Genomic DNA, 56,273 nt, shown 5'->3' with positions numbered 1-56,273 from the left:
AACGTCACTTGGCCGCCGATGCGGGCGCCCTTCGGTTCCAGGCCCATCACGGTCAGCGCGGTGAGCGACTTGCCGCAGCCCGACTCGCCCACCAGGCCGAGGACTTCACCCGGCCGCACGTGGAAGCTGATGCCGTCGACGATGTCCACGCCGCCGTGCCGGGCGTCGAAGCCGATCGTGAGGCCGGAGACGGTCAGCACCGGAGTGCCCTCCGGCAGCGGGCGGGCGCGGGAGCGCAGCCGCTGGGCCGCCTCCGTCAGGCCCGGCAGCTCCAGAACCTTTCCGCTGCCCGGCTCGGGGGCTTCGAGGCGGTCCTCCTTGCGGGCCCCGCCCGGCACGTCGCGGGAGACGGGCGCCGCCCATGCGTCCGAGACGCCCTCGGAGAGGATGTTCAGGGACAGGACCGTGATCAGCATCAGCAGGCCGGGGAAGACCGTCGCCCACCAGCCGCCGAGCAGCACCATGTTCTTGCCGTCGGCGATGACGCTGCCCCAGGACGGGTCCGGGGGCCGCACGCCCGCGCCGATGAACGACAGCGAGGCCTCGAAGACGATGGCCTCGGCGACCTGCACCGTGCAGAACACCAGGATCGGCGCGGCACAGTTGATGGCCACGTGCCTGATGAGGATGTGCGGGGTGCGGGCGCCGACGATGCGTTCGGCGACGACGTAGTCCTCGCCGTACTGATCCATCACGTTCGCGCGCACGACCCGGGCGATCGGCGGTGTGAACAGGAACGCGATGGCGCAGATCAGGACGAGGATGCCGCCGCCGAAGACCGCCACGAGCACGGCGGCGAGCGCGATCCCCGGGAACGCCATGACGATGTCCAGGCCCCGCATCAGCGTCTCGTCGACCGCCTTGCGCGAGGTCGCCGCGATCGCCCCGAGCAGGGCGCCGACCAGCAGGGCGAGCAGCGTCGCCCCGAGCCCGATCGCCAGGGACCAGCGCGCCCCGTACATCAGCCGGCTGAGGATGTCCCTGCCGAGGCTGTCCTGGCCCATCCAGTGGTCCGCGGAGGGGTGTCCCGTGCCGTCGACCTGGGGCTGCTGGTCGAGCGGGTCGTGCGGGGCGAGCAGCGGCGCGAAGAGCGCCACGAGGACGACCACCCCGACCACGCCCACCGCGACGCGCGAGAGCAGGGGGAGGCGGCGCAGGGAGCGCAGCCGGATGCCGGGCCGCGAGAGCCGCTCGGTCAGAGCTGTGCGCGACGTGACCATCAGGCCCCCCTCAGACGCGGATTGACCAGCAGGTGGAGGATGTCGAGGACCAGGTTCACGATCACGAATCCGACGGCCGTCGTGATGACGACGCCCTGCACGACGGCCGGGTCGCCGTTCTTCACGGCGTCGATCATCAGCTTCCCCATGCCGGGCAGCGAGAAGATCGTCTCGATGACGACCGCTCCGCCGAGCAGATAGCCGACGCGCAGACCGAGCACGGTCAGCGGGTTGATGAGGGCGTTGCGCAGGACGTTCCGGCCGACCACCACGACCGGTGGCAGACCGCTGCCGATCGCCGTCCGCACGTAGTCCTTGTCGAGTTCCTCGACCACGGCCGTGCGGATGACGCGGGTGAGCCCGGCGGCCACCGGCAGGGAGAGCGCGAGCGCGGGGAGCGTCATCGTCTTCAGCCAGCCGGTGAGCGAGTCGCCGGGGTTGACGTAGCCGCCGGTCGGGAACCAGCCCGCCTCCACCGCGAAGTACTGGATCATGAGCAGCGCCAGCCAGAAGCCGGGCGCCGCCACCCCGGTCAGCGAGATGACGCGGATCAGCTGGTCGGGCAGCCGGTCGCGGTAGATCGCGGCGGTCACGCCGAGCAGCAGCGAGATCACCACGGCGATGCCCAGGCCCATGAAGGTCAGCTGCACGGTGAGCGGGAGCGCGGTGGTGACCTGCTCCACCACCGGTGAGCGGGTGAGCACGCTGATGCCCATGTCGCCCTGGAGGAGATCGCCGACGAACGCGACGTAGCGCACCGGCAGCGGATCGAGCAGGCCGTTCTCCTCGCGGAACTCGTGCAGTTGCTCCGGGGTCGGATTGGCGCCCTGGAAGAACGCCGACGCCGGGTCGATGTCCGAGAAGCGCATCACGAGGAAGACGAACAGGACGATGCCGAGCAGCAGCGGGACGAGCAGGAGGAGGCGGCGGGCCAGGATTCTGAGGACCGCGGTCACGTCGCCCACTTGGCCTGGAGGAGGTTGATGCCCGGGTAGGGCTGGGCCTTGATGCCGGTGAGCTTCTCCGGGTCCCAGGCGGTCATCAGCTCGTTGTGCACGACCGGGTAGATCACCGCCTGCTCGGCGACGGTGTCGATGTAGTCCTGGACCATGGTCTTCTTCTTGGCCGCGTCGGGCTCGCGCGTCGCCTGGTCCATGTCCTTGAAGAGCTTCTTGGCCACGGAGTTGTCCGCCCAGCGGGCATAGCCCATCCACAGGTTCTCGGGCCCGTAGTTGTAGTGCATGATCAGGTCGGGGTCGATGCCGAACTGGTTGGGGTTCGAGGCCGCCGCGACGATCTGGTAGTCCTTCTTCTGGTCCATCTTGGTGAAGACGGCCGTCGTCTCCTGCGGGTCGAGGGTCGTCTTGACGCCGATCGCGTCCCATGACGCCTTGATGGTCGGCAGACAGTCGACGATCCAACTGACGTTCACCGCCATGAGGTTGATCGACAGATCCTTGACCCCGGCCTCCTTCAGGAGCTTCTTCGCCTTCGCCGGGTCGTACGCGTAGACCGACTTCGCCGGGCGGTAGGCGGGGTTGGACTCGTTGAGGAACGAGGTCGACGCCTTGCCGTGCCCCTTGAGCGCGACCTGGATCATCTTCTCGGTGTCGATGGCGTAGTGCAGCGCCTGCCGCACGCGGACGTCGTCGAAGGGTTTGTGCGCGGTGTTGAACATCAGGAACAGGTTGTTCATCCCCGCCCCGCCCTCGACGGTCAGCCCGTCCTTCTTGAGCTGCTCGATGTTGGCGTAGGGGATGTTGTCGGAGATCTCCGCGTCCGCGCTGCCACCGGAGATCTTCGCGACGCGGGGTGCCGCGTCCACGATGGTCAGCCAGTTCATCTTCTTGAAGGCGGCCTTGCGCGGGCCGTTGTAGTCGCCGAACGCCTCGAAGGTGGTGTTGGACTTCGGGTGGTGCGACGCCTGCTTGTACGGGCCCGAGCCCACCGCCTTGCCCTTGGTCGCGTCGTCCCAGGCGCCCGGCTTGGAGAAGACGTGCTTCGGCATGATCTTGGCGAGGGAGAGCCGGGCCAGACCGTCCGGGAAGGGGAACTTCAGGGTGAGTTCGACGGAGGTCGCGTCGATCTTCTTGACGCCCTTCAGCCAGCTCTCGAAGAAGCCCTTGGCCAGCGTCTGCGTCTTCGGGTCCAGGATGCGGTCGAAGACGAACACCACGTCGTCGGCGGTCACGGGCTTCCCGTCGTGCCACTTGGCGCCGGGCCGCAGCGCGAACTTCCAGGTGGTCGCCTTGTGGTCGGAGGGGATCTGCGTGGCGAGCGCGGGGTACGGCTCGCGCGTGATGGGGTCGGTGTTGAGCAGGCCCTCGTAGATGTGTTCGTTGCCGGCCATCGCGAAGGCGGACGCGGTCTGTGTCGGGTCCCAACTGCCGTCGTTCCCATAGCCGATGACGGCGGTGAGGGTGGAGTCGCCGCCCGTGCCGCCACCCCCTCCCGCGTCATTCGTGGACTCGGGCCCCGACGAGCAGGCGGAGAGCGAGGTGGTGAGGGCGGCCGCCGCGCCCAGCGCACCGGTGTACTTGAGGAAGGACCGGCGGTCCGGTGCGGGTCCGGTGGAGGCGATGCTGGTCTTCTGGTCGCTCACTGTGTCTCCCTTGAGAGATCCCACGTCCTACGTCGTAGTGGCGTGGCGACCATAGGAGCGCCGCGATGGCCGGTCAAGAGATCGCGCACGGATCCGAATCGGGGCCGTCCCGAACGATGTCGGTCCGGAGGTGGGACGTGGGATGTCAACCGTGCCTACGATGTGCCGCATGCCTCAGGAGCCAGTCCGCGAACGGCGTGTGGGCAGCCAAGTCCAGCGCGCAGTCATGCAGTTGATCCTCGACAGAAAACTCCGGCCGGGCGCGCTGCTGCCCACCGAGGCCGAGCTGATGGAGGAACTGGGGGTCAGCAGGAACTCGGTGCGCGAGGCACTCAAGGCGCTCCAGGCCCTGGACATCGTGGAGATCAGACACGGCTACGGAACGTATGTCGGACAGGCGTCGCTGATGCCGCTGGCCGACGGCCTCACCTTCCGTACGCTGGTGCAGCTCGCGGACGACACCCACGCGCTCGCGGAGATCCTCCAGGTGCGCGAGGTCCTCGAAGAGGGCTTGGTGCGCCGGGTCGCGGTCCTTCTCAAAGACGACGAACTGTCCCAACTGGAGTCCCTGGTCCGGAAGATGGAGGAGTCGGCGGTCACGGGCGCCGCCTTCCCCGACCTCGACCGCGAGTTCCACGAGACGCTCTACCGCTCGCTGGGCAACGAACTGGTGCCGCAGCTGCTCGGCGCGTTCTGGAACGTCTTCCACCGGGTCGCGGGCGTGCGGGGGTGGGCCCGTGACCCCGCTCCGGAGGTGACGGTGCGCAGACACCGGGACATCGTGACGGCGCTGCGGGCGCGGGACGTCGAGCGGGCCCAGCGGGCGATGGCGGACCACTTCCGGGGGATCGAGGCACGCTCGGGGCAGGAGTCGCGGGGCGTGGGGTAGGGGGCGTGAGGTAGAGGGGCGGCGGAGTACGCCCCGCGGGTACGGCGCTATCGGTCGTGGCCCTGCGGGGTGGCGGCGAGGGCGTAGGCGACGCCGTCGGCCGCGCCCGCGTCCAGGCCTGTGCGGTATTCCTCCTCGTACGCCGTGTCGCCGATGGACTTCCTGCTCAGCAGCTCTGACTCGCGGCGGGCGGCGCGCAGTTCCGGCGAGCCCATCTGGGAGGGGCCGATGGCCTGCCACAGGTGCTGGCCGATGCCGAGCAGCCGTGCCGCGTGCCGGCCCCGGTCCGATGCGGCGGCGGTCGAGGCGAGCAGGTCGATCGCCATGACCGTGCCGAGGCTGTCGTGCAGGAGGGCCTTGCCCTCCAGCGCCCTGCGGGCATGGGCGGCGGCCTCGGAGGGGTGGCCGAGCGCGGCGGACGCCAGGGCCCGGGTGTATTCGGCCCAGGCGCGCATCCACCGTTCGCCGAGCTGCTCGCTGCGGGCGCACAGCTCGTCGGCCGTGTCGGCCGCCGCGGTGAAGTTCCCGCGATGGACGTGGACGAACGAGTGCGTCACCTTGAGCAGGAGCCAGGCCTCCCGGAAAGCGCCTCCGCTCTTCCCCGCGCCGACCTGGCCCGCCTCGCCCCCCTCGCCCGCCTCGCCCGGGGACTCCCGCACCGCGTCGAGCAGCGCGGCGGCCCGACGCTGGTCCCCGCGCAGGGTCAGGGCAGCACATTCGAGGTAGGAGGCGGTGTGCGCGTCCGGGGCCCCGGCGCCCCCGACGGACTCGCGGAGTGCGGACGCGAGCCGGAACACGGCATCGACGTCACCCTGGCCGAGCGCCGCGAGACCGCACGCCCACAGGGCCTTGGAGCGCTCCGGGCCCGGCTCGTGGCACAGGTCGAGCGCCTGCTCCAGATAGTGCCTGCCCTCGCGCGCGAACCCGCAGGCGAACCAGAAGAACCACAGCGCCCCGCCCATCTCCAGGGCAGCGACGCCCTCACCCCGCGTCAGGCAGAAGTCAAGGGCGGTACGGAGGTTGGCGTGGTCCGCCGCGAGCCGTGTGTACCAGGACACCTGGTGCGGCCCCATCCACTCGGCGTCGGCCCGCAGCATCAGCTCCCGGTAGAAGTCCCGGTGCCTGCGCCGTGCCGTCTCCGCCTCGCCGAGCTCGCTCAGCCAGTGCGCGCCGTACTCGCGCACGGTGTCGAGCATGCTGTAGCGCGGCGGCCCCAGAGGGTCCGTGTCCGCGCCCTCCTCCGTGCCGGGCTCCGCGTCGGTGCGGCGGCGTACGAGGGACTTGGCCGCCAGGCCGTCCAGGAGCCGCTCGACCTCCCCGGCGGAGATCGGGCCGCCCGCGCCCACGGCCCGCGCGCCGCTCAGGTCGAAACCGCCGATGAAGACCGAGAGCCGGGCCCACAGCAGCCGCTCCAGCGGTTCGCACAGCTCGTGGCTCCAGCCGATGGTGGTGCGCAGGGTCCGGTGGCGGGGCAGATCGGTGATCCGGGCCCCGTCCTGGACGCTCAGCGCCTCGAAGCGGTGCTGCAGCCGGTCGTTGAGCTGCTCGACGGAGAGTTCACCGAGCTGCGCCGCCGCGAGTTCGATGGCCAGCGGGATGCCGTCGAGGCGACGGCAGACGGCCGCCGCCGACGCCTGTCCCGCGGAGCCCGGTTCGTAGGCTGAGTCCGAGGCCGCGGCGGCGGTCGAGGTGGCGGCCCGGTCCGCGAAGAGCGCCAGCGCGTCGCTGTACTCCGGCGCGGCATTCCCCTCGGTGAGAGGTGGCGGAACAGGCAGCGGGCACACCTCCAGGCTCCGCTCGCCGGGCAGGCCCAGCGGCTGCCGGCTGGTGACCAGGACCCGCAGGCGCGGCGCGGCGTCCAGGAGGGTCCGCACCAGCCGGGCGCACGCCTCGACGAGGTGCTCGCACGAGTCGAGGACCAGGAGGAGCTGCTTGTCGGCGAGCCACTCGGCGACCACGTCCTCGGCGGGCCTGGTGCTCTGGTCGGCCAGGCACAGCTCTTCGAGGAGTACGGCCCCGAGCAGCGACGCCTCGCGCAGCGGTGCCAGCTGGATCAGCCGCGCCCCGTGGGCGAAGACCCGCTCGGCACGGCGGGCGGCCCGCAGCGCCAGGCGCGACTTGCCGACGCCGCCCACTCCGGTCAACGTCACGAGGCGTGACTCTCCCAACAGGACTTCGATGGCGCTCAGTTCCGCCGTGCGCCCGATGAAACTCGTCGTCTCCGAGGGGAGATGGCCCGAGGGGAGATGGGTGGGGAGGTTGGGGAGGTTCACGACCCGCAGTCTCCTCCGCGAGGGCCCGGCAGGGCCGTGGTTGCCGCAAGTTGCACCCCCTCACCGGCCGGACGTGCAAATACCCGCATGACGGAGTCAGTCCTGATCATCAAGGGCCCTGCTCCTGTCAACGGGCAGTGAATCCATGGCGCTTACGCCATAGTTGCCGTTCACCGGAGCGGGGTTACACAGAGTCAGGGGGCCTGCGCATGGCCATCCGTGAAGGATGGCGTGAGCGGTGGGGCGCGAGGGTGAGCCGTGTGCTGCCCCTGACCGTCTGCTCCGTTCTCGCCGCTCCGGGAATCTTCGCCGCGGGCTGGGAGCCCGCCGCCGCCATGCTGCTGATCGGCCCCATGGCGTCCTGCGTCCGGCACGGTGTCCGGCACACGGCCGCCACGGCAGGCTGGACGGTGCTCCTCGCCGTGACGGCGGGCGTGACGCGCAGCTTCCCCGCGGCCCCGGGCCCGCCCTTCCTGGTGGAGTTCCTGGTGCTGCTCGCGGGAGGCGCGCTGGCCGTCGTCGTCGCCGCCCGGCAGAGCGCGGGAGCGGTCGCGCTGGCCCGGGCCACGGAAGTGGCGCGGGCGGCGCAGGGCGCGATCCTGCGGCCGGTGTCCGAGCAGATCGGCGGCATCGACGTCTGCACCCGGCACCACTGCCCGGTCCAGGGGGCGACGGTGGCCGGGGACGTGTACGACATCGCGCACACGCCGTACGGGCTCCGGGTGTTCATGGGGGACGTACGCGGTCATGACCTGGAGGCGCTGCGGATCTCGGCCGGGGTCATCGGAGCCTTCCGCGACCTCGCCTACACCACCCCGCGCCTGCCCGACCTGGCGCGGGCGCTGGACGCGCGGATCACGCCGGAGCTGGGCCCGGAGGACTTCGTCACCGCGGTCTTCGCCGAGTTCGCCCCGGGTGAGGTGCGGCTCGTCAACTGCGGGCATCCCGCGCCACTGCGGGTCGGTCAGCGGGTCAAGCTGCTCGAACCCCCTTCGCCCGCCGTGCCGTTGGGGCTCGGCTCGAAGCCCGTGATGCACCGGGGCTGGCTGCAGCCCGGTGACCGGATGCTGTTCTACACGGACGGACTCAGCGAGGCGCGGGACGCGGACGGCGCCGACTTCCCGCTGAGCGAGGGTGCCGCCGACGCGCTGGCCGAACCGCTGGCGTCGGACGCGCTGGACGCGCTCTACGCGCGAGTGACCGAGCACACGGGGGCGCCCCTCGCCGACGACGTGGCACTGATGCTCTGCCAGCCCGCCGAGCCGACCGGGGGATGTGCAGTGCCGGACCCGGTCTGCCTGGCGCCGGCAAACACGTTCTCCTCGCCCTCCGGTTCCTCCGCTTCCTCCGCCTCTGGCGACCGGTGAGCCCACGTCCTACGTTGTCGGCCATGGATGAGACCGCGCGCCTGCGACACCTCTACGGGCGCCTCACGTCCCTCGGGTACGGCGGGGACTACAACCCCGAGCAGTGGGGGCCCGAAGTGCACGCCGAGGACGCCGAGTTGATGCGCGAGGCGGGCGTGAATCTCGTGACGCTCGGGATCTTCTCCTGGGCGAAGACGGAGCCCGCCCCGGGGACGTACGACTTCACCTGGCTCGACGGTCACATGGACCGCCTGGCGGAGGCGGGCGTCGCGGTCAGCCTGGCCACGATGACGGCGTCCCCGCCTCCCTGGCTGACGCGCCTGCACCCCTCCGTCCTCCCGGTCACGGAGGACGGGGTCCGGCTCCACCCCGGCTCCCGCCAGCACTGGTGCCCGTCGAGCCCGGTCCACCGCACACACGCCGTACGCCTCGCCGAGCGCCTGGCCACGCGCTACGGCACGCACCCCGCGCTGGCCCTCTGGCACATCGGCAACGAATACGGCTGCCACATCTCGCGCCACTGCCACTGCGAGGTGTCTACGGCGGCGTTCCGCGGTTGGCTGCGGGAGCGCTACGGCACGGTGGCGGAACTCAACGAGGCCTGGTCGACGGACTTCTGGTCGCAGCGCTACGGCACCTTCGAGGAGATCCACACCCCGCGCAAGGCCCCCTCGTTCCGCAACCCGGCCCAGCAGCTGGACTACTGGCGCTTCTCATCGGACGAGCTCCTCGCGTGCTACCTGGCGGAGAAGGAGGTCCTGACCCGCATCACACCGGACGTACCGGTCACGACGAACTTCGTCCCGCTGGCAAAAACCCTTGACCTGTTCGCATGGGCCCCCCACCTGGACGTGATCGCGTACGACTCCTACCCGGACCCGCACGACGAGTCCGCCCCGCACCGGACGGCCTTCTCGTACGACGTCATGCGCGGCCTGAAGGGCGGCCGGCCGTGGCTGCTCCTGGAACAGGCGCCGGGAGCGGTCAACTGGCGTGAGCGCAACGGCAGGAAGCCGCCGGGCCGGATGCGCCTGGACAGCTGGCAGGCGGTGGCGCACGGCGCGGACTCGGTGCTGTTCTTCCAGTGGCGACAGTCGCGCGGGGGTGCGGAGAAGTTCCACTCGGCGATGGTGCCGCACGGGGGCCGGGAGACGCGGATCTTCCGGGAGGTGCGGGAGCTGGGCGCGGAACTGGCCTCGTATCCCGAGCTGTTGGGGTCCCGACCCGAGCGGGCGGACGCGGCCCTGCTCCTGGACTGGCCCAGCTGGTGGGCCCTGGAACTGGACGCGCACCCCAGCACGGACGTACGGCTCCTGGACGCGGCCCTGGCCCACCACAAGCCGCTGTACGACGCGTCGGTGGCGTGCGACGTGGTGTCAGCGAACACGGACTTGGCGGACTTGACCCGGTATCGCTTGCTCCTGATCCCCAACCTTTACTCGGTAACGAACGAGACTGCGGAACGTATCTGCACGTATGTCAGAACCGGCGGCACGGTGGTCATGTCCTACTTCTCCGGAATCACCGACGAACACGACCGAGTCCACCTCGGCGGCTACCCGGCCCCCTTCCGCGCCCTGCTCGGCCTGCGCGTGGAGGAGTTCGACCCCCGCCCCGACGGCACCTGGACGGAGGAGATCCACCTGGAGGGAGCGGAGACGATCACCACCTTCCCCCACGGCACCCCAGCGGTGACCCGCCACACATACGGCAAGGGCGCGGCCTGGTACCTGGGCACCCGCCCCGCCCCCAAGGAAATGCGGGAACTCCTCGACCGGGTACGAACGGAACGCGGGGTACTCCCGACGTTGCCGGATCTCCCGGCGGGGGTGCAGGCACGGACGCGGGTCACCACTGACGGCTCCCGCATCCACATCATCCTGGACGAACGAAACCTGAGCGTGACGGTCCGCGTGACGCCGAAACGCGGCGTGCGTCGCTGACCGTGACCGGAGGGCTACGCGCCAAGGTTTTCGCGGAGGGCTTCGACCACGTACTCCGGGGAGAACTCCAGGAGCCAGTCCATGAAGCGCAGGCCGTACTCGTCGCGTGCGCGGTCGATGATGGGGTCGGCGGCCTCGGGCGCGGTGAGGCCGAACCTCTCCTTCAGCCAGTCGAGATACTCCCCGTGTCCCACGCTGTGCTCATCGTCGTCGTCCCACTCGTCCTCGGGCAGATAGCACTCGTCGTCGATCGCCAGCAGGCGGAACAGGTCCCGCAGGCCGGACGCCACGACATCGAGGTCGCCCTCGTCGCCGAAGAAGACGACGGGCAGCGTCGCCAGATCCGCGCGGTCGTCGCAGCGCCACAGCGCGTAGAACGAACCGGAGCCGGTGGCCTGGGCGAAGGGCACGAGCCGGTCGAGGCGGGCCCGCAGCTCCGGGGAGTCGGTCATGTCCAGCCACTGGACGAGGCCCGCGTCCCGCCACCCGTACTCGTACATCTCGAACCCGGCGGAGAATCCTGCCTGCCCCGGCCCGTCGTGGAACTCCTTCAGCAGATTCAACTCGGGTATGGGGGAGTAGGCGTTGCCCACGGCTTCTCCTCGATGTGGGGGGGGCGGTCCGGACGATGGACGCTACCGCCCGGCACTGACAGCGACGGCCACGGGGCGCGGGGGCACGGGGGCCTCCGGGGTGAAAAGCCGAGGCGTCGGCCCGCGACCCCCGGTTAAGTTGCCGCCATGCCCGAACTCCAGCGCCTGCGCCCCGACCACGCTCCCGCCCTGCTCGCCTTCGAGCGGGAGAACCGGGGGTATTTCGCCAAGTCCGTCCCTGATCGTGGCGACGCCTACTTCACCGGATTCTCCGCGCGGCACGCGGCCCTGCTCGCCGAACAGGCGGACGGCAGCTGTCACTTCCATGTGCTCGTGGACGAAGAGGGGGCGGTGCTCGGCCGCGTCAATCTTGTGGATGTGGAGGATGGCGGGGCCGAGCTCGGATACCGCATCGCCGAGCGGGCGACCGGGCGCGGTCTCGCCACCTCCGCCGTGCGGCAGGCGTGCGGGATCGCCGGTGCCGAGTACGGGCTGCGCGCGCTGCGGGCGGCGACGTACGCCGACAACGCCGGGTCGCGGGCAGTGCTCGTCCGTGCCGGGTTCGTGGCCGTGGGCGAGGTGGAGGTCGAGGGGCGGGCCGAGGTGCGCTATCGGCGTGAGACGGCCGCCCGAGGCCTGATCGGTCCCAGGTCAGAGGGCGCATGAGGGGGGCACGGGAGGGGCAGGGGGCGTACGTCATACGAAGATCAATTCGAGAGTGCGCCCCAGGGTGATGGGCCGTCGAAGGTGTCGATCACCCGGCTATTTTTGGCGCTCGTGAACAACTCCACTTCAGTGGCCGAACCGACGCGTGCTCACCACGGGGAATCGTTTCGCCCTGTCCTGTTCGATCTCTCCAGGCCATCGGAGCGCGAAGCTCTGCACGATCTCCGCGCGTCCGGCCGGGTGCGCGACGTCCACGACCAGATCGGCGCACAGCTCGAAGAGCTCGTCCGTTGTCTCTCGCCCGGCGCGGGGCTCGCGGGTGCGGAACTGGCGGCCGCCGTCTCCCGGGTGACCGATGGCGTCCCCGGCGACGCGTACGGGACCTGGGCCTGGTACCCGTGGTCGGGCCGTCTCGTGCACGTACTGCCCAGGGACGAGTACCGGCTCGTTCGTACCGACCGCAACCGCGGAAAGATCACCCGCTCCCAGCAGCGTGCCCTGCTCACCCGGAGAATCGGGGTGATCGGCCTCTCCGTGGGTGCCGCCGCCGCACTGGCGTGCGCGGCGGAAGGCGTCGGTGGAACCTTCCTCCTCGCCGACTTCGACCGCCTGAGCCTGTCGAACCTCAACCGGCTGCGGGCCGGCGTCCACGAACTGGGCGTCGAGAAGACGGTGCTGTGCGCACGGGTCATGGCCGAGCTGGACCCCTACCTCCACGTCGAGATCTACCGGGAAGGCCTCGACGAGGCCTCGCTGGCCGCGTTCGTGAAGGCCGGACCTGATCTGATGATCGAGGAATGCGACAGCCCGTGGGCCAAGGTCGCCGCCCGTGAACTGGCCCGCGAGCAAAGGGTTCCCGTCCTCATGGAGGCGAACGACCGCGGTCTGCTCGACATCGAGCGCTTCGACATGGAACCGGACCGCCCTCTCTTCCACGGCCGCATCGGAGAGACGACCGCCGCCGACGTACGACAGCTCGACCGCGCCGCGCTGACGGCCTTCATGATGCGGGCCGTGGGCGCCGAACGACTCAGCCCCGCGATGACCGCGGCGCTCCCGCAGGTCGGGCGCACCCTCTCCAGCTGGCCGCAACTCGCCAGCGGGGTCCTGCTCGGCGGGGCGTTGGTCACCGACAGCGCCCGCCGCATCCTGCTGGGCGAGCCCGTCCCCTCGGGCAGCTACAGCGTCGATCTCGACGCCCTGATCCCCGCCGCCGACGCCCCCGCCTCCCGTGTCTCGCCCACCGCCGAGGGCGCCCGGTGAGCGCGATGCCCGCACTGCACGGCACACACCTGCGGCTGCGAGAACTGTGTCTCGACGACCGGGAGACCTACGTACGGATCTTCACGCACCGGGGCCTGACCCGGTACCTCGGCACCGACCGCCTCGACAGACCGCAGGCCGAGAAGTCCTTCATCCACGCGCTGGCCCAACCGCTCACGGAATCCCGCCGCAAGTACACGCTCGCGGTCTGCCCGCCCTCTCCCGAGCCGGACACCATGATCGGCACCATCGGTCTCCTGCGCGAGGACTACGGCAGCAACGCGATGATCACCGGCCTCGTCGTACTGCCGGGCTCACCCGCCAGCGGCCACACCCACGAAGCGGGCCGTCTGCTGCTGGCCTACGCCTTCGGTCAGCTGGGCCTGCATCGCGTGTGGGCGGGCCACCGGAGCGACCACACCCACATGCAAGGCGTCATGCGGGCCGCCGGGTTCACCCCGGAGGCCAACCTGCGGCAGCTGTTCCACACCAGCGGCATCTGGCACGACGTCACGACGTACACCGCCCTCGCCCCGGAATGGAAGCGTCAGGCGACCGAGTCCGAGACGCGCATCCTGGACGGAGAGCCGCTCACCCGCGTGCGGTGAGGCCGTGCACCGGGCTCGGCACCCGGGTCCTTCAGATCATCGACATGGAACGAAAGGGCAACGCGACGCTCAGCGCGCGACGCCCACCACGAACGCGGCCCAGGCTTCGGCGCCGATGAGCAGGGCGGGGCCCTGCGGGGCCTTGCTGTCACGGACGGGGATGATGCCGGGGACGAAGTCGGACGCGATCTCGACGCAGCTGCCGCCCTCGCCATTGCTGTACGTGCTCTTGCGCCAGCGGGCGGCGCCTACGAAGTCGTACGCGACCTCTATGCATTCCTCTCCGCCGTCGCCGCCACTGTGGCTGCTCTTGCGCCAACGGGCGTTGCTCAGGTCGTACTCGCGCATCGTCTGAAAACCTCCGACGCCGAATCGATCAGATCCAGGGACGCCTCCGGCGACAAAGCGACGGCCCTGAGCTGATCGTAAGACGACCTGGTCCGCTTCACCACAGCCGGATCGTCCAGCAAGTTCCCCGAAAACACGGCCTCTGTATAGACAGTTGGCGGTGCGTCCTCGAACTCCATGAGCCGCATCATCTTGCCCATCGGCGAGTACGCCCCGGCCGCGAACGGGAGCACCTGGACCACCACCCTGCGCTCGCGTGCCATCGCCGCGATGTGATCGAGCTGCCGGGCCATCGCGGCGGGCCCGCCGACCGGTACACACAGGGCAGTCTCGTGCAGGATCGCCCAGTACACCGGCCGTGTCGCGTCCTTGAGGATCAGCGTGCGGTCCATACGAGCCCTGACGAGCTCCTCGACGTACTCGTCGGTGGCAAGAGGGTTGCTGCCCAGGAAGACGGCTCGTGCGTACTCAGAGGTCTGCAGAAGGCCCGGGACCACTGCCGGAGCGAAGTCGGAGATCTCCGTCGCCAGCCGCTCCAACTCCGCAGCATGCGCGAAGTACTCCGTATACGGCTGGTCCTTGATGAGCTTGCGGCACATTCGCTCGAAAATACCGTCAGTGTGCAGAACCTCGTCGAGTCGCTGCGCCACATCCAACTGGGGTTTCCGAATGGCCTGTTCGAATAGGCCGATGTATCCGCCGGATACGAATACCCGCTCACCCAGCCCCACCTGCGTGAGCCCCGCATCCTCACGGCGCCGCCTCAACTCCGCCCCGAAGAACTCCCAAGCCGCCTGCCGCGAACCATTGGCCATGGCCAACCACCTTTCACTGCACAGCAGTTGTGCGGCACAGACTCCTGTCGAGTGTAGGACGAGGCCGTCGCCATCGGCACGTGAAGCGTGAAATCCGATGGGAAAGGGGAGCCCCTTCATGGCTGATGGACAGACGCACTCGGCGCCGTGCGTCGAAGAAGCGGAGGGGACCGTGAAGGAATTGCGTGCCGCACTCGCGCGGGCCGGAATTATTCTTCCGTCATTGCGGATCGGCCCCACATCCTGGGCCCGCGAAGCCCCCTGCCCGCTCATTGAATTGGCGGGCGGTGAGCCGAAGTGAACCTGTATCTGCCGGTCGGCGTCTACGCCGTGGACACCCGCACCGGACAAGTGGGCCGCGTGATGGGCCACGAAGGGCCCTACGTCCAGCTCCGCCCCTTCGGCGGCGGACGGGAGTGGGACTGTTCGCCCGACGCGCTGCGGACCGCCACCACCTCGGAGCGGCTACGGGCCGCGACCGCCTATGCCAACGCCCGGAGCCGGGGTGAAGTGCCGTGACGTAAGGTGCGGGCGCATGGCCATATGGAAGTGGAGAAAGCCCAGGGTCGAGTCCAAGTACCCGACGCCGCTCACCATGCACCAGCTCTGGATGGTGTCGCTGAGCGCACCGGTCAGCCGGGACAAGGACGCCTCCCGGACCACCCTGTATCCGTTCACCCGCGTCGACGACGGCAAGGCCCAGACGTGGCTGGCCGAGCAGTGGGAGATCACCGCCCCCGAGCAGCTGCTCGGGCGCCTGAGCGGACTCGCCAGCACCGGCTACCGTGCCATGGCCCGGCGGCGCACCGGTGTGGCGCCCCTGGCCTGGGACATCGCGCTGTACGTGGACATCTCCCGGCGCGGCTACGCCTGCGGCATGCTGAGCGAGGCCGACACCTGGAACCGGCTCAAGAACGTCGTGCCGACGGTCGCGGGGACGTACGCCTCCTGGCAGGAGTACGCCGACCACTACCTCCTCGGCAGGCAGGTCTGGCGGGAGAGCCTCCACGGCACGCAGGACCAGGACTTCCCCGCGCCCCAGGCCGTCTCCGACGCCCACCTGAAGGCCCTCCTGGACCCGGCGAACCGGACCAGCCCCTGGAACCTCGCCCCCTGGGAAGCGATCAGCCACCCGGACCGGCCCCGCCCCACCCGTTAGGGCCTGAGCGGGACCCACCAGGACCTAGGGCCCTAGTGCTGCGACGGCTTCTGCTGGGTCAGCTCGCTCGGCCGCACGATGACGTACCCCTCGCCGCGCAGCAGCAGCTGCACCGCCTCGCCGGAACCACCCCTGATCATGGAGCCGATCGACTGCGAGCGGTGCAGCGACGTGTCCAGGTTCGCGGTCCAGCCGACCACCGCGTCCGTGTCGACGTACACCGGCTGCTGCGGCGACACCGGAATCACCAGCGGGTTGCCGTCACAGACCAGACCGAGCTGCCCGGAACCCGTGAAGACGCTGTTGAAGAGGCCGCCGCCCGTGACGCCCGCACCCTTCACCGTCTTTATCTCGTACGACAGCGTCGCGTCGAAGCACAGGACGTTGCGGCCGTTGACGGTGAGGACGTCGCCCGGCTCGATGTCGACGATGAAACAGTTCTGCGCCTCGTGCGCGAACCACGCCTCACCCTGGCCGCGCACCGCCATCAGCGGCAGACCCTCACCGGTCACCGCACGCTTGAGCATGCCGCCCACGCCCTGGCCCTTGCGCTCGAACTGCAGGTCGCCGCGGTAGGCGATCATCGCGCCCTGCCGCGCGTGCATCTCACCGTTGACCGCGTACTTGATGGACTTGGCGTTCTGCAGGGTCATCCCGGGGACGACGGACTGCTGCGCCATGTGCTCCGTGGAGAACAGCTCACTCTTCATGCGGGCATTTTGACAGCCGTGAGGGATATGGCCAGAGGTACGGACGGTCCGGAGCCCACCGGCCACGGCTGTCGGCCCCGTACGCGAGAATGGGGCCATGAGTCTGTTCCGTGATGACGGCGTCGTGCTGCGCACCCAGAAGCTGGGTGAGGCGGACCGCATCATCACGCTGCTCACCCGCAGCCACGGCCGGGTCCGAGCCGTCGCCCGCGGCGTGCGGCGCACGAAGTCCAAGTTCGGCGCGCGGCTCGAACCCTTCTCGCACGTCGACGTGCAGTTCTTCTCACGCGGCAGCGAACTCATCGGACGCGGCCTCCCGTTGTGCACACAGAGTGAGATCATCGCTCCGTACGGTGGCGGAATCGTCACGGACTACGCGCGCTACACCGCCGGCACGGCCATGCTGGAAACCGCCGAGCGCTTCACGGACCACGAGGGCGAGCCCGCCGTGCAGCAGTATCTGCTGCTCGTGGGCGGCCTGCGGACCCTCTCCAACGGTGAGCACGAGCCGCACCTCATCCTCGACGCGTTCCTGCTCCGCTCCCTCGCGGTGAACGGCTACGCACCCAGCTTCGACTCCTGCGCCAAGTGCGGAATGCCCGGTCCGAACCGGTTCTTCTCCGTGGCCGCGGGCGGCTCCGTCTGCGTCGACTGCCGGGTGCCCGGCAGCGTCGTACCCTCGTCGGAAGCCCTCGGCCTGCTCGGTGCGCTGCTCACCGGGGACTGGGAGACGGCGGACGCGTGCGAGGCACGGCATGTCAGGGAGGGCAGCGGGCTTGTTTCCGCCTATCTGCACTGGCACTTGGAGCGCGGGCTCCGCTCATTGCGGTACGTAGAGAAAACCACGTAAGCACGCAGGCACGTAAGCACGGCAGCACGCAGGCATGTCAGCACGTCACGTACAGAGAACAGCTAGGTAGGAGAGAGCCCCCCATGGCACGACGCGGAATCCTCGGACGGTCCCGCCGTGAGTACAAGGTCCCCGAGCCGCACCCCTCGGGCGCCACTCCGCCGAAGATCCCCGGCGAGCTGGTGCCGCAGCATGTGGCGTGCGTCATGGACGGCAACGGACGCTGGGCCAAGGAGCGGGGGCTGCCGCGCACCGAGGGGCACAAGGTCGGCGAGGGCGTCGTCCTCGACGTACTCAAGGGCTGCCTGGAGATGGGCGTCAAGAACCTCTCGCTGTACGCCTTCTCCACCGAGAACTGGAAGCGCTCGCCCGACGAGGTCCGCTTCCTGATGAACTTCAACCGCGACGTCATCCGGCGCCGCAGGGACGAGATGAACGAGCTGGGCATCCGCATCCGCTGGGTGGGCCGCATGCCCAAGATGTGGAAGTCGGTCGTCCAGGAGCTCCAGATCGCCCAGGAGCAGACCGTCGACAACGACGCGATGACCCTGTACTTCTGCGTCAACTACGGCGGGCGCGCCGAGATCGCGGACGCCGCGCAGGCCATCGCACGCGACGTCGCCGCGGGCAAGCTCGACCCGTCGAAGGTGAACGAGAAGACCTTCGCCAAGTACATGTACTACCCGGACATGCCCGACGTGGACCTGTTCCTGCGCCCCAGCGGCGAACAGCGCACCTCCAACTACCTGATCTGGCAGTCCAGTTACGCCGAGATGGTCTTCCAGGACGTGCTCTGGCCGGACTTCGACCGGCGCGACCTGTGGCGCGCCTGCCTCGAATACGCGGGGCGTGACCGCCGCTTCGGCGGGGCGATCCCGAACGAGGAAGAGATCGCCAACAGCTGACCCGTACGACCCACACGCACGTGGGGCCCGCACCGGCTTCGGTGCGGGCCCCACATGCGTGCGTTCAGGTCACTTCTTCGCGCACTCCGCGCAGGTGCCGAAGATCTCCACGGTGTGCGCCACGTCGACGTACCCGTGGTCGGAGGCGATCGCCTCGGCCCACTTCTCGACCGCCGGGCCTTCGACCTCGACCGCCTTGCCGCACACCCGGCAGACCAGGTGATGATGGTGGTCGCCGGTGGAGCAGCGGCGGTACACCGACTCGCCCTCGTCGGTGCGGAGCACGTCGACCTCGCCGGCGTCGGCGAGGGACTGGAGCGTCCGGTAGACCGTGGTCAGGCCCACCGAATCGCCCTTGTGCTTGAGCATGTCGTGCAGGTCCTGCGCACTGCGGAACTCGTCCACCTCGCCCAGGGCCGCCGCCACCGCGGCGCGCTGCCGGGTGGATCGGCCTCGTACCGGGGGTCCCGCAGCCGTTGTCACAGGTGCCTCCTCAACTGAAAACTCGCACGATCGCCCGCACATCTGTCATATCCCGTCGGGCCATTGTGCCAGCTCGATCTCAGACAGTGACCTCGTTGACCTCGTCCGCAGGGCGTCGCGCCTCGGGGACGTCGGCCGTGCAGGTCGCGTCGGCGGCGGCCACGGAACGGGCCCGGCGCCGGGCCAGCGGCGTCGCGAGCGCCGTCAGGACGACGAAGACACCGATCGCCATCAGAACGATCGTCGCTCCGGGCGGCACGTCCTGGTAGTACGACGTGACGGTGCCGGACAGCGTCACTGCGGTGCCGATGACCACCGACAGGATGAACGTCACCTTGAACGAGCGGGTGATCTGCTGGGCCGCGGCCACCGGCACCACCATCAGCGCGCTCACCAGGAGCAGCCCGACGACGCGCATCGCGACGGTGACCGTGACGGCGGCCGTGACCGCGATCAGCAGGTTCAGCGCCCGCACCGGAAGGCCTGTGACCCGTGCGAACTCCTCGTCCTGGCTCACCGCGAACAGCTGCTTGCGCAGACCGACCGTGACGAGCACCACAAAGGCCGCGAGCAGGCAGATCGCCGTGACGTCGGAGTCCGAGACCGTCGAGAGCGAGCCGAAGAGGTACGAGGAGAGGTTCGCGTTGGAGCCGGTGTCCGAGAGGTTGATCAGCAGGACACCGCCCGCCATGCCGCCGTAGAAGAGCATCGCGAGGGCGATGTCGCCGCGCGTCTTGCCGTACGCCCTGATCAGCTCCATCGTCACCGCGCCGACGACCGAGATCAGCGTGGCCATCCACACCGGGCTCGAATTGAGCAGGAAGCCGAGGCCGACGCCCGTCATGGCGATGTGGCCGATGCCGTCGCCCATCAGGGCCTGGCGGCGCTGGACGAGGTAGATGCCGATGGCGGGGGCCGTGATGCCGACGAGGACGGCGGCGATCAGCGCCCGCTGCATGAATTCGGTCTGGAAGATTTCCATCATCAGGTCAGCAGTCCCGTGCGGATCGGCTCGTGCTCGTCGGCCGAGTGCGGATGTACGTGGTCGTGGCCGGGCAGCGCGTGCTGGCCCGTGGCCTTGGGCGGCGGACCGTCGTGGGTCACGCAGCCGTCGCGCAGGACGATCGCGCGGTCGATCAGCGGCTCCAGGGCGCCGAGCTCGTGCAGGACGAGCAGGACCGTCGTACCGGCCGCGACCTGCTCACGCAGGGTCTGCGCGAGGATCTCCTGGCTGGCCAGGTCGACGCCCGCCATCGGCTCGTCCATGATCAGCAGCTCCGGCTCGGAGGCCAGCGCGCGGGCGATGAGCACGCGCTGGTGCTGGCCGCCGGAGAGGGCGCTCACGGAGTCCTTGGCGCGGTCGGCGAGGCCGACGAGCCCGATGGCCCGGTCGACCGCCGCGCGGTCCGCCTTGGTCGTCCAGCCCAGCTTCGTGAGCTTCGTGCGCGAGAGACGGCCCGACGAGACGACCTCGCGGATCGTCGCCGGGACGCCGCTCGCGGCCGTGGTGCGCTGCGGTACGTAGCCGATGCGGGCCCACTGCCTGAAGCGCTTCAGGGGAGTGCCGAAGAGGCTTATGTCGCCGCCGGTAAGGGGGACTTGGCCGATCACGGAGCGGACGGCGGTCGACTTGCCCGAGCCGTTCGCGCCGAGCAGGGCGACGACCTCGCCAGGCCTGACGGTGAGGTCGATACCGCGCAGCACCGGGCGCGCGCCGAGGGTGGCCGTGGCCGCCCGCACGGATATGACGGGCGGGGCGGGCTCAGTCGCTTCCATGGCATCCATGGCTTTCATGGCGGGCGCCTCCGATGCTGCTAGCGGTTCTTTCACTTCGCGCCGAGGGACTTCTGCAGCGCGGCGAGGTTGGACTCCATGACCCCGATGTAGTCATCGCCCTTGGACTTGTCCGTGATTCCCTCCAGGGGATCGAGGACGTCCGTCTTGAGGCCCGCGTCGTCCGCGAGGGTCTTCGCGGTCTTGTCGCTGGCGAGGGTCTCGAAGAACACCGTGGAGACCTTGTCCTTCTTGGCGATGTCCTGGAGCTCCTTGATGCGGGCGGGGCTCGGGTCCGACTCGGGGTCGACGCCGGAGATGCCCTCCTGGTCCAGGCCGTAGCGCTCGGCGAGGTAGCCGAAGGCGGAGTGCGTGGTGATGAAGGTCTTGGACTTGGTGTCCCTCAGGCCGTCCTCGAACTTCGTGTTCAGGGCGTCCAGCTTCTCGACCAGGGCCTTGGTGTTCTTCTTGTACGCCGCCGCGTGGTCGGGGTCGGCCTTCTCCATCGCCTTGCCGACGCCCTTGGCGACCTCGGCGTACTTCACCGGGTCGAGCCAGATGTGCGGGTCGGTACCGGCTTCGCCCTCGCCCTCGTGCTCGTGTGCGTCTTCCTCGGCGTGCGCTTCGCCCTCGTCGTGGCCGTGGTCGTGGCCGACGCCGGTGCCGTGCTTCTCCAGCGTGGTGAGCTTCGCGGCATCCACGGTGTTCTTTACGCCGGACTGGCCGATGGCGTCGTCGACGGCGGGCTGGATGCCCTTGAGGTAGAGGATGAAGTCCGATTCGCCCAGGAAGGCGGTCTGCTTCGGGCTGAGCTCCAGGTCGTGCGGCTCGACGCCCGGCTTGGTCAGGGTGTCCACGGAGACGTGGTCGCCGCCGATCTCCTGGGCCAGGTACTGCATGGGATAGAAGGACGCCGTCACGTTCAGCTTGCCGTCACCGTTCTTGTCCGCGGCGCTGGAGGACGAGCAGGCGGTCAGGGCCGTGAGGCCGAGAACCGTGGCGGAGGCGACGGCTGCGGTGGGTATGAGGCGACGTACGTTCATGACACTCATTTTCAACAAATCTGGAAACGATTGTCAACTAGCGGTCGCCGCGGACCCCGGCGAGAGGCCGCTCCGGGCTCCGATCAGAGGTCGCTCCGGGCTCTGATCCGGAACCGATTTGATTAGGGGGGTAAGGCCGCCGGTAACCTGAAGCATTCGCTTCGCCCACCGTCGTAATGAAGAGAGCACCGTGGCCGCCGACAAGATCGACAGCATCGTCAGCCTGAGCAAGCGCCGTGGCTTTGTTTACCCGTGCAGTGAGATCTACGGCGGCCAGCGTGCCGCCTGGGATTACGGGCCGCTCGGCGTCGAGCTCAAGGAGAACCTCAAGCGCCAGTGGTGGCGCTACATGGTCACTTCGCGTGAGGACGTCGTCGGCATCGACTCGTCGGTGATCCTGGCCACGGAGGTCTGGCAGGCCTCGGGTCACGTCGCCACGTTCTCGGACCCGTTGACCGAGTGCCTCTCCTGTCACAAGCGCCACCGCGCCGACCACCTGGAAGAGGCGTACGAGGCCAAGCACGGCCGCCCGCCCGAGTCGCTCGCCGACGTCAACTGCCCCAACTGCGGCACCAAGGGCCAGTTCACCGAGCCCAAGCAGTTCTCCGGCATGCTCTCCACGCACCTCGGCCCCACGCAGGACAGCGGCTCCGTCGCCTACCTGCGCCCCGAGACCGCGCAGGGCATCTTCACCAACTTCGGTCAGGTCCAGCAGACTTCGCGCAAGAAGCCGCCGTTCGGCATCGCGCAGATGGGCAAGTCCTTCCGCAACGAGATCACGCCCGGCAACTTCATCTTCCGGACCCGCGAGTTCGAGCAGATGGAGATGGAGTTCTTCGTCAAGCCGGGCGAGGACGAGAAGTGGCAGGAGTACTGGATGGAGCAGCGCTGGAACTGGTACACCGGCCTGGGCCTGCGCGAGGAGAACATGCGGTGGTTCGAGCACCCGAAGGAGAAGCTCTCCCACTACTCCAAGCGCACCGCTGACATCGAGTACCGCTTCCGCTTCGGCGGCAGCGAGTGGGGCGAGCTGGAAGGCGTCGCCAACCGCACGGACTACGACCTCTCCGCGCACTCCAAGGCGTCGGGCCAGGACCTGTCCTACTTCGACCAGGAAGCCGGCGAGCGCTGGACCCCGTACGTCATCGAGCCCGCGGCGGGCGTCGGCCGCACGATGCTGGCGTTCCTCCTCGACTCGTACATCGAGGACGAGGCCCCCAACGCCAAGGGCAAGCTGGAGAAGCGGACCGTCATGCGCTTCGACCACCGCATCGCGCCGGTGAAGGTCGCGGTCCTGCCGCTCTCCCGCAACCCGGAGCTTTCCCCGAAGGCCAAGGGCCTGGCGACGGCCCTGCGGCAGAACTGGAACATCGACTTCGACGACGCGGGCGCCATCGGCCGCCGCTACCGCCGCCAGGACGAGATCGGCACGCCGTACTGCGTGACGGTCGACTTCGACACCCTGGACGACAACGCGGTGACGGTGCGCGAGCGTGACTCGATGAAGCAGGAGCGGGTCTCCCTCGACCAGATCGAGGGCTACCTCGCCTCGCGCCTGGTGGGCTGCTGACGCGTGGCTTCCACTCGGCCGCCCGCTGAGTGAAGGTTGAAAGAAGCCCCCGGTTCCGTGCACGGAACCGGGGGCTTCTGCTGCACACTGTTCGCCATGCCTTCGATGACCACGAGCAAGGTCAGCAGATGGGACCAGCACGGGCGCGAGCATGTCGTGCACGTACAAAAGGCCGGTGTGCAGCGGCAGTTGAGCTGCGACACGTGCGGATGGGGGAAACGGGTCCAGTTCCTGCCGTGGCTGAAGGCCGAGGAACACCTCGCGGAGGAACATCAGGCGACGGTGGACCCGTCGGTGTCGTAGGACTCCTGGGGCGGCGGTCCCCAGCGAAGTCCTTCAGTGGCCCTCTACGGTTCGGTCGCCCTGAAGGCCGCGCAGTTTCCACAGTCCGTACAGGGCCAGCAGCGGTTTGGCGACCAGCCACTCACCGGGACGGTAGTCATCCGCGCACACGAGCCTCTCGGCAAGATCAGGACGCTGCCGCCGCAGGTACAAGCGGGCCTTGAGCGCGTGAGCGGGCTGGGAGACGATCTTGATGCGGTCGACGTCCTCCAGCAGGGGGATCACGTTCGTGATGTTCTCCCACGTCGTCGCGCTCTTGTCCTCGAGAAGCACCGCCCCGTCGAACGCGAGCACTCCCTGTGCGTAGTCAGCCATCAACCGGGCCTCCGCGGCACCACCGCTGGTCGCACCGCCACTGGTCGCACCGCCACTGAAGATCAGGCGAGTGTCACGCGCGGGGTCGGCGGCGATGGACCGAATCCCGGCACGGACCCGCCAGCGGTTGATGAAGTTCGCCGTCGCCTGCGGGTTCTGGAACCCCAGCACGACCACGGCTTCGGTCTCGGCTTCGGACTGGGCCTCGGTCTCGGCCTCGGCTTCGGCGTCGGCTTCGGAATCACCCCCACCGCTTCCCGTGAGAGCCCGGGACCAGCGCCAGTTCAACCACTCGCCCCAGGCCAGGGCCACACCCCCGGCGATCACCAGCCTCGTCCTCCGTCGCATGCGGCGACTCTAGGACATCTCGATACAACTGGCGGCATGGCACCAGCCAGGGACAACTTGTTCCCGGTTGGAACCGCCCTTCATCCGGTTCCCGGTTCGCGTCAAGATGGGCCTGTCGAACAGAGGGGGTCGGACGATGGACCGGGCGTTGCTGCGGCGGCGGAGTACGTGCTCGCACCGGCCGGCTTGCTGACGGCGGCGCCCGCGAGCATCCCGCTGGCCGACGCGGGCGGGCTGCCGCTGGTCGGGCTCACCGCCTGGCAGGCCCTCTTCGACCACGCCAAGCTGACCGCCGGCCAACGGGTGCTGATCAACGGTGCGGGCGGCGCGGTCGGCGGCTACGCCGTCCAGCTGGCCAAGCACGCCGGCGCACACGTGATCGCCACGGCCGGACCGCGCAGCAGCGAACACGTCACGAGGGCGGGTGCCGATGAGGTGTTCGGCCACGGGGTCCCCGAACTGTCCGCGCTGGTCGACGTCGTGCTCAACCTCGCGCCGGTCGAACCGATGCAACTGGCCGCACTGACCTCAGTGATCCGCGACGGCGGCATCGTGGTGAACACGACAGTGTGGATGCCAGCGCCCTCCGACGAGGAACGCGGCGTGCGCGGCGTCAACCTCTTCATCAACAGCGACGCCGCACAGCTGGCGAGGCTGGTGACGCTGGTCGACTCCGGAGCGCTGCACGTCGACATCGCCCGACGGGTGCCGCTGGCCGAGCTGCCGGCGCCGCACACGGAGGCCGCGGAAGGCGCGCTCTCCGGCAAGGTCCTCATCCTCCCCTCCGCCGCCACTCTCACCTAGCCGACCTTCTCGGACGGAGCCCGGACGTGCTCGATGGGGTGCGGGTGAGCTCCGTTAGGCGGACGTTAGCGGGACGGCAACTGGGCAGTAGCGGCCTCCAACAGAGTGGGTGTTGTTCCCGAGGAGGGAGCACCACCCACTACTTACCGGAGGACCTGCCATGCGCTCCAACACCACCATCCGTGGAAACCGCCGCCGCAACCTGCGCTTCGCCGCCGCGGCCCTGACCGTGGCCGCGGGCCTCTCCCTCACCGCCTGCGGCAACGGCGACTCCGGGACGGACGCATCCGCCAAGGGCTCCTCGTCCTCGTCCGCGGAGGGCAGTTCGAAGACGGAAGGCGGCTCGGGCTCCGGCGGCTCGACGGCCGGCAACGACGCCAAGGCGGGCTCCGGGAAGGACACCACGGCAGAGGCAGCCGCGAACAACGCGATGCAGACCAGCACCAAGGTCACCTTCTGCAAGACCGAGGACCTGGCCATCGACGCCGTCGACGCCGCGCCCGACGAGACGTCCGGCAGGATCAACATCACCATGATCAACCGGGGTTCGACCACCTGCTCGGCGACCGGCTTCGCGGGCGTCGACATCAAGGACGCCGACCACACCTCCAACCCCATCGAGCGCGGCCCCGCCCAGCCCCGCGTCACCACCCTCAAGCCCGGCGACGCCGCCGTCTTCAACCTCGCCTACACCATCGACAACAGCGGCAACAGCCTCACGTCCCCGACCAACATCCTGGTGACGCCCCCCAACGAGACCCACACCGTGACCCTGGACTGGCCCGCGGCCGCAGGAGACATCAAGGGCGCCTACACCGACGTCCAGGTCTACCCCACCCACACCACCAAGTAGAGCCGGTGCCCGCGGCCGCCCCCGGCAGCTTCTGGCCCTTCTGACCCTTCTGGCCCCTCAGGCCGCGAGTGGCTGACGACCGGCCTGGCCAGTTGCAACGAAATCCCGGCCGTGAGGCTGATGGCCCCAGCGCCTGGCGGGAGGAATCTGCAACTCGCATCAGGGGCGCAGGCCGCGTACCACCAGGTCGAGCACTGCCGTGAAGGCGGATTCGATGTCGGGCTTCGACCATTCCCCCGCGTAGGCCGGGTCGTGGAAGCGGTTGGTCGCGTCGAAGACCGCTCGGGCGGCCATCGCCGGATCCGGATGCGCGGGCGTCAACTCGCCCCGCTGCACGCCCTCCACGATGATCACCTCAAGTTGGCCGACCAACTCCCCGATGTGTGTCGCGACCACGGTGCTGCTCTCGCCGAGCAGTACCGAGTACGTGGCGAACAGCTCTGGATCGTCGCCCGCCTTGCGGCGCTTGGCCGCGAAGAGGGCCGACATCCACCGGCGCAACCGGACGTCCGCGGACACCGACCGGTCCTCGACGATCAGCACCAACTCGCCCGTCGTACGGTCGAGCCAGCGCTTCGTGACCGCCTCGCGCAGCTCCGCCTTCGTACGGAAGTGGCGGTACACCGTGCCGTGACTGACCCCCAGCGCACGGGCCACGTCCACCACCGTGGCCTTCGCCGCGCCATGGCGGCGCAGCATGTCCTCCGTGGCTTCGAGGATGCGCTCGGGTGTCAGGGTGCCGGTTGCCATGAAGGTGACCGTACCCGGATGAGATCAGTGCTCGCTGTCGAGGTGTGCCATCTGTGCGGCCGGGTAGCGCGCGCCGGCTGCCGCGCCCGCGGGGACCGCCTGCTCGATCGCGGCGAGGTCCGCCTCGTCGAGGGTCACGTCGAGCGCGCCGAGCGCCTCGGAGAGACGGTCGCGGCGGCGGGCGCCGATCAGGGGCACGATGGTCGCGTCGTGCCGCGGCGCCTGCGCGAGCACCCAGGCGATCGCCGTCTGCGCGACGCTGACGCCCTTCTGCTCGGCGATCTTGCGGAGGGCGTCGACGAGGTCGAGGTTCCGGTCGAGGTTCTCGCCCTGGAAGCGGGGGCTCATGGAGCGGAAGTCGTTCGCGGCGAGCTTGCGGTCACGGGAGAAGTGGCCGGAGATGAGACCGCGGGACAGAACTCCGTACGCCGTGATCGCGATGCCCAGCTCGCTGACCGTCGGCAGGATCTGCTCCTCGATGCCGCGGGAGATGAGCGAGTACTCGATCTGCACGTCGGAGATCGGGGCCGTCGCGGCGGCGCGGCGGATCGTGTCCGCGCCGACCTCCGAGAGCCCGATGTGGCGGACGTGCCCCTTCTCGACGAGCTCGGCGATCGCGCCGACGGTCTCCTCGATGGGCACGTCCGGGTCGATGCGGGCGATGCGGTACACGTCGATGTGGTCGACGCCGAGCCGCTGGAGGGAGTACGCGGCGAAGTTCTTGACCGCCGAGGGCCGCCCGTCGTACCCGGACCAGCCGCCGTCCGGGTCGCGGAGGGCGCCGAACTTGACGCTGGTCTGCGCCTGTTCGCGGCGCGCGGCGGGGGCGGAGCGGAGGGCCTCGCCGATCAGCATCTCGTTGTGACCCATGGCGTAGAAGTCGCCGGTGTCGATGAGGGTGACGCCCGCTTCGAGGGCGGCGTGGATGGTCGCGATGGACTCCGCGCGGTCGGCGTCGCCGTAGAGCGCGGACATGCCCATGGCGCCGAGGCCGAGGGCGGAGGTGTGGGGGCCGGTGGTTCCGAGGGTGAGAGTACGCATGCATTCACCATGCCATGACAGATGACAGATTTCAATATCTGTCATCTGTCAGTGATGGCTCGTCCGATGAGGAGGTCGGTCACCAAGGCAAGAGGCGCCCAGTTCAAGCGCCCGTGCCCCGCGACCGCGTACGCGCGCAGTTCGACGTCGGGGTCCGCGAGTGGGAGGAACCGTACGGCCGGGAAAGTGGCGGTTCCGGCAGGGAGGAGGCCCACGCCGAGGTTGGCGGTGATCATGCCCTGGACGAGGTCGAGGCTGTCGGCCTGGTGCGTGATGCGCGGCGTGAAGCCCGCCATCGAGGCGAGGGTGCGGATCACGGTCTCGTCCGCCGTATTGCGGGAGTTGACGATCCAGTCGTGCTCGGCGAACTGTGCGAAGACCTCCAGAGTGGTCCCCTCCCGGGTGCCCTTCGTGGCCGGAACCCCCAGGCCCCAGCGTGCGGTCCACAGGGCGGTGGTGTGCAGGGCGGGGTCCCCGGCCGCGGGCGCCAGGTTGTAGTCGTAGGTCAGGGCCAGATCCGTGCCGTCCTCGCTCAGGAGCCGCAGCGCCTCGGCAGGTTCGTGTTCGCGGATCAGGACGCGGAGGCGCGGATGACTCTCGGCGAGGCCGGTGACGACGGGCAGCAGCTGCTCGCGGATGGCCGTGGCGAATCCGGCGACGCGCAGGGTGCCGTTGGGTTCGGCCTCCGGGGCGAGGTCGTGGCGCGCGGCCTCGACGGCGGCGAGGATCGTCCCCGCGTGTTCGGCGAGACGGCGGCCCTGGGGCGTCAGTCGTACGCGGCGTCCGCTCGGCTCGATCAGCGCGGTGCCCATCTCCTGGGCCAGGGCGGCGACCTGCTGCGAAACCGTCGACGTGGTCGTGTCCAGCAGGTCGGCCACCGCTCGCATCGACCCGAGCCGGGACAGTTCCACCAGCATGCGCAGACGGCGTGTCTCCATCACCGTATTGTCCATGATTCACGAACGGATTGTTCAGAATCGGCACGTGGACGCGAATGGTTCGCCTCGCGTCTACTGCGACCATGAACCTGCAGAACCTGCCGGGACCTCGCATACCTGTACGCCTGCCCGTACGTCTGCCTGTACGTCTGCCCTCCTCCGCCACCGGAGGGCTGATGGCCGTGACGTCCATGTCCGCCATCCAGCTCGGTCTGGCTCTGTCGATTCCGCTGACGGACCAGCTCGGCGCCCTGGGTGCGACGGGGCTGCGCCTGGGGTGGGCGGGCCTGCTCCTGCTGATCCTGGTCCGCCCCCGGCTGCGTGACTTCGCCGCCCGCAATCTGGGGGCGTGCGCCCTGCTGGGCGCGGTGAGCGCGGGCATGATGCTGTTCTTCATGCTGGCCGTGACGCGTCTGCCGCTCGGCACCGCAAGCGCCCTGGAGTTCCTCGGTCCGCTGGCGGTGTCCCTGTACGGCCCGGGCAGGGGGCGCAAGTACTGGACCGTCCTCGCCGCCCTCGGGGTCCTGGCGCTGACCGAACCCTGGCACGGCGGCATCGACCCCGTCGGCGCGGGCTTCGCCCTGGCCGCCGCGGGGTGCTGGGCGGCCTACATCCTGCTGACCCAGCACGTGGGAGACACCGTGACCGGCCTCAACGGTCTTGCGATCTCGATGCCCGTCGCGGGCATCATCGGTCTGCTTGTCGCGGCCCCCTCCCAGCTGAGCCGCGTCACCTGGCCGCTGCTGGCCGCCATGCTGGGGCTGGCTCTGCTGGGCGCCGTTCTGCCCTTCGTCCTCGAATTCCTCGCCCTGCGCCGGCTGACCACTTCGGCGTTCGGCACCTTGATGAGCGTGGAGCCCGCCATCGCGCTCCTCGCCGGCCTGTTCGTGCTCGGCCAGATGCCCGGGCTCGCGCCCGCGGTCGGCGTCCTGCTCGTGGTGAGCGCGGGCGTCGGCGCCGTGCGGAGCGGGGTTCGCCCAGCCGCCGACCCCGCCGACCCCGCCGACCCCGCCGACCCCGCCGAGCCCATCGACCCCGCCGAGCCCACCGACCCCGCCGACCCCGCTGCCGTCCCGCGGGAGCCCTCTGCCGGGCAATTCGTGTAGTGGACCCGTGTAGTGGACCCGTGTAGTGAACTCGTGCAGCGGAGTCGCCGGGGGGCCGCGGAACGGGTCAGCCGAAGCGCTTCACGAACCTTCGCTGCCACGGCGTCTCCACCGCCCGTGGCGCGTAGTGCTCCCGCACGTACGCCACCGCCTCACCGCTCGGTACGCCGTCCAGTACCGCCATGCATGCCAGCGCCGTGCCCGTACGGCCCTGGCCGCCGCCGCACGCGACCTCGACCCGTTCGGTCTCCGCTCGCTCCAGTGCCTCGCGCAGGGCGGTGGCCGTAGCCGTGCGGTCGGTGGGGAGGCGGAAGTCGGGCCAGTGCAGCCAGCGGAACTCCCAGGCCACGGCGGGCGGTTCCTTGCCCAGGAGGTACAGCGCGAAGTCGGGCGTCGGCCCGTCCGGGAGGGGGTGCCGCAGGCCTCGGCCGCGGACGAGGCGGCCCGAGGGGAGTCGAAGTACGCCTGGTGCAGAGGATTCCCACGTCGCAGTCACGGTGCGAGCGTAGTGCGGGCGCGTGGTTCGGGTGCGGGCGTGGTGCCGACGTGCTGCCGGCGTTCAGCTCACGGCCTGGCCGACTGCTGATCCGGGTGTGTGTGCCCGCGCGTCGTCCCTGGGGCCATGGCCTCCAGACGTTCCGCGGTCCGCCGTGCCGTCTCCCTCGCCCAGTGGCCGCTGGTCAGCGCGCCGAGGAGCAGGACCGCGAGGCCGCAGCCCGCGATGATCCACCAGGCGGGGCGGCTCGCCTCCGTGAAGGCGGCCGCGTACGACGAGGATCCCACCCCGGAGGCAAGCACCGCGCCGATGACCGCGACGCCGAGGGTCTGGCCGATCTGGCGGCTCGTGGAGGCGACGGCGGCGGCGACGCCAGCCTGGGAGCGGGGCATTCCGGAGACGGCGGTGTTGGTGATGGGTGCGTTCACGAAGCCGAAGCCGAGGCCGAAGAGGACGTAGCCGAGGAAGAGCGTCGCGTTCGTGGTCTCCGCGTCGAAGGCGGCGAACAGGACCCCCGAAGCCGTCATCGTGACCCCCGCGACCAGGAGCGGAAGGCGCGGGCCCCGGCTGCCGACGAGCCGGCCGGACAGCGGGGCGCAGATCAGCGTCATGGCGGCCATCGGCAGCATCCACAGGCCCGCGTGCAGGGCGTTGAGTCCGCGGACGTTCTGGAGGTAGAGCGTGGAGAGGAAGAGGAAGCCGCCCAGCGCCGCGAAGGCGCAGACCGCGATCACGGTGGCCCCGCTGAACGGCGCCGAGCCGAAGAAGCGCAGGTCGATGAGGGGGTCGGCGCGGCGCGGCTCGTAGGCGAGCAGTCCGATGAGGGCGAGGAGCGCGGCGGCCGCGAAGGCGATGATCAGTGGTGACGTCCAGCCCGCCGTGGGGGCTTCGATGATCGCGTACGTCAGGGCGCCGAGCAGCACGATGACCAGGAGCTGGCCGATGGGGTCGGGGCGGCGGGGCTTGGGGGCGCGGGACTCGGGGACGTAGCGGATGGTGAGGAGCAGTGCCGCGAGGCCTACCGGCAGGTTGATCCAGAAGATGGAGCGCCAGCCGACGGAGTCCACCAGGAGGCCGCCGATGATCGGGCCCGCCGCCATGGAGATGCCGACGACGCCGCCCCAGACGCCGATGGCGCGGGCCCGTTCGCGCGGTTCGGTGAAGGTGTTGGTGATGATCGACATCGCGACCGGGTTGAGCATGGAGCCGCCGACGGCCTGGAGCATGCGGAACGCCACGAGGGATTCGAGGTTGGGGGCGAGGGAGCAGGCGACGGAGGCGGCCGTGAAGATCACGAGCCCCACCTTGAAGATCTTCTGTCGGCCCACGCGGTCGGCCGTGGACCCCGCCAGCATGAGGAGCGCGGCGAGGACGAGGGTGTACGCGTCGATCGTCCACTGCATGCCCGAGATGCTGGTGTCGAACTCCCGCGCCATGGTGGGCAGGGCGACGTTCAGGACGGTGTTGTCGAGGCTGACGATGAGCAGGCTCATGCAGCAGATCGCGAGGACGAGCATGCGTCGGCGGTGCGTGAGCTCTGGCGCTGGCATGAACCCGACGGTATCCCGGCGAACTACGGGCCGCGCCTGCGGGCGACGCCTCACTGCTTGGACGTCCGCAGCCCCCGGACCCTCCCGCAGCCCCCACCCCGAGCCCCCGCAACACACGCCCCCCTCAACCAAGCCTCCGCGGCAGGCGCAAGCTCAGCAGGGCGAGGCCCGCGAGGCCTGCCAGTTGGGTGCCGAGGATGATCGCGAACGCGTGCCTCATTCCCAGGGGTGGGACCAGGGCGAGGAACAGTGAGCCGAGGGTGGCGACTCCGAGGGCCAGGCAGGACTGCTGGACCGTTGCTGCGAGGCCGCTGCCCGCGCCTGCCTGCTCGGCCGGTACCGCGGCGAGCACGATGCGGTAGTAGAGGGCGAGCTGTACGCCCTGGCCGATGCCGCACAGCGCGAGGCCGGGGGCGAGGACGAGCGGGGTCAGCGACGCCCACGGCGTCCACAGCACCGTGAGCGCGAGGATCGCGAGGCCGGTGCCGTGCACCAGCGCGCACAGCGTAAGGGCCCGGCTGCCGAGCCGCGTCACCAGCCGCGGGGCGAGCATCGACGCCGCGAACTGCGCGGCGCCCATGGGGATCAGGGTCAGTCCGGCCTTCAGGGGGCTGAAGCCCAGCCACTGCTGGAGCGTCACCGCGCTGACGAACATCCAGCCGGCGAAGCCGGTGAAGATGGGCAGGCCGATGACCAGTCCCTTCCGTACGCCCGGCTCGCGCAGCAGGGACGGGGGCAGCAGCGGGCTGCCGCCGGTGCGTTCGGCGCGCAGCTCGACGCGGGCGAACGCCCAGGCGAGGAACGGTGCGGCGACCAGCGAGAGCACCGACCACAGGGGCCAGCCCGCGGCCCGTCCCTCGGTCAGGGGCAGCAGCAGCGCGATCAGGGACGCGGCGAGCAGGAGCGTGCCGCCGATGTCGCCGCGGGCGGGCCGCTCGGCGCGGCTGTCCGGCACCGAGCGCACCGCGCACAGCAGGGCGCCGACCGCGACGGGCGCGTTCACCAGGAACACCGCGCGCCAGCCGGTGCCGGCCAGGTCGGCGGAGACCAGGACCCCGCCGAGCACCTGGCCGAGGATGATGGAGATGCCGCCCACGGAGCCGTAGAGGGCGACCGACTTCGACCGCCGCTCGCCCCGCGTCGTCGCGTGGATGGTGGCGAGGACCTGCGGCAGCATCAGCGCGGAGGCCGCGCCCTGGGCGACGCGCGCCCCGACCAGCCACCAGGCGCCGGGCGCGAGCCCGCAGGCCAGCGAGGTCACGCCGAAGGCGGCGACGCCCCAGAGGAACAGCCTGCGGCGCCCGTACGTGTCGCCGAGCCGCCCGCCGAGGACGAGCAGTACGGCGTACGCGACGGCGTAGCCCGCGACGACCATCTCCAGGGGGGCGGGGGAGGCGCGCAGGTCGTGTTCGATGCTGGGCAGGGCGACGTTGACGATGAAGAAGTCGATCATCGGGAGCGCGGCGCCGAGCAGGATGGTGACCAGGCCGAGCGGGGTCAGGGCGCCCGGGGGAGTCTGAGGGCGGCCAAGGGAGGCCGGGGCTGCCGGGGCTGCCGGGGCGGGCTTCAGGACGTGGGCCGTGGAGTTCGTGAGGTTCACGAGTACGACGGTCGTCGCATCACCAGCCTGGTACCAGAGTCTCTTTATCCTGGTACCTGTACTACCTGGAAACAGGGTCGCCGGGCAGGCAAGCTGTTCCCATGGACACCGCACAGGCCGGCCCCGCGGACACGGGAGCGCCGCCGCAGCCCGACCGTATCCGCCGCAGCGAGCTCGCCGACTTCCTGCGCAGCCGCCGCGAGCGCATCACACCCGAGCAGGCGGGCCTGCCCCGCGGCCCGCGCCGCCGTACGCCGGGCCTGCGCCGCGAGGAGGTCGCGCACCTCTCCACGGTGGGTGTCACCTGGTACACGTGGCTGGAGCAGGGCCGCGCCATCCACGTCTCGGCGCAGGTGCTCGACGCGCTGTCCCGCGCCCTGATGCTGGACGCCGGTGAGCGCGCCCACCTCTTCCAGCTCGCGGGCACCGCGGACCCTTCCCCGGCCGCCGAGACCGCGTCGGTCCCGCCGGGTCTCCTGCGGATCGTCACCCAGCTGGAGCCGTATCCGGCCTGCGTGCAGAACGCTCGCTACGACGTCCTCGCCTACAACGCCACGTACGGGCATCTCCTCACCGACCTCGACGTGCTGCCGCCCGAGGACCGCAACTGCATGTGGCTGACCTTCACGCACCCCGCCTGGCAGGCCGCCATGGAGGACCGGGACGAGACGATGCGGCGGATGGTCGCGAGGTTCCGGGCGCGGATGGCCGGGCATCTCGCGGACCCGGCGTGGAAGACGCTGCTCAGGAGGCTGAGCAAGGCCTCGCCGGAGTTCTGCGAGCTGTGGGAGCGGCATGAGGTGATGCAGGCCGTGGATAAGTCCAAGCGGTTCAACAACCCGGTCGTGGGGCCGCTGCACTTCACGTACCACGGGCTGTGGCTCGGCCCGGCCGAGGGCCCGCGTCTGGGGACGTACGTCCCGGCGGACGCGCGTTCGCAGGCGGCCACGGAGGAGCTGCTCCGGGTGGTGAAGGCGGGCCGTACGGGCACTCCCACGGCCGGTCGCAGGGGCACTCCCGCGGATGAGGGACAATAAGAGGTCTGCCCCGGCTTTCCCGCATCGCACCGACACAGCTCGTCCCGGAGGATCCCCCGCCATGGAGCCCCAGCTTCAGATCGGCCCGCACGCCGTGCGGCCGCCCGTCGTGCTCGCCCCCATGGCGGGCATCACGAACGCGCCGTTCCGGACGCTGTGCCGGGAGTTCAGCGGGGGCAAGGGCCTCTTCGTCAGCGAGATGATCACGACGCGCGCCCTGGTCGAGCGCAACGAGAAGACCATGCAGCTGATCCACTTCGACGAGACCGAGAAGCCCCGGTCCATCCAGCTGTACGGCGTCGATCCGGCGACGGTCGGCAAGGCGGTCCGCATGATCGCCGAGGAGAACCTCGCCGACCACATCGACCTGAACTTCGGCTGCCCCGTCCCCAAGGTCACCCGCAAGGGCGGCGGCTCCGCGCTCCCGTACAAGAGGCCCCTGCTGCGGGCGATCCTGCGGGAGGCCGTCAGCGGCGCCGGGGACCTGCCCGTCACCATGAAGATGCGCAAGGGCATCAACGACGAGCACATCACCTTCCTCGACGCGGGCCGCATCGCCGTCGAGGAGGGCGTCACGGCGATCGCCCTGCACGGCCGCACGGCCGCCCAGCACTACGGCGGCACCGCCGACTGGGACGCCATCGCCCGCCTCAAGGAACACGTCCCCGAGATCCCCGTCCTCGGCAACGGCGACATCTGGTCGGCGGCCGACGCCGTGCGGATGATGGCCGAGACCGGCTGCGACGGAGTCGTCGTGGGCCGCGGCTGCCTCGGCCGCCCCTGGCTCTTCGCCGACCTGGTGGCCGCCTTCGAGGGCACGGGCGCGCCCAAGTCCCCGGACCTGCGCGAGGTCTCGAAGGTCATGCTCCGCCACGCGACCCTCCTCGGCGAGTGGATCGGCGACGAGGCGCGCGGCGTCATCGACTTCCGCAAGCACGTGGCCTGGTACCTGAAGGGTTTCGCGGTCGGCTCGGAGATGCGCAAGCGCCTCGCGATCACCTCGTCCCTCGCCGAACTGGAGGACGGGCTCGGCGAGTTGGACCTCGACCAGGGGTGGCCGACGGGCGCGGACGGTCCGCGCGGCCGCACGTCGGGCAACAACCGCGTCGTCCTGCCGGACGGCTGGCTGAAGGACCCCTACGACTGTGCGGGCATCAGCGAGGACGCGGAGCTGGACACGTCCGGCGGCTGACGCTCACAGGAGGGCTCACCTGAGAGATCACAGGGGGGCTCACCGGAGAGTCACCGTGACCGGCAGCTCCTTGATGCCGTTCACGAAGTTCGACCGCACCCGCCGCACCTCGCCGGTCACCCTGATGTCGGCGAGGCGCGGCAGCAGCTCCTCGAACATGATCCGCATCTCCAGGCGGGCCAGGGAGTTGCCCAGGCAGAAGTGCGGGCTGCCCTTGCCGAAGGTGACGTGGTCGATGTTCTCGCGCGTCACGTCGAAGCGGTACGGGTCCGGGAAGACGTCGGCGTCACGGTTGCCCGAGGCGAACCACAGCACCACCTTGTCGCCCTCCCTGATCAACTTGCCGCCCAGTTCGACGTCACGGGTCGCCGTCCGCCGGAAGTGGTAGACGGGCGACGCCCAGCGCAGGCACTCCTCGACGCCGCCCGGGATGAGCGAGGGGTCGGCGGTGAGCTTGGCGCGCTCGGCCGGGTGGTCGATCAGTGCGAGCATGGAGTGCGAAATGGCGTGCCGCGTCGTCTCGTTGCCCGCGACGACGAGCAGCAGGAAGTAGTTGTCGAAGTCGGTGGGGGAGAGCGGGACGCCGTCCCTGGGCGAGTTGTTGACCAGCGTGCTCACCAGGTCCGTGCCGTCGCCGCCCCGCCGTTTCGCCGCCAACTCCCTCCCGTACGCGAAGACTTCGAGCGCGGCGGGGGAACGGAAGGGGAGATCGCGGTACTGCTCGCTCTCCGCGCTCTCCAGGAGCACGTCGGCGTAATCGGGATCCGTGTTGCCGATGATGCGGTTGCCCCAGTCGATGAGCTGCTGGGTGTCCTCCTCGGGGACGTCGAGCATCCGCGCGAGGACATTGATCGGGAAGTCGGCGGAGACCTCCTTCACGAAGTCGAAGGTGCCCTTGGGGAGCGCCGCGTCGAGGGTGCGGGCCGTCAGCCCGCGCAGGAACGTCTCGTACGTGGCGACCGCGCGCGGCGTGAACTGCTTCTGCAGGATCAGCCGCATCGCGCGGTGCCGCATGCCGTCGGTCTCCAGGAGGGAACGGCGCAGCGCGATGTAGTCCTCGTCGACCTCTTCGAGATTGGTGAACCGCATCGAGGTGAAGGTGTCCGGGTCGCGGTCCACGCGCACGATGTCCTCGTGCCGGGTGACCGCCCAGAAGCCGGAGTTGGGCGCGGGCTCGGGCTGCCAGTGGACGGGGTCCTCGCGGCGCAGCACGTCGAACATCCGCCAGGGCAGGGCGCCGTCGGTGAACTTGTCGTTGTCGGCGAGGTCGACGTCGGACAGGGCCAGGGGCGGGGGCTCCGTGACCGTACTCATGGACGTACTCCTTCGGGTCTCGGTTCGGGTGTCGCGGTCGGACGGTGTCGGCTGAGACCATCCGCGGCCGTCCGGGGCCATCCAGAACCTTCCTTCCGGGATCAGATGAGGAAGGCGTACTCCGTGAACTCCCATTCGGTGACGTGCTGTTGGAAGCGTTCGACCTCATTGCGCTTGTACGTGAGGAAGGCTTCGGTGAACTCCGCGCCCAGGAGCCCGGTCAGTGCCTCGTCGGCCTCCAGGGCGTCGAGCGCGGCGCCGAGCGTGCCGGGGAGGCGGGGCGCGGAGTCCTCCTGGTAGCCGTAGCCCTCCAGCGGGGCGGGTGGCTCCGCCTTGTCGCGGATGCCGAGGAGCAGGGCGGCGACGGTGCCCGCCATGGCGAGGTAGGGGTTGGTGGAGGCGTCGCCGAGCCGCAGCTCCAGCCTGGTCCCCGAACCCCTCTCCGGCGGTATCCGCAGCATGGCGCTGCGGTTGTCCAGGCCCCAGTCGATCAGCCAGGGGGCGAGGGTGTCGGGGCCGAAGCGTTTGTAGGAGTTGATGGTCGGGTTGAGCAGGGCGCTGAGGGCCGGCGCGTGGCGGAGGAGCCCGGCGATGGAGTGCCGGGCCGTGGTGGAGAGCCCGTCGGGGGCTTCCGCGTCCTCGAAGACATTGCGTCCTGCCGCATCGATCAGCGAGACGTGCAGGTGGAAGCCGGAGCCGCCGAGTCCGTTGAACGGCTTGGCCATGAAGGTCGCAAGCCGTCCCTCGCGGCGGGCCGTCTCCTTGACGGCGGCCTTGAAGCGGAAGGCGCGGTCGGCCGCGTCCAGGGCGTCGGAGTGCCCGAGGTTGATCTCGAACTGCCCGCCGTCGAATTCGTGGTTGCCCGCGATGACGCCGACGCCGAGGGCGTTGAGGGAGCGCAGGGTCCGCAGGAGGTGGCCGTCCGGGTCGCCGCGGCGGCCGGCGCTGTAGACGTTGCCGGTGGCGCCCCCGTACACGGCCCATCCGGAGGGGGCGGCGGGGTCGGCGTCGCACAGGAAGTACTCGAGCTCGGGCCCGACGACCGGGGTCACGGCGCCGCCGGCGTACTCCTCCGCACGCTCAAGTACCCGCCGCAGCAAAGCGCGTGGCGATTCCGGGGTGGGTTCACCGGTGGCGGGATCGAAGGTGTCCCCGAGGCACCAGGCGACGCCGGGTTCCCAGGGCAGCGCCTGGAGGGTACTCAGATCAGGCCGTACGGAGACGTCCGGCAGCCCGGCGTCGAGCCCGCCGGTGACGGGGACGACGTCGCCCCGGGGGGTGGTGTGGTAGACGGCGCGGCAGAAGGAGAGGCCGTGTCCGCAGGCCGTCGGCAGATGCCCTATGAGGATGTCCCGGCCGCGGTCCGCGCCGAGGAGGTCCGGGTAGATCACGCGGACCACGTCCGTGCCCTGTGCTTGCAGCGCTTCCATTGCTGCTGCTGTTGCGGCTGCGCTCGTTTCACTCACCCGGGGTCCAGCCTTTCTGCGAGGTGGATCGGGCCTATCGTTTGAGACCAAACGATAGAAACCCCCAGGGGTCTGCGCAAGCCCCTTCGGGGGGATTGGGGGGCAATTGGCCTCACGCTGGGGGGCGTTGCGCTCCTACAGGGTGCGGCCGGCTGCCGGCTCGATCACCCCGCAGCCTCCCCCTGGACGAACAAGCCTTTCCCGCCCACCCGCCCGATTGTGGGGGCAGAGGAGCCGACGGGGATGGGATGTACCTCCGACAGGGGTGCCCGGCCCCGTGAACTCGCAGTCGGCAGCGCTCGGGAGGGGACGGGGCGGTATGTCCGCCCGGAGCACGGCTCGCGGCGCTCCGGTGGCGAAGTGGCCCTGCGGTCACCGGACGATAGCGAGGACGGACATACCGGCGCGGCACCGCACCCAGAGACGGAGCGAACCCGCAGCACACACGCACCCGCACCCGCGGGCACTCGCACCCCATGGCGCTCAAACCGCCGGAGGCATATCGTACGGATCCAAACGACGAGCGAAGGAGTCTGGCAATGGCCCCAGTTCAGGGATTCTTTCCGCCCAAGACCGCCACGGGCCGCTCCTCGATCATCCCGTCACCGCCCTGGCACTACTCGGGCGACCTGCTCACCGTCGAGTACCGCACCGACCCCGCCCGCGTCCGCGAACTCCTCCCCGCGCCCCTCGACCTGGCAGCCGACGACCCCGGCGCCGTCGCCCTCATCTGGGCCGACTGGCAGTCCTGCGGGGACTCCAGGGAGGAACTGCTCGACCCGGTGCGGTCCCAGTACAAGGAGTGCTTCGCCGTCGTGCGCTGCGAGCATCGGGGCCGTACCTACTCGCGCTGCGTCTACATCTGGGTCGACAAGGACTTCGCCATCGCCCGCGGCAACCACCAGGGCTACCCGAAGAAGTTCGGTTCGATCCACCTGACCCGCCCGCACCCCTTCGGCCCCGCGCCCCGCATAGAGGCGGGCGCCACCTTCGGTGCGACGCTCGCCGCCGCCGACCGGCGCCTCGCCCAGGCCGTCGTGACCCTGCGCGAACCCTCCGAGTCGAACGGTTTCGTCAACGCCCACCCCATGGCCCACCACCGCCAACTCCCCGCCATAGAAGGGAAAGGGCTCGCGCTCGACGAGCTCATCGCATCCGGTGCGGCTTCCTTTGAGGGGGGCCGGGCCTGGTCGGGCGAGGCGGACCTCGACCTCTTCGACGCGCCCACCGAAGAGCTGGCCGCGCTGACGATCGAGGAGCCCATCGGCGCGTACTACCGCCAGGTCGGCGTCACGTGGAACGGCGGGACCCTCCTGGAGACGAGCCTGTGAACCGCAGGCCCACTACCCCGCCCCGGCCCTCGGCCCCGCCCCCGACCCCGTACCGATCCCCGCGTACGTCTCCGGTCGCGCCCTCCGCAGCCACAGCCCCCACACCACCCCCGCCGCACCAGCGGCGAGGATCAGGCAGGGCAATATCCACCGCAGTGGATTCCCGGACGAAACACCCAGCTGCACACTGAAGTTGGTCAGTGCCAGCCAGAAGAAGACGGCGAGCGCGAGGCCCGAGAGGAGCGGGGCGACGAGCCGGTTCCACAGGGGCTCGGTCAGTTCGCGGTGGCGGGCGAAGTAGGCGATGACCGAGGCCGATGTGGCGAGCAGGAGGAGGATCACGCCGAGGGCGCCGAGGTTGGTCAGCCAGGTGAAGACGTCCATCACCGGGTCACGCCCCGCCAGCGCGAAGACGCCGATGACGACGACACTGAGGGCGGTCTGGAGCAGGGAACCCCGGTGCGGCGACCTGTGCCGGGGGTGGAGCGCCCCGAGCCCGCGCGGCAGCACACCCTCCCGGCCGAGCGAACGGACGTACCGGGCAACGGCGTTGTGGAAGGAGAGCAGCGCGGCGAGCAGGCTGGTGATGAGGAAGAGCTGCGCGAAGTCGGAGAAGGCGGAGCCGAGCCCGCTGCCGCGGTCGCTGAGGAAGAACAGCATCTCCGGCCCCTGTTCGGCCGCGACCTTCGTGGCCTGCCCGGTACCGGCCCCGCTGATCATCGCCCACGCGGTGGCGGCGTAGAAGACACCGATGAGGCCGACGGCGATGTACGTGGCGCGCGCCACCGTGCGGCGCGGATCACGGCACTCCTCGCTGTACAGCGCCGCCGACTCGAAGCCCATGTACGCGGCGAACACGCAGCACAGCGCGACCCCGAGCGCGCCGTCCGTCGCGGCGGCCCACGTGAACGGGGTGGCGGAGACGCTCTGCGGGGCGTCGGCGAACATCCCGATGTCGAAGACCAGCACGGTGCCGAATTCGAGTACGAGCAGTACGGCGAGCACCTTCACGCCCAGGTCCACGCGCCGGTAGCCGAGCGCACCCACGACGACCGTGCAGACGAGGACGAGCGCCCACCACGGGATGTCCGCGCCGGTCTTGGATTCGATGAACTGCGAGGTCGTCGCCCCGAAGAGCCCCGCGATACCGATCTGCATCGCGTTGTACGCGAGCAGCGCCACGAAGGCCGCACCGACACCGGCGGTACGCCCGAGCCCCTGCGCGGTGTACGCGTAGAACGCCCCCGCGCCCGTGATGCGGCGGCTCATCGCCGCGTATCCCGCGCTGAAGAGCGCGAGGACGGCGCCGACGAGGAGGTAGAGCAGGGGTATGCCGAGGATCCCGGTGACGCCGAGGGACTGCGGTATGCCGCCCGCGGCCACGGTGAGCGGGGCCGATGCCGCCACGACGAAGAAGACGATGCCGGTGACGCCGATACGGCGCTCGGGCGCGAGGGCGGGCGCGGAGACGGGGGAAGGGGGCGGCGCGGGAGCGGGCATGGGCGTGCCGGGGTGATCGATGGTCATGCCGGGCCTCCGGGGAGGGGAGGGGAGAGGAGGGGGGCGGGAGGGAAGCGGAGGGTGCATCCACCGGATGCGCGTTATCGTTTGAGCCCGTACGAAATTCGAGTGGCGCTGATGGTACGGACGCGTATGCGCCCCGGCAAGAGGTCTTGGGAGACTGGAGGCGCGCAGGCGCCACCGGCACCACAGGGACGAGGAGATACGGACGTGACGGGCTACCGCTCCATCCGCGAGACCGAGAAGGCGGTCCGGGCCAAGCTCGGCGGCACCCCCGTCAAGTACGAGCAGATGGCCGCCGTCTCGAACATCTACCGCGCGGCTTCGGCCGTCCGGCAGCACTTCGAGAACTCCGTGCTGCGCGGGGCCGAGCTGACGTGGACGTCGTTCGTGGTCCTGTACGTGGTCTGGATCTGGGGGGAGATGGAGACGCGGTACGTCGCCGAGGAGGCGGGCATCTCCAAGGGCACGCTGACCGGGGTCGCCCGCACCCTCGCGGGGCGGGGTCTGCTGGAACGGCGCGGCCACCCCGGCGACGGGCGGCTCGCGCTGCTGCGGCTCACGGGGGAGGGGGAGCGGCTGATGGAGAAGGTGTTCCCTCTCTTCAACGCGGAGGAGGCGTTCGTCGCCGACGGGCTGACGGACGAGGAGTGCAGGACCCTGGCGGATCTGCTGCGGAAGATCGTGGTGCAGACGGAGGAGAAGGGGGAGGAGCGGAGGCTGGAGCTCCTCGACGGAGCGGAGCCGGCTCCTCGCCGGAGCGGCAGGCGAGCCAAGGGGCCACTGGGCGAGGGGCTTGAGCGGCGTTGACCACGGGCTCGGCCCGGCGTTGACCACTGGCTCCGCCTGGCTTTGCGCGCACGGCGGTTGACCACGGGCTTGGCCCGCCGTTGGCCACCGGCTCCGCCTGGCTTTGCGCGCCCGGCGGTTGACCACCGGTCCCGCCCTGCTCCGTGCGCCGGGAGGTCACCGGCTTCGCCGAGTTCGTCCTCAAACGCCGGACGGGCTGGGGTGGGTGGCCCCCGGCCCCGCCAAGTCCGCCCTCAAACCCCAGACCGGCCGCGTTCCTCCCGCCTCGCCGCACGCACCAGTGCCCCGAACAACCCCTGCTGTGCCCTGTCCGAGCCAGCGGTGTCCTCCGGATGCCACTGAACGGACGCGAACCACCCCACCCTGTCCGGGAGTTCCAGCGCCTCCACCGTCCCGTCCGCCGCCCAGCCCGTAGCGACGAGCCCGCGCCCCAGTGCCTCCACGCACTGGTGGTGGAAGCACGAAGCCTCCACCTTCTCGGCGCCCAGCGCCCGGGCCACCACCGAACCGGAAGTCACCCGCACCGGATGCACCACGTGCCGGTGCTGCGACTCCGGCCCACCCATGTCCTGCCGCAGCGAGCCGCCCAGCGCGACGTTCACCACCTGCAGCCCCCGGCAGACAGCCAGCAGAGGCAGGCCGCGGGCCAGCGCGCACTCCGCGAGTGCGAGGTCGAACCCGTCCTGGGCGTCGTCCACGTCGTACACGGCATCGTGCACCTCGCCCCCGCCGCCTACATCCTCGTACCGCCACGGCGCCACATCCCCGCCCCCTGGCAGCAGCAGCCCGTCGCACCGGGCCAGCCGCGCCGCCGCCTCGCCGGGCGGGCCGGGCAGCATCATGAACGGCTCACCGCCCGCGCGGAACACCGCCTCCGCCAACGCCCGCGCCGTCACCACGGCTTCGTACCGAAGTGCCGACGTCGACGCCGCGTACCGCTGCGGCAGGGCGATCAACGGGCGGCGGCCCCCTGAGCGGCCTCCCGGGTGGTTCCCCCCGCCGGGAGGCATCAAGGCTGGATCCACGTCGTCTTCAGCTCCGTGTACTTCTCCATCGGCATGTGGCATTCGTTTGAGGTCAAACAATAGCTGAACAGGGCTGCCCTATCGAGGGGTTGACCGGTCGCCCCGCCGCTCCTAATGTTGTTTGGGTTCAAACGAACTGGAGGATGACCTCATGGCTCCCCCCGCCCCCGCGGCACCGGAGAACTCCTCGCATCCGAACTCCCCGCACACGGCGACCGTCGCCGGTGTCCCCGTCGACACCCGGCACTGGATCGGCGGGCAGCGCGTCGCCTCCGCGTCCGGCGCCACCTTCACCGACCACTCGCCCCTCGACGGCGCCCCGCTCGCCGAGATCGCCCGCGGCGGAGCCGAAGAGGCGCGGGCGGCCGTGGCCGCGGCCCGCGAGGCCTTTCCCGGCTGGGCCGCCACCCCGCCCGCCGAACGCGCCCGGCTCCTGCACGCCGTCGCCGACGGGGTCGAGGCCCGCATCGAGGACCTCGCGATCGTCGAGACCACCGACAACGGCGCGCTCCTGCGCTCCCACCGCCGCGGTGTCATGCCCCGCGTCGCCCACAACCTCCGCTACTTCGCCGACCGCCTGCTCACCCTCGCCCACGACGACTTCGAGACCCGGGGGCACACGAACCACGTGAGCTGGGACCCGGCAGGACCGGCCGCCCTCATCACGCCGTGGAACGCCCCGCTGATGCTGGCCAGCTGGAAGATCGGGCCCGCGCTTGCCGCCGGGAGCACCGTCGTCCTCAAGCCCGCCGAGTGGACCCCGCTGACCGCGTCGCTCTTCGCGGACATCGCCCACGAGGCGGGCCTCCCTGCCGGGGTGTTCAACGTGGTGCAGGGGTACGGGGCGGAGGCCGGGGCGCCGCTCGTCGCCGATCCCGGCGTGCGCCGCATCAGCTTCACCGGGTCCGTGCCCACCGCGCGGCGGATCGCCGCGACCGCGGCCGAGCACCTCGTGCCGTGCAGCTTCGAACTGGGCGGCAAATCCCCGCTGCTCGTCTTCGCCGACGCCGACCCGGAGCTCGCCACCGACCTCGCCGTCGAGCAGTTCGACAACGCCGGGCAGGTCTGTCTGGCCGCCACCCGCATCCTGGTCGAGGAGTCCGCCCGGGACGCCTTCCTCGGGCACATTCTTGACCGGGTAACGAAGTTGACCCAGGGAGATCCGCGCGACGAGGCCACCGACGTCGGGCCCACCATCCATCCCCGGCACGTCGAGCGCGTAGACGGATTCGTCCGGCGCGCCCTGGACGCGGGCGCGAAGGCCGTCATCGGCGGCGGCCCCAACACCGCACTCGGCGGCAATTACTACCTCCCCACCCTCCTCACCGACGTCGACCAGGACTCGGAGATCGTGCAGGAAGAAGTCTTCGGGCCCGTCCTCACCCTCCAGACCTTCCCCGACGGCGACGAGGACGAGGCCGTGCGCCTCGCCAACGACACCCGCTTCGGCCTCGCCGCGACCCTCGCCACCGGCGACCGCGAGCGTGCCGACCGGGTCGCCGCACGGCTCGTCGCCGGCACGGTCTGGGTCAACTGCTTCTTCGTACGCGACCTCTCCGCGCCCTTCGGCGGCTCCCGCGAATCGGGGATCGGACGCGAGGGCGGCGACTGGTCCTTCGACTTCTACTGCGACCTGAAGAACACCGTGACCGCGCCAGTGGGGCCTCCCCTGCCCGAGCGGAGCCGAGAGCCTGGGGAAGGATGGGCCCGCCATGGGTGAGATCGTCGGGGCGGGACTCCTCGCCCACGTGCCCACCATCGTGCTCCCCGAAGAGGCCCGCAAAGAGCTCAACGAAGGCCGCGAGATCAGCCTCGTCCCCGGACTGCGGCGGCTGCGCGAAGAGGTCTTCGAGACCCTCGACCACGACACCGTCGTCGTCCTCGACTCACACTGGGCCACCACCGTCGAGTTCGTCGTCTCCGCGCACGCGCGCCGCGCCGGGCTCTTCACCTCCGAGGAGCTTCCGCGCGGGATGTGCCGGATGCCGTACGACTTTCCCGGCGACCCCGAACTGGCCGCCTCTACAGCGGGGTTCGCCGAGCGGCACGGGACGTGGATCACGCCGATCGACGACCCGTACCTGCCGGTCCACTACGCCACGATCAACCTCTGGAAGTACCTGGGCGAAGGCCTCCCCGACAAGAAGTGGCTCTCGATCGGCGTCTGCCAGACCGGCGACACCGAGGACCATCTGCGCCTCGGCCGCGCACTCGCCGACGGCATCGCGGCACTGCCCGACCGCAAGGTCCTCCTCATCGCGTCCGGCGCGCTCTCGCACACCTTCTGGCCGCTGCGGCAACTGCGCGCCCACGAGTCGAGCGAACCGTCCCACATCCGTACGCCCGAAGCGCGGGCCGCCGACGAGCAGTGCATCGCACGACTCGCACGCGGCGACCACGCCGAAGTGCTGCGCACGATGCCGGAGTTCCTGACCCACAAGCCCGAGGCGCGCTTCGGCCACTACCTGATGATGATCGGTGCTCTCGGAGAAGAGCGGTGCTCTGCGGCCGGTCGCGCCTTCAGCGACTACGAGAACTCGGTGGGGACCGGACAGATGCACCTGTGGTTCGACCGCCCCGCCGAAGGCTGGACCGGCGCCCCCGACCAGACCCGGAGTGAGGTCTCCCTCGCATGACTCCTACGACTCCTACGACTTCCACGACTCCCATGGCCCGAAAGGCGATCACCGTCGAGTATCGCCGCGTCCTCCTCGAAGGCGCCGCGGTCCAGGTCGTACGCGAAGGGGATGAGCTGGTCGCCGCCGACGGCCGTCGCGTGAAGGCCGCCGAGGCACACCACCTGCCGCCCGTGCGTCCCTCCAAGGTGATCGCCGTCCACCTCAACCACCGCAGCAGGGTGGCGGAGTTCGGCGTCGGGCTGCCGCCCGCACCCACCTACTTCCACAAGCCGGTCTCGGCGCTCAACGCGCACGGCGGCGCCGTCGTCCGGCCCGAGGGCTGCAAGTACCTCAACTACGAGGGCGAGATCGGCATCGTCATCGGCCGTACCTGCCGCAACATCGCCCCGGCCGACGCGGACGCGTACATCGCGGGCTACACCGTCGCCAATGACTACGGCCTGCACGACTTCCGCGACACCGACGCCGGTTCGATGCTCCGGGTCAAGGGCTCCGACACGCTCTGCCCGCTGGGCCCCGGACTCGTCACCGGGTGGGACTTCCACTCCAAGTACCTGCGGACGTACGTCAACGGCGAGCTCGTGCAGGACGGTTCGACGGACGAGATGGAGTGGGACATGCACTACCTCGTCTCCGACATCGCCCGCACGATCACCATGGAGCCGGGCGACGTGCTCCTGTCCGGCACCCCCGCCAACTCCCGCCCCGTCCGGCCGGGGGACGTCGTCGAGGTCGAGGCCGAGGGCCTCGGCCGCCTCACCAACCACATCGTCACCGGCCCGACGGCCGTCCGTTCCGACGTCGGCGCCCAGCCCACGGAGTCCGAGGAGGTCGTCTCGACGGCCTTCGGGGGCGACTGGGAGTTCCGTGGAATCCGCCCCCCACGCCGCTGAACGCATGCGGTCGCGCCGCCATCCCCCCTCACCGCACCGGGAGTTCACATGCTCAAGGTCACCGTCGACCTGGACGTCTGCCAGGACCACGGGCAGTGCGTCTTCGCGGCGCCGGACGTCTTCACGCTCGACGAGGACGGCCACCTCGCGTACGCCGAGTCGCCCGACGAAGCCCTGCGCGCCGACGTGGAGGACGCCGCCGACGTCTGTCCGCTGCAGGCCATCCGGGTCGAGGGCTGACCCGCCGTGGCCTCCCCGGCGGGAATCGCCGTCGTCGGCGCGTCGCTCGGCGGGCTGCGGGCGGCCGAGCAGCTGCGGGCGGCGGGGTGGGAAGGGGCGGTCACGGTGTACGGGGACGAGCCCCATCTCCCGTACAACCGCCCCCCGTTGTCCAAGGAGGTCCTCTTGGGCGAGGCGCCCGCCGCCACCACGGCGCTGCGCCACCGCCCCAGCGTCGCCGACGTCGAATGGCGGCTCGGCACGGCGGTCGCATCCGCCGACCTGGCCGCGCGCACACTCACGCTGGCCGATGGTTCGGTCCATGCGTACGAGGGTCTGGTGGCCGCGACGGGGGTGCGGCCACGCAGGCTTCCCCTGACCGGGGGTCCGCCACGGCATGTCGTACGGACGCTGGAGGACTCGGCGGCGCTGCGTTCCGAACTCGGCGAGGGGGTACGGGTGTTGGTGATCGGCTCGGGCTTCATCGGCTGCGAGGTGGCGGCCACGGCGCGCAGGGCGGGGTGCGAGGTGACGGTCGTCGCACCGGAGGCGGAGCCGATGATGCTGGCGGTGGGGGAGGGGCTCGGGCGGGTGTTGCGGCGACGGCATGAGGCGCGCGGGGTGCGGTTCCGGCTGGGGCGCCTCGCCTCTCAACTCACGGCTGAATCAGTTGTGTTGGACGACGGGAGCGAGTGCGGGGCCGATGTGGTGGTCGAGGCGGTCGGTTCGCTGCCGAACGTGGAGTGGCTGGGGGCGAGCGCGGGGGTCGACCTGACGGACGGCATCCTCTGCGACGCGCAGCTCCGGATCGGGGGGCTTGCGCACGCGGTCGCCGTGGGGGATGTGGCGCGCTTCCCGAACCCCCGGTACGGGGCGCTCGCGCGGCGGGTCGAGCACTGGTCGATGCCGACGGACTGCGCGAAGCACGCGGCGCGGGTGCTGGTGGCGGGGCTGACGGGGGACGGGACCGCGTCACCGCACGACGCGAGGCCGTTCGCGCCGCTGCCGTCGTTCTGGAGCGACCAGTTCGATGTGCGGGTGCAGTCGTTCGGGCTTCCGGGGGTGGGGGACGGAGTGCGGCTGCTGGGGGGTGATCCGGACTCCGAGGACGGGGACGTGGTGTACGGCTACTACCTGGGGGAGCGGATGATCGGGGTCGTCGCGCTGGGCGGGGCCAGGGCTGTGGGGATGGTGGGGCGTTATCGGGCGGAGCTGATGGCGTTGCCGGAGACGGAATCCTCCAGCACGTCCAGCGTGTGAGGACGAGCTCGACGGAGGCGGTGATCGACGGCACACAAGGCCCCGGAGCGACGGATCCGCAGAGCCCTGGAGCACGCAAGGCCGCGGGGGCGGGGGCGCGCAGAGCCTCGGGGCGCGCAAGGCCGCGGGGGTGCGTAAGGCCGCGGGGGTGCGGGCGCGCAGACCCTCGGGGCGCGTAAGGCTTCGGAGCGCTGGAGTCCAAGGCCTTGGAGCTCCGGCAGTCAGAGCCCCGCAGCAAGCCCCGGGAGCGTGGGCGCGCAGAGCCTTGGAGCGCGTGAGGTCCCGGGGCGCTGGCGCCCAAGGCCCCGGAGCCCCAACAGTCAGGGCCCCGGAGCACGTAAGGCCCGGGAGCGTGGGCGCGCAGAGCCCTGGAGCACGCAAAGCCCCGGAGCGCCGACGTCCAAGGCCCTGGAGCCCCGGTAGCCAGGGCCCCGCAGCACGCAAGGCCCCGGGAGCCCCGGGAGCCCCGGGAGCCCCGGCACCCAGAACCCCGGGAGCCTCGCCCCCCCCAGAACCCCGGGAGCCTCGCCCCCCCCAGAACCCGCGGAGCACCTCGCCCCCCTACCCCCCAACCGCACTCAGCAGCGCAAGCGGTGCCGCCGCTGAGCGGGATTCCCTTACGCAGGCGTGTGGGTAAGGGACCGGGCCCGGGTGGGCGTGCCTGGCGTAGCCCGCGAGTACCTCCGGCAGGCGGTCGCCGCGTCGGGTCGCCGCCGCCACCAGGCCCCGGGCCACCGCCCGTGCCTCGTCGTGCAGCCCGTAGCGTGCCAGGCCCAGGGTGATCAGGGCGTTGTCGTGCGGCCACACCGAACCCCGGTGGTAGGAGAGCGGGTGGTACGCCGGCTGGTCGGCGGCCAGGGTGCGTACTCCCCAGCCCGAGAAGAAGTCCGGTTCGAGGAGGCGGCGGCCCACGGCCTCCCCGTACTCCTTGTCCAGGAGGCCCGACCACAGCAGGTGCCCGGCGTCCGAGGCGAGCGCGTCAACCTGGTGCCCTTCGCCGTCCAGGGCGAGCGCGGGAAAGCCCTCCTCCGGCATCCAGAAGTCCCGCTGGAAGCGGTCCCGCAGGTCGGCCGCCGCCTGCGTCAGGAGGTCCGCGTACACCGTGTCGCCCCAGACCGTGCGCGCCAGCCACGCCGTACGGCCAAGGGCGTCGTACGCGTAGCCCTGCGCGCCCGCCGCCATCACGGGGCCCGTGGCGCGGCTGCCGTCGGCGGAGCAGATCGCGCCGGGGGAGTCCTTCCAGTTCTGGTTGGCGAGGCCGCCCTCGTCGGCGCGGTAGACGAGATAGCCGCGCGAGGTGAGGCCCCCGTGGTCGAGGATCCAGCCGACGGCGGCCCGCGCGTGCGGCTCCAGGCGGCGGGCAAGGGCGGTGTCACCCGTGCGTTCCGTGTACGCGCCGAGCAGGACGAGGAAGAGTGGGGTCGCGTCGACCGAGCCGTAGTAGCACCCGAACGGCACCTGCCCGAAGTGGGCCAGCTCCCCGTGCCGTACCTCGTGCACGATCTTGCCGGGCTGGGCGACGGGACTCTCGGTGGCCTCCGTCGCCTGGGCTGCGGCGAGCGCGGGGAGCGTCGCCGCGGCCAGGCGCGGCAGATAGGGGAGGGCGAAGAGCGAGGCCAGGAGGGCGTCGCGCCCCAGGAGCGTCACGAACCAGGGGACCCCGGCCGCCGGGACGCTCAGCGGCTCGCCGTCCGGGCCCGACGCGGGCACCTGGAGTACGGCGAGGTCCGCGAGGCCCCGTCGGCACGCCGCCGCGAGCTCCGGCCAGCCGTCGGGGATCTCGACATCTGCAGCGAACTCCCTCTCCAGGGTGGTGAGTTGGGTGGAGGCTTCCGTGGGGTCCCTCGGCATCCTCGGCTCGGGCGCCCCGTGCGGATGCGCCGCGACGCGCAGCGCCACCTCCGCCGTGCCGTGCGCGTCGAGGCCGAGGGTCCAGACGAGCCGCCGCGCACCGGTGCCGGTCTCCTCGACCGCGTCCGGCGCGGGGTCCGCGGTGACCTTCGTGCGGGAGCACCACTCGCGGCGCCGGTAGGCGAACTCGATGCCCCGGACCTCCTCGTCGTCGCCGGTGATGACCTTGCGCGACCTGACGGCGCCGGTCTTCGCGTACGTACGGTGGTCGGAGCGCAGCTCGAACTGGTCGGTGAAGTCGGCGTCCACGGTCAGCGCGAGCCGCACGGTCGTCGGCACCGCCCGATTGCTGGTGAGGCGCAGCGACTCAACGAACGCACCCTCCGCCACGGCCTGTTCGCGGAAGAGCGTGCAGGACGCGGGCTCCTGCCTGCCGCCGCGCGGGACGAGGACGCAGCGCGCGATGCCCGCGTCCGCGTCGGTGTCCGACACCGGGGCGAGGATCTCGGGGACGGCCCCGTCGACCGTCAGCTGCCAGCGGCTCAGATGCCGGGCGTCGCGCACGAAGAGCCCGTCCGGGGCCGTGCCGCCGGGCACCCCGCTGATGTCGCCGCCCGCGCCGAGCGCCGCGAACGTACCGCCCCGCACCAGTGGTTGACGCCGATCAGTCATCCCTGAACCTCTTCCTCGTCACCGCGACGGAGGGCGCCTCGGCGGGCCTCCCGTGCGGCTCCTCGTCACGCCCGGCGGGATCGTCGAGCAGCAGATCCAGGGCGAGCGCGGCGCTCCAGCCGAAGCCGCGCGCACCGCAGCCCCGCCCTGTGTACGGGTCCACGTACTCCGCGAACCCGGACTCCCCGGCCACTTCGAGCAGCGCGCGCCGCAGACCGGCGGCCCGCGTGGGCTCGCCGTGCAGGCGAAGTCCCCGCTCGAGAAGCCAGTTGGTGTTGAACCATGCGGGCCCGCGCCAGTACCGCCGCGGGTCGAAGGCGCTTCCCGTGAGGTCGTAGCTCGGCACGAGCCGCGCGGGCCCGCCGAGCCCGAAGTGCGGTCCGCACGCGGTCCGTACGAGCGCGGCGGCGACGGGGGCGGGCAGCGCGGGCAGGATCAGCGGGACGAGCCCGCCGACCCCGCGCTCCGGCACCAGCTCCCCGGAGGGCAGCTCGCGGTGGTCTCCGGAGCGCAGGTCGCGGCAGAGGAAGAGGCCGTCCGCCGGGTCCCAGAGGCGCTCGACGAGGGTGCCCGTGAGGGCGCGTGCCCGCGTCTCCCGTACGACGGATGCGCCCCGCAGGCCCAACTCGGCCTCGATACGGGCCAGTGCGTGCTCGGAGGCGATCAGGAGCGCGTTGAACGAGGGATCCTCGACGGCGAACTCGCCCACCCCGCCCGCGTGCTCATCACCCCCGCCGTCCGCGTACCCGCGATCGCGGTAGTCGGCCGCCAGCCGCACGTACCTGCCGTAGTCGAGGTCGGTCGGCCGGTCCTCCGCGGCGCTGTGGTCCAGGTCGGCGCGCCGGTACGCGGACGGGTCGGCCGGGGGCACCCGGCGCAACGGGGCGTCCCAGCAGGGGCTGTTGTCCATGCCCTGCTCCCAGGGATGGACCACGGAGGCGAGCCCCGCTCCGCCCGCGTCCCTGCGGCAGCGCAGGTAGCGGTGCCAGGCGGCGAGCCGGGGGTGGGCGCGGGCCAGGAACGAACGGGCGCGGGAGAGCCCCGGGTCGGCGCGGTGCACCAGCCAGACGGCGAGCGCGTGCACCGGCGGCTGGACGATGCCGGAGGTGTGGATGGCACCGGGTGCCCCGGCAGTGCGCCCGGCCGTGGTGGAGCGCCAGAAGTCGGGGCTGGGGAAGTAGGCGTCCAGGGGGACGGCGGGATTGAACACGATGTGCGGGACGCGGCCGTCGCCCCACTGGGCGGAGAGCAGCGTCTCCAGCTCCAACTGCGCACGCAAGGGGGACAGATGACGCAGGCCGATCGCGATGAACGCGGAGTCCCAGGACCACTGGTGGGGATAGAGCTGCCGGGAAGGGACCGTCGACGTGCCCGTCCAGTTGGCCCACAGCACCTCGGCGGCGCGCTCGCGCAGGGACGTCGTGGCTCGGCGGGTGGTGAGCTGGGCTGTGCGGCCCACGTTCGTGCGGTCCACGCGGTTCTCCCCGAGGGCCTCGACGCCCTGTCAGTTTCGTGTTGGCCACCTTAGAGTTACGTCTACTCAACACGCAAAACCCAATATGTAACGCGGAGTTGACGAGCACAAGGGGAGAGCGGATGCGGGACCGAGCGGAGCACGAGGGGCAGGCGGCGGGTGGACGCGCGGCCGGCCAGCATGCGGGGGCCGGGGACCTGCTCCACCTGGTGCGCAGCGGACGGGCCACCACGCGCGGCGCCCTGCAGCAGGCCACCGGCCTCTCCCGGGCCACGGTCGGCCAGCGTCTCGACCGGCTCTTCCGCGCGGGCTGGCTGCGGGAGGGCGCGGGCGGCCCCGCGGACAAGGCGGGCTCGTCGCTCGGCGGGCGCCCGGCCGTCCGCCTGGAGTTCGACGACGCCCACGCGGTCGTTCTCGCCGCCGACCTGGAGACCCGGCACGCCCGCACCGCCCTGCTCGGCCTCACCGGCGAGATCGTCGCCGAGCACGCGGGCCCCCTGGCGATCGACGACGGCCCGGACGCGGTCCTGGGCGAGCTGGGCATCCGCTTCGCCGAGCTGCTGCGCAAAGCCGACGGCTCCCCGGCCTCGGTCTGCGGCATCGGACTCGCGGTGCCGGGGCCCGTGGACAGCGAGACGGGCCGCGTCGTCCAGCCGCCGATCATGCCGGGCTGGGACGGCTACGACATACGAGGCCGCCTGCGCCGCGCCTTCACCGAGCAGACTGGCGGCCCCGCCGACCTCCCGGTCCTCGTCGACAACGACGCGAACCTCATGGCGTACGGCGAACAGCGCGCCTCGTACCCGGAGTGCTCGGCCTTCGCCCTGGTCAAGGTCTCCACCGGCATCGGCGCGGGCGTCGTGGTGGACGGCGCGGTCTACCGGGGCATCGACGGGGGAGCCGGGGACATCGGGCACATCAGGGTGCCGGGGGGCCAAGGGGGCTCGACGGGCACGGCAGGCACGGCGGGCTCAGGAGGCGCGGACGGCCCCGGAAGCGCGGCCGCCCTGTGCAAGTGCGGTTCGTACGGCTGTCTGGCGGCGGTGGCCAGCGGCCGTGCGGTGGCCCGGCGGCTGAGGGAGGCGGGTGTCCCCGCGGCTTCGGGGGCGGACGTGCGGCAGCTCCTGGAGGCGGGGAATCCGGTAGCGGTCGGCTTCGCGCGCGAGGCGGGGCGGCAGGTCGGCGAGGTGCTCGCCACCGTCGTCACGCTCCTGAACCCCGGAGTTCTCATGATCGCCGGAGATCTGGCCGGAACACCGTTCCTGACCGGGGTGCGCGAACTGCTCTATCAGCGCGCCCTGCCCCGCTCCACCGCTCATCTGGAGGTCGTCACCTCGCGCCTCGGCGATCGCGCCGCCCTCATCGGGGCGGGAACGCTGGTGGTGGAGCACCTGTATGCCCCGCGCATGGCGGAGCGGCGGCTGGCCGCGCTCGGCGTATGAGGGGCGCGCGACCGTCTCGTCCGGCGTCCGGATGCTGACATCCGGACGCTTCAAACGGCGTGATTCTCGCCACCCCTGATAGGCCTTGCGCTCAGATGAGCAGTTTAGGGCCGACTGCACTTCTGGAAGGGGTGGCACTCAGTGCCACCGCTCGATCATTCATGAGGTGAACTCACATCTGAGTATGAGCCGCTCATTCGAGCGAATCACCGGGTCTACGAGGGTTGAGCCTTCAAGACTTGAACACATGATCGCTGATCGAGCTACCGCTGAGTCACTTTCGATCTACTGGCGGACGGGTGGTTACGGCCGCATGACGCACAAGTGGACGTACCCATGCGCCTTCGATCTGGGTATGTTCCTCGCCGTCAGGGCAGCCACCGAGTCCTCGAGGAGTCGAGACCCGTGTCGGAAAACAAAGATCCCCACGTAGCGCAGAACGATGCGAGCGATGCGGTCGTGAAGTTCGTCTATGACTTCACCGAGGGCAACAGGAACCTCAAGGACCTTCTCGGCGGGAAGGGCGCGAACCTCGCCGAGATGACCAACCTCGGGCTGCCCGTCCCTCCGGGCTTCACGATCACCACAGAGGCCTGCAAGACCTACCTCGCCAGCGGCGAGGAGCCGGTCGAGTTGCGCGACGAGGTGAGTGCCCACCTCGACGCCCTCGAGAAGAAGATGGGCAAGAAGCTGGGGCAGGCCAATGACCCGCTGCTCGTCTCGGTCCGCTCGGGCGCCAAGTTCTCGATGCCCGGGATGATGGACACCGTCCTGAACATCGGGCTCTCCGACAAGTCGGTGACGGGACTCGCCAAGCAGTCCGGCGACGACCGCTTCGCGTGGGACTCCTACCGCCGCCTCATCCAGATGTTCGGCAAGACCGTCATGGACGTCGACGGCGAGCTCTTCGAGGACGCCCTGGAGGCCGCCAAGGCCGCCAAGAAGGTCACGGTCGACACCGACCTGGAGGCCGCCGACCTCAAGAAGCTCGTCACGAAGTTCAAGAAGATCGTCAAGAGCGAGGCCGGCCGCGACTTCCCGCAGGACCCGCGCGAGCAGATGGACCTCGCGATCCGCTCGGTCTTCGAGTCGTGGAACACCGACCGCGCCAAGCTCTACCGCCGCCAGGAGCGCATCCCCGGCGACCTCGGCACCGCGGTCAACATCTGCTCCATGGTCTTCGGCAACCTCGGCCCGGACTCCGGCACGGGCGTCGCGTTCACCCGCGACCCGGCCAGCGGCCACCAGGGCGTGTACGGCGACTACCTGCAGAACGCGCAGGGCGAGGACGTGGTGGCGGGCATCCGCAACACCGTCCCGCTCGCGGATCTTGAGCAGATCGACAAGAAGTCGTACGACCAGCTCATGCAGATCATGGAGACCCTTGAGACGCACTACAAGGACCTCTGTGACATCGAGTTCACCATCGAGCGCGGCCAGCTGTGGATGCTGCAGACCCGCGTCGGCAAGCGCACCGCCGGTGCCGCCTTCCGTATCGCGACGCAGCTCGTCGACCAGGGCCTGATCGACGAGGCCGAGGCGCTGCAGCGCGTCAACGGCGCGCAGCTCGCCCAGCTGATGTTCCCGCGCTTCGACGACACCGCGAAGGTCGAGCAGCTCGGCCGGGGCATCGCCGCGTCACCCGGTGCCGCGGTCGGCAAGGCGGTCTTCGACTCGTACACGGCCATCAAGTGGTCGCGTTCGGGCGAGAAGGTCATCCTCATCCGCCGTGAGACCAACCCCGACGACCTCGACGGGATGATCGCGGCCGAGGGCATCCTCACCTCGCGCGGCGGCAAGACCTCGCACGCGGCCGTCGTCGCCCGCGGCATGGGCAAGACCTGTGTCTGCGGCGCCGAGGAGATCGAGGTCGACACCAAGCGGCGCCGTCTGACGGCCCCCGGCGGTGTGGTCGTCGAGGAGGGCGACGTCGTCTCCATCGACGGCTCGACCGGCAAGGTCTACGCCGGAGAGGTCCCCGTCGTGCCGTCCCCCGTCGTCGAGTACTTCGAGGGCCGGATGCACGCGGGCGCCGACGACGCCGACGAGCTGGTCGGCGCCGTGCACCGGATCATGGCGTACGCGGACCGAGTGCGCCGCCTGCGGGTCCGCGCCAACGCCGACAACGCCGAGGACGCCCTGCGCGCCCGCCGCTTCGGCGCCCAGGGCATCGGCCTGTGCCGCACCGAGCACATGTTCCTCGGTGAGCGCCGCGAGATGGTCGAGCGGCTGATCCTCGCCGACGCGGACGAGGCCCGCGAGGAGGCCCTCAAGGAGCTCCTGCCGCTCCAGAAGCGCGACTTCGTGGAGCTCTTCGAGGCGATGGACGGCCTGCCGGTCACCGTCCGCCTCCTGGACCCGCCGCTGCACGAGTTCCTGCCCGACATCACCGAGCTCTCCGTCCGGGTGGCCCTCGCCGAGTCCCGCAAGGACTCCAACGAGAACGACCTGCGCCTGCTCCAGGCCGTGCACCGCCTGCACGAGCAGAACCCGATGCTGGGCCTGCGCGGCGTACGCCTCGGACTGGTCATCCCCGGCCTGTTCACCATGCAGGTACGGGCGATCGCCGAGGCCGCGGCCGAGCGCAAGAACGCCAAGGGCGACCCGCGCGCGGAGATCATGATTCCGCTCGTCGGCACGGTCCAGGAGCTGGAGATCGTCCGCGAGGAGGCCGAGCAGGTCATCGCCGAGGTCGAGGCGACGACGGGCGTGGCGCTGAAGCTGGCGCTCGGCACCATGATCGAGCTGCCGCGTGCGGCGCTCACGGCGGACCAGATCGCGGAGGCGGCCGAGTTCTTCTCCTTCGGCACGAACGACCTCACACAGACCGTCTGGGGCTTCTCGCGGGACGACGTGGAGGCGAGCTTCTTCACGGCGTACCTGGAGAAGGGCATCTTCGGGGTC

At 70.6% G+C, this 56,273-nt stretch carries 51 protein-coding genes (2 of these 51 cut by a window edge); 26 read left to right on the top strand and 25 right to left on the bottom strand.

Annotated elements, in window-relative coordinates; all coding sequences use genetic code 11:
* The 3 genes in view from AB0E78_RS04360 to AB0E78_RS04350 are tightly spaced (each overlapping or abutting the next) and all read right to left on the bottom strand, a layout consistent with a single transcriptional unit that may run on beyond the window.
* On the bottom strand, positions 1–1,220 hold the 5' portion of the coding sequence (locus AB0E78_RS04360; protein WP_361828046.1) for a dipeptide/oligopeptide/nickel ABC transporter permease/ATP-binding protein. It extends 772 nt beyond the left edge of the window; only the first 1,220 of its 1,992 coding nucleotides appear in the window; its start codon is at positions 1,218–1,220; the stop codon falls past the left edge of the window.
* Positions 1,220–2,176 (bottom strand): ABC transporter permease, encoded by a 957-nt coding sequence (locus tag AB0E78_RS04355; protein WP_361828043.1) that lies wholly within the window; start codon positions 2,174–2,176, stop codon positions 1,220–1,222. Before AB0E78_RS04355 ends, AB0E78_RS04360 begins: the two co-directional genes overlap by 1 nt.
* Positions 2,173–3,822, bottom strand: a complete 1,650-nt coding sequence (locus AB0E78_RS04350; RefSeq protein ID WP_361828040.1) for an ABC transporter substrate-binding protein — start codon at positions 3,820–3,822, stop codon at positions 2,173–2,175. The genes AB0E78_RS04355 and AB0E78_RS04350 overlap by 4 nt, the downstream gene beginning before the upstream one ends.
* A 160-nt stretch (positions 3,823–3,982) precedes the next feature.
* Between AB0E78_RS04350 and AB0E78_RS04345 the strand changes: the two genes are divergently transcribed.
* Positions 3,983–4,711, top strand: coding sequence for a FadR/GntR family transcriptional regulator (locus AB0E78_RS04345; protein WP_361828037.1), 729 nt, complete (start codon positions 3,983–3,985; stop codon positions 4,709–4,711).
* Between the two features lie 47 nt (positions 4,712–4,758).
* On the opposite strand, the gene AB0E78_RS04340 is transcribed toward AB0E78_RS04345, so the two are convergent.
* Complete coding sequence (locus AB0E78_RS04340; protein WP_361828034.1) at positions 4,759–6,984, bottom strand: hypothetical protein; 2,226 nt, start codon at positions 6,982–6,984, stop codon at positions 4,759–4,761.
* Between the two features lie 209 nt (positions 6,985–7,193).
* Here AB0E78_RS04340 and AB0E78_RS04335 point away from each other — a divergent pair, with 209 nt between their 5' ends.
* Together AB0E78_RS04335 and AB0E78_RS04330 are read left to right on the top strand one after the other, a co-directional pair.
* Entirely contained in the window at positions 7,194–8,351 is a 1,158-nt protein-coding gene (locus AB0E78_RS04335; RefSeq protein ID WP_361828031.1) for a PP2C family protein-serine/threonine phosphatase, read from the top strand.
* Positions 8,352–8,374: 23 nt separating this feature from the next.
* Positions 8,375–10,294, top strand: a complete 1,920-nt coding sequence (locus AB0E78_RS04330) for a beta-galactosidase (RefSeq protein ID WP_361828028.1) — start codon at positions 8,375–8,377, stop codon at positions 10,292–10,294.
* Between the two features lie 14 nt (positions 10,295–10,308).
* Here the strand turns inward: AB0E78_RS04330 and AB0E78_RS04325 are convergent, their stop codons facing one another.
* Positions 10,309–10,887 carry a hypothetical protein gene (locus tag AB0E78_RS04325; RefSeq protein WP_361828025.1) on the bottom strand — a complete coding sequence of 193 codons (579 nt, stop codon included), beginning with the start codon at positions 10,885–10,887 and terminating at the stop codon, positions 10,309–10,311.
* 147 nt (positions 10,888–11,034) lie between these two features.
* Here AB0E78_RS04325 and AB0E78_RS04320 point away from each other — a divergent pair, with 147 nt between their 5' ends.
* The 3 genes from AB0E78_RS04320 (at position 11,035) to AB0E78_RS04310 (ending at position 13,424) form a co-directional block, all read left to right on the top strand.
* Positions 11,035–11,553: a GNAT family N-acetyltransferase gene (locus AB0E78_RS04320; protein ID WP_361828022.1), complete on the top strand. Its 519-nt coding sequence runs from the start codon at positions 11,035–11,037 to the stop codon at positions 11,551–11,553.
* An 81-nt stretch (positions 11,554–11,634) separates the two neighbouring features.
* Positions 11,635–12,816 (top strand): ThiF family adenylyltransferase, encoded by a 1,182-nt coding sequence (locus AB0E78_RS04315; protein ID WP_361828019.1) that lies wholly within the window; start codon positions 11,635–11,637, stop codon positions 12,814–12,816.
* Positions 12,817–12,821: 5 nt separating this feature from the next.
* Positions 12,822–13,424, top strand: coding sequence for a GNAT family protein (locus AB0E78_RS04310; RefSeq protein ID WP_361828016.1), 603 nt, complete (start codon positions 12,822–12,824; stop codon positions 13,422–13,424).
* A gap of 69 nt (positions 13,425–13,493) precedes the next feature.
* On the opposite strand, the gene AB0E78_RS04305 is transcribed toward AB0E78_RS04310, so the two are convergent.
* Both AB0E78_RS04305 and AB0E78_RS04300 read right to left on the bottom strand, forming a co-directional pair.
* Positions 13,494–13,772, bottom strand: a complete 279-nt coding sequence (locus tag AB0E78_RS04305) for a DUF397 domain-containing protein (RefSeq protein WP_361828013.1) — start codon at positions 13,770–13,772, stop codon at positions 13,494–13,496.
* A complete protein-coding gene (locus AB0E78_RS04300; protein WP_361828010.1) occupies positions 13,754–14,587 on the bottom strand; it encodes a helix-turn-helix transcriptional regulator in 834 nt (277 codons plus the stop codon). Before AB0E78_RS04300 ends, AB0E78_RS04305 begins: the two co-directional genes overlap by 19 nt.
* Positions 14,588–14,890: 303 nt before the next feature.
* On the opposite strand from AB0E78_RS04300, the gene AB0E78_RS04295 reads away from it, so the two are divergent.
* The gene (locus AB0E78_RS04295) at positions 14,891–15,106 is read left to right on the top strand and encodes a hypothetical protein (RefSeq protein ID WP_361828548.1); all 216 of its coding nucleotides are present in this window, start codon (positions 14,891–14,893) and stop codon (positions 15,104–15,106) included.
* A gap of 16 nt (positions 15,107–15,122) precedes the next feature.
* A complete protein-coding gene (locus tag AB0E78_RS04290) occupies positions 15,123–15,746 on the top strand; it encodes a DUF1266 domain-containing protein (RefSeq protein WP_361828007.1) in 624 nt (207 codons plus the stop codon).
* Between the two features lie 32 nt (positions 15,747–15,778).
* On the opposite strand, the gene AB0E78_RS04285 is transcribed toward AB0E78_RS04290, so the two are convergent.
* Positions 15,779–16,456, bottom strand: coding sequence for an AIM24 family protein (locus tag AB0E78_RS04285; RefSeq protein WP_361828004.1), 678 nt, complete (start codon positions 16,454–16,456; stop codon positions 15,779–15,781).
* A gap of 97 nt (positions 16,457–16,553) precedes the next feature.
* Here AB0E78_RS04285 and recO point away from each other — a divergent pair, with 97 nt between their 5' ends.
* Entirely contained in the window at positions 16,554–17,306 is a 753-nt protein-coding gene (gene recO, locus AB0E78_RS04280; protein ID WP_361828001.1) for a DNA repair protein RecO, read from the top strand.
* An 83-nt stretch (positions 17,307–17,389) separates the two neighbouring features.
* Positions 17,390–18,211 carry an isoprenyl transferase gene (locus AB0E78_RS04275; RefSeq protein ID WP_361827998.1) on the top strand — a complete coding sequence of 274 codons (822 nt, stop codon included), beginning with the start codon at positions 17,390–17,392 and terminating at the stop codon, positions 18,209–18,211.
* A 69-nt stretch (positions 18,212–18,280) separates the two neighbouring features.
* Here AB0E78_RS04275 and AB0E78_RS04270 read toward each other — a convergent pair whose 3' ends face one another.
* Genes AB0E78_RS04270 through AB0E78_RS04255 form a run of 4 tightly spaced genes read right to left on the bottom strand, consistent with a single transcriptional unit; the run spans position 18,281 to position 21,510 of the window.
* Entirely contained in the window at positions 18,281–18,736 is a 456-nt protein-coding gene (locus tag AB0E78_RS04270; protein ID WP_361827995.1) for a transcriptional repressor, read from the bottom strand.
* 37 nt (positions 18,737–18,773) lie between these two features.
* A complete protein-coding gene (locus tag AB0E78_RS04265; RefSeq protein WP_361827992.1) occupies positions 18,774–19,679 on the bottom strand; it encodes a metal ABC transporter permease in 906 nt (301 codons plus the stop codon).
* On the bottom strand, positions 19,679–20,479 hold the full coding sequence (locus tag AB0E78_RS04260; protein ID WP_361828546.1) for a metal ABC transporter ATP-binding protein: 801 nt from the start codon (positions 20,477–20,479) through the stop codon (positions 19,679–19,681). Before AB0E78_RS04260 ends, AB0E78_RS04265 begins: the two co-directional genes overlap by 1 nt.
* Positions 20,480–20,520: 41 nt before the next feature.
* Positions 20,521–21,510, bottom strand: coding sequence for a metal ABC transporter substrate-binding protein (locus tag AB0E78_RS04255; protein ID WP_361827989.1), 990 nt, complete (start codon positions 21,508–21,510; stop codon positions 20,521–20,523).
* 190 nt (positions 21,511–21,700) lie between these two features.
* On the opposite strand from AB0E78_RS04255, the gene AB0E78_RS04250 reads away from it, so the two are divergent.
* Both AB0E78_RS04250 and AB0E78_RS04245 read left to right on the top strand, forming a co-directional pair.
* Positions 21,701–23,080, top strand: a complete 1,380-nt coding sequence (locus tag AB0E78_RS04250; RefSeq protein WP_351160301.1) for a glycine--tRNA ligase — start codon at positions 21,701–21,703, stop codon at positions 23,078–23,080.
* Between the two features lie 96 nt (positions 23,081–23,176).
* Entirely contained in the window at positions 23,177–23,383 is a 207-nt protein-coding gene (locus AB0E78_RS04245) for a hypothetical protein (protein ID WP_361827985.1), read from the top strand.
* Positions 23,384–23,416: 33 nt separating this feature from the next.
* On the opposite strand, the gene AB0E78_RS04240 is transcribed toward AB0E78_RS04245, so the two are convergent.
* Positions 23,417–24,085, bottom strand: coding sequence for a YdcF family protein (locus tag AB0E78_RS04240; protein WP_361827982.1), 669 nt, complete (start codon positions 24,083–24,085; stop codon positions 23,417–23,419).
* 168 nt (positions 24,086–24,253) lie between these two features.
* On the opposite strand from AB0E78_RS04240, the gene AB0E78_RS04235 reads away from it, so the two are divergent.
* Both AB0E78_RS04235 and AB0E78_RS04230 read left to right on the top strand, forming a co-directional pair.
* Positions 24,254–24,889 carry a zinc-binding dehydrogenase gene (locus tag AB0E78_RS04235; protein ID WP_361827980.1) on the top strand — a complete coding sequence of 212 codons (636 nt, stop codon included), beginning with the start codon at positions 24,254–24,256 and terminating at the stop codon, positions 24,887–24,889.
* A 160-nt stretch (positions 24,890–25,049) separates the two neighbouring features.
* On the top strand, positions 25,050–25,742 hold the full coding sequence (locus AB0E78_RS04230) for a DUF4232 domain-containing protein (RefSeq protein ID WP_361827978.1): 693 nt from the start codon (positions 25,050–25,052) through the stop codon (positions 25,740–25,742).
* Between the two features lie 159 nt (positions 25,743–25,901).
* On the opposite strand, the gene AB0E78_RS04225 is transcribed toward AB0E78_RS04230, so the two are convergent.
* Genes AB0E78_RS04225 through AB0E78_RS04215 form a run of 3 tightly spaced genes read right to left on the bottom strand, consistent with a single transcriptional unit; the run spans position 25,902 to position 28,471 of the window.
* Positions 25,902–26,492 carry a TetR family transcriptional regulator gene (locus AB0E78_RS04225; protein WP_361827976.1) on the bottom strand — a complete coding sequence of 197 codons (591 nt, stop codon included), beginning with the start codon at positions 26,490–26,492 and terminating at the stop codon, positions 25,902–25,904.
* Positions 26,493–26,516: 24 nt separating this feature from the next.
* Complete coding sequence (locus AB0E78_RS04220) at positions 26,517–27,533, bottom strand: aldo/keto reductase (protein WP_361827973.1); 1,017 nt, start codon at positions 27,531–27,533, stop codon at positions 26,517–26,519.
* Positions 27,534–27,574: 41 nt separating this feature from the next.
* Positions 27,575–28,471 (bottom strand): LysR family transcriptional regulator, encoded by an 897-nt coding sequence (locus AB0E78_RS04215; RefSeq protein WP_361827971.1) that lies wholly within the window; start codon positions 28,469–28,471, stop codon positions 27,575–27,577.
* Positions 28,472–28,554: 83 nt separating this feature from the next.
* Between AB0E78_RS04215 and AB0E78_RS04210 the strand changes: the two genes are divergently transcribed.
* Positions 28,555–29,577 (top strand): EamA family transporter, encoded by a 1,023-nt coding sequence (locus tag AB0E78_RS04210; protein ID WP_361827968.1) that lies wholly within the window; start codon positions 28,555–28,557, stop codon positions 29,575–29,577.
* A gap of 67 nt (positions 29,578–29,644) precedes the next feature.
* Here the strand turns inward: AB0E78_RS04210 and AB0E78_RS04205 are convergent, their stop codons facing one another.
* The 3 genes from AB0E78_RS04205 to AB0E78_RS04195 all read right to left on the bottom strand — a co-directional run bounded on the left by AB0E78_RS04205 (position 29,645) and on the right by AB0E78_RS04195 (position 33,223).
* Positions 29,645–30,073, bottom strand: a complete 429-nt coding sequence (locus AB0E78_RS04205) for a protein-tyrosine phosphatase family protein (protein ID WP_361827965.1) — start codon at positions 30,071–30,073, stop codon at positions 29,645–29,647.
* A gap of 68 nt (positions 30,074–30,141) precedes the next feature.
* On the bottom strand, positions 30,142–31,623 hold the full coding sequence (locus AB0E78_RS04200) for an MFS transporter (protein ID WP_361827962.1): 1,482 nt from the start codon (positions 31,621–31,623) through the stop codon (positions 30,142–30,144).
* 124 nt (positions 31,624–31,747) lie between these two features.
* A complete protein-coding gene (locus AB0E78_RS04195; protein ID WP_361827959.1) occupies positions 31,748–33,223 on the bottom strand; it encodes an MFS transporter in 1,476 nt (491 codons plus the stop codon).
* A 101-nt stretch (positions 33,224–33,324) separates the two neighbouring features.
* Between AB0E78_RS04195 and AB0E78_RS04190 the strand changes: the two genes are divergently transcribed.
* Positions 33,325–34,260, top strand: coding sequence for a helix-turn-helix transcriptional regulator (locus tag AB0E78_RS04190; protein ID WP_361827956.1), 936 nt, complete (start codon positions 33,325–33,327; stop codon positions 34,258–34,260).
* 61 nt (positions 34,261–34,321) lie between these two features.
* Positions 34,322–35,452 (top strand): tRNA dihydrouridine synthase DusB, encoded by a 1,131-nt coding sequence (gene dusB / locus AB0E78_RS04185; protein WP_361827953.1) that lies wholly within the window; start codon positions 34,322–34,324, stop codon positions 35,450–35,452.
* A gap of 39 nt (positions 35,453–35,491) precedes the next feature.
* Here dusB and AB0E78_RS04180 read toward each other — a convergent pair whose 3' ends face one another.
* Positions 35,492–36,766, bottom strand: coding sequence for a cytochrome P450 (locus tag AB0E78_RS04180; protein ID WP_361827950.1), 1,275 nt, complete (start codon positions 36,764–36,766; stop codon positions 35,492–35,494).
* Between the two features lie 101 nt (positions 36,767–36,867).
* Positions 36,868–38,196, bottom strand: a complete 1,329-nt coding sequence (locus tag AB0E78_RS04175) for a glutamine synthetase family protein (RefSeq protein WP_361827947.1) — start codon at positions 38,194–38,196, stop codon at positions 36,868–36,870.
* Positions 38,197–38,771: 575 nt separating this feature from the next.
* On the opposite strand from AB0E78_RS04175, the gene AB0E78_RS04170 reads away from it, so the two are divergent.
* Positions 38,772–39,563, top strand: coding sequence for an acetoacetate decarboxylase family protein (locus tag AB0E78_RS04170; RefSeq protein ID WP_361827945.1), 792 nt, complete (start codon positions 38,772–38,774; stop codon positions 39,561–39,563).
* Positions 39,564–39,575: 12 nt separating this feature from the next.
* Here AB0E78_RS04170 and AB0E78_RS04165 read toward each other — a convergent pair whose 3' ends face one another.
* Entirely contained in the window at positions 39,576–41,090 is a 1,515-nt protein-coding gene (locus AB0E78_RS04165; RefSeq protein WP_361827942.1) for an APC family permease, read from the bottom strand.
* A 204-nt stretch (positions 41,091–41,294) separates the two neighbouring features.
* Between AB0E78_RS04165 and AB0E78_RS04160 the strand changes: the two genes are divergently transcribed.
* Positions 41,295–41,894 carry a MarR family winged helix-turn-helix transcriptional regulator gene (locus tag AB0E78_RS04160; protein ID WP_361827939.1) on the top strand — a complete coding sequence of 200 codons (600 nt, stop codon included), beginning with the start codon at positions 41,295–41,297 and terminating at the stop codon, positions 41,892–41,894.
* A 233-nt stretch (positions 41,895–42,127) separates the two neighbouring features.
* On the opposite strand, the gene AB0E78_RS04155 is transcribed toward AB0E78_RS04160, so the two are convergent.
* A complete protein-coding gene (locus AB0E78_RS04155) occupies positions 42,128–42,904 on the bottom strand; it encodes a gamma-glutamyl-gamma-aminobutyrate hydrolase family protein (protein ID WP_361828543.1) in 777 nt (258 codons plus the stop codon).
* 166 nt (positions 42,905–43,070) lie between these two features.
* Between AB0E78_RS04155 and AB0E78_RS04150 the strand changes: the two genes are divergently transcribed.
* The 5 genes from AB0E78_RS04150 to AB0E78_RS04130 are packed head-to-tail and all read left to right on the top strand — an operon-like array spanning position 43,071 to position 47,930.
* Entirely contained in the window at positions 43,071–44,639 is a 1,569-nt protein-coding gene (locus tag AB0E78_RS04150; RefSeq protein ID WP_361827936.1) for an aldehyde dehydrogenase, read from the top strand.
* The gene (locus AB0E78_RS04145; RefSeq protein WP_361827933.1) at positions 44,632–45,555 is read left to right on the top strand and encodes a catechol 1,2-dioxygenase; all 924 of its coding nucleotides are present in this window, start codon (positions 44,632–44,634) and stop codon (positions 45,553–45,555) included. The genes AB0E78_RS04150 and AB0E78_RS04145 overlap by 8 nt, the downstream gene beginning before the upstream one ends.
* A 32-nt stretch (positions 45,556–45,587) precedes the next feature.
* Positions 45,588–46,451 carry a fumarylacetoacetate hydrolase family protein gene (locus AB0E78_RS04140; RefSeq protein ID WP_361827931.1) on the top strand — a complete coding sequence of 288 codons (864 nt, stop codon included), beginning with the start codon at positions 45,588–45,590 and terminating at the stop codon, positions 46,449–46,451.
* A gap of 48 nt (positions 46,452–46,499) precedes the next feature.
* The gene (locus tag AB0E78_RS04135; RefSeq protein ID WP_361827928.1) at positions 46,500–46,691 is read left to right on the top strand and encodes a ferredoxin; all 192 of its coding nucleotides are present in this window, start codon (positions 46,500–46,502) and stop codon (positions 46,689–46,691) included.
* A gap of 6 nt (positions 46,692–46,697) precedes the next feature.
* On the top strand, positions 46,698–47,930 hold the full coding sequence (locus AB0E78_RS04130; RefSeq protein WP_361827925.1) for an FAD/NAD(P)-binding oxidoreductase: 1,233 nt from the start codon (positions 46,698–46,700) through the stop codon (positions 47,928–47,930).
* 561 nt (positions 47,931–48,491) lie between these two features.
* Here AB0E78_RS04130 and AB0E78_RS04125 read toward each other — a convergent pair.
* Entirely contained in the window at positions 48,492–50,453 is a 1,962-nt protein-coding gene (locus AB0E78_RS04125; RefSeq protein WP_361827922.1) for a glycogen debranching N-terminal domain-containing protein, read from the bottom strand.
* Positions 50,446–51,912 (bottom strand): hypothetical protein, encoded by a 1,467-nt coding sequence (locus tag AB0E78_RS04120; protein WP_361828540.1) that lies wholly within the window; start codon positions 51,910–51,912, stop codon positions 50,446–50,448. Before AB0E78_RS04120 ends, AB0E78_RS04125 begins: the two co-directional genes overlap by 8 nt.
* Positions 51,913–52,049: 137 nt before the next feature.
* Here AB0E78_RS04120 and AB0E78_RS04115 point away from each other — a divergent pair, with 137 nt between their 5' ends.
* Together AB0E78_RS04115 and ppdK are read left to right on the top strand one after the other, a co-directional pair.
* Positions 52,050–53,369, top strand: coding sequence for an ROK family protein (locus AB0E78_RS04115; protein ID WP_361827919.1), 1,320 nt, complete (start codon positions 52,050–52,052; stop codon positions 53,367–53,369).
* Between the two features lie 405 nt (positions 53,370–53,774).
* Positions 53,775–56,273 carry the 5' portion of a pyruvate, phosphate dikinase gene (ppdK, locus tag AB0E78_RS04110; RefSeq protein ID WP_361827917.1) on the top strand. Its footprint extends 249 nt past the window's final position, so only the first 2,499 of its 2,748 coding nucleotides appear in the window; it begins with the start codon at positions 53,775–53,777; its stop codon lies off the right edge, out of view.

The organism is Streptomyces sp. NPDC032198, from assembly GCF_040636975.1.
Taxonomy (GTDB): domain Bacteria; phylum Actinomycetota; class Actinomycetes; order Streptomycetales; family Streptomycetaceae; genus Streptomyces.
The sequence above is the reverse complement of the archived record's forward strand: the minus strand, read 5'-3'. Positions and strand labels throughout refer to the sequence as shown.

Coding starts and splice junctions, on each gene's coding strand:
- AB0E78_RS04180 (WP_361827950.1), bottom strand. CDS start 36,766: ATGAGTACGGTCACGGAGCCCCCGCCCCTGGCCCTGTCCGACGTCGAC.
- AB0E78_RS04290 (WP_361828007.1), top strand. CDS start 15,123: ATGGCCATATGGAAGTGGAGAAAGCCCAGGGTCGAGTCCAAGTACCCG.
- AB0E78_RS04335 (WP_361828031.1), top strand. CDS start 7,194: ATGGCCATCCGTGAAGGATGGCGTGAGCGGTGGGGCGCGAGGGTGAGC.
- AB0E78_RS04275 (WP_361827998.1), top strand. CDS start 17,390: ATGGCACGACGCGGAATCCTCGGACGGTCCCGCCGTGAGTACAAGGTC.
- AB0E78_RS04150 (WP_361827936.1), top strand. CDS start 43,071: ATGGCTCCCCCCGCCCCCGCGGCACCGGAGAACTCCTCGCATCCGAAC.
- dusB (WP_361827953.1), top strand. CDS start 34,322: ATGGAGCCCCAGCTTCAGATCGGCCCGCACGCCGTGCGGCCGCCCGTC.
- AB0E78_RS04125 (WP_361827922.1), bottom strand. CDS start 50,453: ATGACTGATCGGCGTCAACCACTGGTGCGGGGCGGTACGTTCGCGGCG.
- AB0E78_RS04270 (WP_361827995.1), bottom strand. CDS start 18,736: ATGTGCGGGCGATCGTGCGAGTTTTCAGTTGAGGAGGCACCTGTGACA.
- AB0E78_RS04320 (WP_361828022.1), top strand. CDS start 11,035: ATGCCCGAACTCCAGCGCCTGCGCCCCGACCACGCTCCCGCCCTGCTC.
- AB0E78_RS04305 (WP_361828013.1), bottom strand. CDS start 13,772: ATGCGCGAGTACGACCTGAGCAACGCCCGTTGGCGCAAGAGCAGCCAC.
- AB0E78_RS04230 (WP_361827978.1), top strand. CDS start 25,050: ATGCGCTCCAACACCACCATCCGTGGAAACCGCCGCCGCAACCTGCGC.
- AB0E78_RS04345 (WP_361828037.1), top strand. CDS start 3,983: ATGTGCCGCATGCCTCAGGAGCCAGTCCGCGAACGGCGTGTGGGCAGC.
- AB0E78_RS04145 (WP_361827933.1), top strand. CDS start 44,632: ATGGGTGAGATCGTCGGGGCGGGACTCCTCGCCCACGTGCCCACCATC.
- AB0E78_RS04175 (WP_361827947.1), bottom strand. CDS start 38,196: ATGGAAGCGCTGCAAGCACAGGGCACGGACGTGGTCCGCGTGATCTAC.
- AB0E78_RS04240 (WP_361827982.1), bottom strand. CDS start 24,085: ATGCGACGGAGGACGAGGCTGGTGATCGCCGGGGGTGTGGCCCTGGCC.
- AB0E78_RS04215 (WP_361827971.1), bottom strand. CDS start 28,471: ATGGAGACACGCCGTCTGCGCATGCTGGTGGAACTGTCCCGGCTCGGG.
- AB0E78_RS04165 (WP_361827942.1), bottom strand. CDS start 41,090: ATGACCATCGATCACCCCGGCACGCCCATGCCCGCTCCCGCGCCGCCC.
- AB0E78_RS04220 (WP_361827973.1), bottom strand. CDS start 27,533: ATGCGTACTCTCACCCTCGGAACCACCGGCCCCCACACCTCCGCCCTC.
- AB0E78_RS04190 (WP_361827956.1), top strand. CDS start 33,325: ATGGACACCGCACAGGCCGGCCCCGCGGACACGGGAGCGCCGCCGCAG.
- AB0E78_RS04225 (WP_361827976.1), bottom strand. CDS start 26,492: ATGGCAACCGGCACCCTGACACCCGAGCGCATCCTCGAAGCCACGGAG.
- AB0E78_RS04260 (WP_361828546.1), bottom strand. CDS start 20,479: ATGGATGCCATGGAAGCGACTGAGCCCGCCCCGCCCGTCATATCCGTG.
- AB0E78_RS04135 (WP_361827928.1), top strand. CDS start 46,500: ATGCTCAAGGTCACCGTCGACCTGGACGTCTGCCAGGACCACGGGCAG.
- AB0E78_RS04155 (WP_361828543.1), bottom strand. CDS start 42,904: ATGCCTCCCGGCGGGGGGAACCACCCGGGAGGCCGCTCAGGGGGCCGC.
- AB0E78_RS04170 (WP_361827945.1), top strand. CDS start 38,772: ATGGCCCCAGTTCAGGGATTCTTTCCGCCCAAGACCGCCACGGGCCGC.
- AB0E78_RS04200 (WP_361827962.1), bottom strand. CDS start 31,623: ATGCCAGCGCCAGAGCTCACGCACCGCCGACGCATGCTCGTCCTCGCG.
- AB0E78_RS04300 (WP_361828010.1), bottom strand. CDS start 14,587: ATGGCCAATGGTTCGCGGCAGGCGGCTTGGGAGTTCTTCGGGGCGGAG.
- AB0E78_RS04140 (WP_361827931.1), top strand. CDS start 45,588: ATGGCCCGAAAGGCGATCACCGTCGAGTATCGCCGCGTCCTCCTCGAA.
- AB0E78_RS04115 (WP_361827919.1), top strand. CDS start 52,050: ATGCGGGACCGAGCGGAGCACGAGGGGCAGGCGGCGGGTGGACGCGCG.
- AB0E78_RS04265 (WP_361827992.1), bottom strand. CDS start 19,679: ATGATGGAAATCTTCCAGACCGAATTCATGCAGCGGGCGCTGATCGCC.
- recO (WP_361828001.1), top strand. CDS start 16,554: ATGAGTCTGTTCCGTGATGACGGCGTCGTGCTGCGCACCCAGAAGCTG.
- AB0E78_RS04245 (WP_361827985.1), top strand. CDS start 23,177: ATGCCTTCGATGACCACGAGCAAGGTCAGCAGATGGGACCAGCACGGG.
- AB0E78_RS04330 (WP_361828028.1), top strand. CDS start 8,375: ATGGATGAGACCGCGCGCCTGCGACACCTCTACGGGCGCCTCACGTCC.
- AB0E78_RS04210 (WP_361827968.1), top strand. CDS start 28,555: ATGAACCTGCAGAACCTGCCGGGACCTCGCATACCTGTACGCCTGCCC.
- AB0E78_RS04285 (WP_361828004.1), bottom strand. CDS start 16,456: ATGAAGAGTGAGCTGTTCTCCACGGAGCACATGGCGCAGCAGTCCGTC.
- AB0E78_RS04310 (WP_361828016.1), top strand. CDS start 12,822: ATGCCCGCACTGCACGGCACACACCTGCGGCTGCGAGAACTGTGTCTC.
- AB0E78_RS04255 (WP_361827989.1), bottom strand. CDS start 21,510: ATGAACGTACGTCGCCTCATACCCACCGCAGCCGTCGCCTCCGCCACG.